General features: G+C 70.7%; 49 protein-coding genes (2 of these 49 running past the window's edge). 9 read left to right on the plus strand and 40 right to left on the minus strand.

All coding sequences use genetic code 11. From position 1 onward, the window contains the following. Together FCN22_RS05980 and FCN22_RS05985 are read left to right on the plus strand one after the other, a co-directional pair. Positions 1-717: the 3' portion of a Bcr/CflA family multidrug efflux MFS transporter gene (locus FCN22_RS05980; protein WP_137120630.1), read on the plus strand. It extends 504 nt beyond the left edge of the window; only the last 717 of its 1,221 coding nucleotides appear in the window; its start codon lies off the left edge, out of view; the stop codon is at positions 715-717. Positions 718-726: 9 nt separating this feature from the next. Beyond that, entirely contained in the window at positions 727-2,064 is a 1,338-nt protein-coding gene (locus FCN22_RS05985) for an NTP transferase domain-containing protein (RefSeq protein WP_137120631.1), read from the plus strand. A 42-nt stretch (positions 2,065-2,106) separates the two neighbouring features. Here the strand turns inward: FCN22_RS05985 and pepN are convergent, their stop codons facing one another. From pepN to FCN22_RS06045, 12 genes are all read right to left on the minus strand, one after another. Continuing rightward, on the minus strand, positions 2,107-4,620 hold the full coding sequence (gene pepN / locus FCN22_RS05990) for an aminopeptidase N (RefSeq protein ID WP_137120632.1): 2,514 nt from the start codon (positions 4,618-4,620) through the stop codon (positions 2,107-2,109). 69 nt (positions 4,621-4,689) lie between these two features. Beyond that, positions 4,690-5,574 carry a zinc metalloprotease HtpX gene (gene htpX / locus FCN22_RS05995; protein ID WP_137120633.1) on the minus strand — a complete coding sequence of 295 codons (885 nt, stop codon included), beginning with the start codon at positions 5,572-5,574 and terminating at the stop codon, positions 4,690-4,692. Between the two features lie 122 nt (positions 5,575-5,696). After that, the gene (locus tag FCN22_RS06000; RefSeq protein ID WP_238384546.1) at positions 5,697-7,277 is read right to left on the minus strand and encodes a proton-conducting transporter transmembrane domain-containing protein; all 1,581 of its coding nucleotides are present in this window, start codon (positions 7,275-7,277) and stop codon (positions 5,697-5,699) included. Continuing rightward, on the minus strand, positions 7,274-8,770 hold the full coding sequence (locus FCN22_RS06005; protein WP_203230412.1) for a complex I subunit 4 family protein: 1,497 nt from the start codon (positions 8,768-8,770) through the stop codon (positions 7,274-7,276). Before FCN22_RS06005 ends, FCN22_RS06000 begins: the two co-directional genes overlap by 4 nt. Next, positions 8,764-10,788, minus strand: coding sequence for an NADH-quinone oxidoreductase subunit 5 family protein (locus tag FCN22_RS06010; RefSeq protein WP_137120635.1), 2,025 nt, complete (start codon positions 10,786-10,788; stop codon positions 8,764-8,766). The genes FCN22_RS06005 and FCN22_RS06010 overlap by 7 nt, the downstream gene beginning before the upstream one ends. Further along, on the minus strand, positions 10,785-11,231 hold the full coding sequence (nuoK, locus tag FCN22_RS06015; RefSeq protein WP_137120636.1) for an NADH-quinone oxidoreductase subunit NuoK: 447 nt from the start codon (positions 11,229-11,231) through the stop codon (positions 10,785-10,787). The genes FCN22_RS06010 and nuoK (FCN22_RS06015) overlap by 4 nt, the downstream gene beginning before the upstream one ends. Then, complete coding sequence (locus FCN22_RS06020; RefSeq protein ID WP_137120637.1) at positions 11,228-11,749, minus strand: NADH-quinone oxidoreductase subunit J family protein; 522 nt, start codon at positions 11,747-11,749, stop codon at positions 11,228-11,230. The genes nuoK (FCN22_RS06015) and FCN22_RS06020 overlap by 4 nt, the downstream gene beginning before the upstream one ends. A 100-nt stretch (positions 11,750-11,849) precedes the next feature. Next, on the minus strand, positions 11,850-12,335 hold the full coding sequence (locus tag FCN22_RS06025) for a 4Fe-4S binding protein (RefSeq protein ID WP_373681284.1): 486 nt from the start codon (positions 12,333-12,335) through the stop codon (positions 11,850-11,852). A 179-nt stretch (positions 12,336-12,514) separates the two neighbouring features. Further along, positions 12,515-13,471, minus strand: a complete 957-nt coding sequence (gene nuoH / locus FCN22_RS06030; protein ID WP_137120638.1) for an NADH-quinone oxidoreductase subunit NuoH — start codon at positions 13,469-13,471, stop codon at positions 12,515-12,517. 4 nt (positions 13,472-13,475) lie between these two features. After that, on the minus strand, positions 13,476-14,012 hold the full coding sequence (locus FCN22_RS06035; RefSeq protein ID WP_137120639.1) for an NADH-quinone oxidoreductase subunit C: 537 nt from the start codon (positions 14,010-14,012) through the stop codon (positions 13,476-13,478). Continuing rightward, entirely contained in the window at positions 14,009-14,569 is a 561-nt protein-coding gene (locus FCN22_RS06040) for an NADH-quinone oxidoreductase subunit NuoB (RefSeq protein ID WP_137120736.1), read from the minus strand. The genes FCN22_RS06035 and FCN22_RS06040 overlap by 4 nt, the downstream gene beginning before the upstream one ends. Before the next feature lie 105 nt (positions 14,570-14,674). Then, on the minus strand, positions 14,675-15,037 hold the full coding sequence (locus FCN22_RS06045; protein ID WP_444965514.1) for an NADH-quinone oxidoreductase subunit A: 363 nt from the start codon (positions 15,035-15,037) through the stop codon (positions 14,675-14,677). 179 nt (positions 15,038-15,216) lie between these two features. Here FCN22_RS06045 and FCN22_RS06050 point away from each other — a divergent pair, with 179 nt between their 5' ends. Both FCN22_RS06050 and FCN22_RS06055 read left to right on the plus strand, forming a co-directional pair. Then, entirely contained in the window at positions 15,217-17,118 is a 1,902-nt protein-coding gene (locus FCN22_RS06050; protein ID WP_137120640.1) for a 2-oxoacid:acceptor oxidoreductase subunit alpha, read from the plus strand. A 52-nt stretch (positions 17,119-17,170) separates the two neighbouring features. Continuing rightward, entirely contained in the window at positions 17,171-18,253 is a 1,083-nt protein-coding gene (locus FCN22_RS06055) for a 2-oxoacid:ferredoxin oxidoreductase subunit beta (protein WP_137120641.1), read from the plus strand. Positions 18,254-18,329: 76 nt separating this feature from the next. Here FCN22_RS06055 and FCN22_RS06060 read toward each other — a convergent pair whose 3' ends face one another. Further along, positions 18,330-18,932, minus strand: a complete 603-nt coding sequence (locus tag FCN22_RS06060) for a heme-binding beta-barrel domain-containing protein (protein WP_137120642.1) — start codon at positions 18,930-18,932, stop codon at positions 18,330-18,332. Between the two features lie 156 nt (positions 18,933-19,088). Here FCN22_RS06060 and rarD point away from each other — a divergent pair, with 156 nt between their 5' ends. Then, positions 19,089-20,063 carry an EamA family transporter RarD gene (gene rarD / locus FCN22_RS06065; RefSeq protein ID WP_137120643.1) on the plus strand — a complete coding sequence of 325 codons (975 nt, stop codon included), beginning with the start codon at positions 19,089-19,091 and terminating at the stop codon, positions 20,061-20,063. A gap of 14 nt (positions 20,064-20,077) precedes the next feature. Here rarD and FCN22_RS06070 read toward each other — a convergent pair whose 3' ends face one another. The 19 genes from FCN22_RS06070 to FCN22_RS06160 form a co-directional block, all read right to left on the minus strand. Further along, on the minus strand, positions 20,078-21,403 hold the full coding sequence (locus tag FCN22_RS06070; RefSeq protein WP_137120644.1) for a D-arabinono-1,4-lactone oxidase: 1,326 nt from the start codon (positions 21,401-21,403) through the stop codon (positions 20,078-20,080). Beyond that, positions 21,400-22,557, minus strand: a complete 1,158-nt coding sequence (locus FCN22_RS06075) for an amino acid deaminase/aldolase (RefSeq protein WP_137120645.1) — start codon at positions 22,555-22,557, stop codon at positions 21,400-21,402. The genes FCN22_RS06070 and FCN22_RS06075 overlap by 4 nt, the downstream gene beginning before the upstream one ends. Positions 22,558-22,689: 132 nt before the next feature. Continuing rightward, positions 22,690-23,694 (minus strand): polyprenyl synthetase family protein, encoded by a 1,005-nt coding sequence (locus tag FCN22_RS06080; RefSeq protein WP_137120646.1) that lies wholly within the window; start codon positions 23,692-23,694, stop codon positions 22,690-22,692. Positions 23,695-23,785: 91 nt separating this feature from the next. Continuing rightward, complete coding sequence (gene nuoN / locus FCN22_RS06085) at positions 23,786-25,336, minus strand: NADH-quinone oxidoreductase subunit NuoN (protein WP_137120738.1); 1,551 nt, start codon at positions 25,334-25,336, stop codon at positions 23,786-23,788. 8 nt (positions 25,337-25,344) lie between these two features. Then, complete coding sequence (locus FCN22_RS06090) at positions 25,345-26,883, minus strand: NADH-quinone oxidoreductase subunit M (RefSeq protein ID WP_137120647.1); 1,539 nt, start codon at positions 26,881-26,883, stop codon at positions 25,345-25,347. After that, entirely contained in the window at positions 26,883-28,823 is a 1,941-nt protein-coding gene (nuoL, locus tag FCN22_RS06095; RefSeq protein WP_137120648.1) for an NADH-quinone oxidoreductase subunit L, read from the minus strand. The genes FCN22_RS06090 and nuoL overlap by 1 nt, the downstream gene beginning before the upstream one ends. Before the next feature lie 12 nt (positions 28,824-28,835). Continuing rightward, the gene (gene nuoK, locus FCN22_RS06100) at positions 28,836-29,135 is read right to left on the minus strand and encodes an NADH-quinone oxidoreductase subunit NuoK (RefSeq protein ID WP_137120649.1); all 300 of its coding nucleotides are present in this window, start codon (positions 29,133-29,135) and stop codon (positions 28,836-28,838) included. Continuing rightward, the gene (locus FCN22_RS06105) at positions 29,132-29,905 is read right to left on the minus strand and encodes an NADH-quinone oxidoreductase subunit J (protein WP_137120650.1); all 774 of its coding nucleotides are present in this window, start codon (positions 29,903-29,905) and stop codon (positions 29,132-29,134) included. Before FCN22_RS06105 ends, nuoK (FCN22_RS06100) begins: the two co-directional genes overlap by 4 nt. After that, entirely contained in the window at positions 29,902-30,564 is a 663-nt protein-coding gene (nuoI, locus tag FCN22_RS06110) for an NADH-quinone oxidoreductase subunit NuoI (RefSeq protein WP_202911430.1), read from the minus strand. Before nuoI ends, FCN22_RS06105 begins: the two co-directional genes overlap by 4 nt. Then, complete coding sequence (nuoH, locus tag FCN22_RS06115) at positions 30,557-31,939, minus strand: NADH-quinone oxidoreductase subunit NuoH (protein WP_373681285.1); 1,383 nt, start codon at positions 31,937-31,939, stop codon at positions 30,557-30,559. The genes nuoI and nuoH (FCN22_RS06115) overlap by 8 nt, the downstream gene beginning before the upstream one ends. 2 nt (positions 31,940-31,941) lie before the next feature. Continuing rightward, complete coding sequence (locus tag FCN22_RS06120) at positions 31,942-34,440, minus strand: NADH-quinone oxidoreductase subunit G (RefSeq protein WP_137120653.1); 2,499 nt, start codon at positions 34,438-34,440, stop codon at positions 31,942-31,944. Continuing rightward, positions 34,437-35,750, minus strand: a complete 1,314-nt coding sequence (gene nuoF, locus FCN22_RS06125) for an NADH-quinone oxidoreductase subunit NuoF (protein WP_137120654.1) — start codon at positions 35,748-35,750, stop codon at positions 34,437-34,439. The genes FCN22_RS06120 and nuoF overlap by 4 nt, the downstream gene beginning before the upstream one ends. Beyond that, positions 35,747-36,523: an NADH-quinone oxidoreductase subunit NuoE gene (gene nuoE / locus FCN22_RS06130; RefSeq protein ID WP_137120739.1), complete on the minus strand. Its 777-nt coding sequence runs from the start codon at positions 36,521-36,523 to the stop codon at positions 35,747-35,749. Before nuoE ends, nuoF begins: the two co-directional genes overlap by 4 nt. A 151-nt stretch (positions 36,524-36,674) precedes the next feature. Continuing rightward, on the minus strand, positions 36,675-38,039 hold the full coding sequence (locus tag FCN22_RS06135; protein ID WP_137120655.1) for an NADH-quinone oxidoreductase subunit D: 1,365 nt from the start codon (positions 38,037-38,039) through the stop codon (positions 36,675-36,677). Then, on the minus strand, positions 38,039-38,920 hold the full coding sequence (locus FCN22_RS06140) for an NADH-quinone oxidoreductase subunit C (protein ID WP_238384549.1): 882 nt from the start codon (positions 38,918-38,920) through the stop codon (positions 38,039-38,041). Before FCN22_RS06140 ends, FCN22_RS06135 begins: the two co-directional genes overlap by 1 nt. Next, positions 38,917-39,471 (minus strand): NuoB/complex I 20 kDa subunit family protein, encoded by a 555-nt coding sequence (locus FCN22_RS06145; RefSeq protein ID WP_137120656.1) that lies wholly within the window; start codon positions 39,469-39,471, stop codon positions 38,917-38,919. Before FCN22_RS06145 ends, FCN22_RS06140 begins: the two co-directional genes overlap by 4 nt. An 18-nt stretch (positions 39,472-39,489) precedes the next feature. Further along, the gene (locus FCN22_RS06150) at positions 39,490-39,852 is read right to left on the minus strand and encodes an NADH-quinone oxidoreductase subunit A (protein ID WP_137120657.1); all 363 of its coding nucleotides are present in this window, start codon (positions 39,850-39,852) and stop codon (positions 39,490-39,492) included. Positions 39,853-39,928: 76 nt separating this feature from the next. Next, the gene (locus tag FCN22_RS06155) at positions 39,929-41,254 is read right to left on the minus strand and encodes a geranylgeranyl reductase family protein (RefSeq protein ID WP_137120741.1); all 1,326 of its coding nucleotides are present in this window, start codon (positions 41,252-41,254) and stop codon (positions 39,929-39,931) included. A gap of 271 nt (positions 41,255-41,525) precedes the next feature. Beyond that, the gene (locus FCN22_RS06160; RefSeq protein WP_137120658.1) at positions 41,526-42,215 is read right to left on the minus strand and encodes a demethylmenaquinone methyltransferase; all 690 of its coding nucleotides are present in this window, start codon (positions 42,213-42,215) and stop codon (positions 41,526-41,528) included. Between the two features lie 165 nt (positions 42,216-42,380). On the opposite strand from FCN22_RS06160, the gene FCN22_RS06165 reads away from it, so the two are divergent. Continuing rightward, positions 42,381-43,670: an isochorismate synthase gene (locus FCN22_RS06165; RefSeq protein WP_137120659.1), complete on the plus strand. Its 1,290-nt coding sequence runs from the start codon at positions 42,381-42,383 to the stop codon at positions 43,668-43,670. Positions 43,671-43,704: 34 nt separating this feature from the next. On the opposite strand, the gene FCN22_RS06170 is transcribed toward FCN22_RS06165, so the two are convergent. From FCN22_RS06170 to FCN22_RS06190, 5 genes are all read right to left on the minus strand, one after another. Continuing rightward, complete coding sequence (locus tag FCN22_RS06170) at positions 43,705-44,316, minus strand: hypothetical protein (protein WP_137120660.1); 612 nt, start codon at positions 44,314-44,316, stop codon at positions 43,705-43,707. Positions 44,317-44,473: 157 nt separating this feature from the next. Then, complete coding sequence (locus tag FCN22_RS06175; RefSeq protein ID WP_137120661.1) at positions 44,474-45,709, minus strand: YkvI family membrane protein; 1,236 nt, start codon at positions 45,707-45,709, stop codon at positions 44,474-44,476. A 154-nt stretch (positions 45,710-45,863) separates the two neighbouring features. Further along, positions 45,864-47,675 carry a 2-succinyl-5-enolpyruvyl-6-hydroxy-3-cyclohexene-1-carboxylic-acid synthase gene (menD, locus tag FCN22_RS06180; RefSeq protein WP_137120662.1) on the minus strand — a complete coding sequence of 604 codons (1,812 nt, stop codon included), beginning with the start codon at positions 47,673-47,675 and terminating at the stop codon, positions 45,864-45,866. Further along, positions 47,672-48,622 carry an aldose 1-epimerase family protein gene (locus FCN22_RS06185; RefSeq protein WP_137120663.1) on the minus strand — a complete coding sequence of 317 codons (951 nt, stop codon included), beginning with the start codon at positions 48,620-48,622 and terminating at the stop codon, positions 47,672-47,674. Before FCN22_RS06185 ends, menD begins: the two co-directional genes overlap by 4 nt. A gap of 57 nt (positions 48,623-48,679) precedes the next feature. Continuing rightward, positions 48,680-50,311, minus strand: coding sequence for an AMP-binding protein (locus tag FCN22_RS06190; protein WP_137120664.1), 1,632 nt, complete (start codon positions 50,309-50,311; stop codon positions 48,680-48,682). 97 nt (positions 50,312-50,408) lie between these two features. Here FCN22_RS06190 and FCN22_RS06195 point away from each other — a divergent pair, with 97 nt between their 5' ends. Further along, positions 50,409-52,703: a helicase-associated domain-containing protein gene (locus tag FCN22_RS06195; protein ID WP_137120665.1), complete on the plus strand. Its 2,295-nt coding sequence runs from the start codon at positions 50,409-50,411 to the stop codon at positions 52,701-52,703. A gap of 27 nt (positions 52,704-52,730) precedes the next feature. Here FCN22_RS06195 and FCN22_RS06200 read toward each other — a convergent pair whose 3' ends face one another. The 3 genes from FCN22_RS06200 to FCN22_RS06210 form a co-directional block, all read right to left on the minus strand. After that, on the minus strand, positions 52,731-54,680 hold the full coding sequence (locus FCN22_RS06200; protein WP_137120666.1) for a M13 family metallopeptidase: 1,950 nt from the start codon (positions 54,678-54,680) through the stop codon (positions 52,731-52,733). Between the two features lie 97 nt (positions 54,681-54,777). Further along, positions 54,778-55,236: a GNAT family N-acetyltransferase gene (locus FCN22_RS06205; RefSeq protein ID WP_238384550.1), complete on the minus strand. Its 459-nt coding sequence runs from the start codon at positions 55,234-55,236 to the stop codon at positions 54,778-54,780. Further along, on the minus strand, positions 55,233-56,189 hold the full coding sequence (locus tag FCN22_RS06210; protein ID WP_202911442.1) for a hydroxymethylglutaryl-CoA lyase: 957 nt from the start codon (positions 56,187-56,189) through the stop codon (positions 55,233-55,235). Before FCN22_RS06210 ends, FCN22_RS06205 begins: the two co-directional genes overlap by 4 nt. A gap of 234 nt (positions 56,190-56,423) precedes the next feature. On the opposite strand from FCN22_RS06210, the gene FCN22_RS06215 reads away from it, so the two are divergent. Then, positions 56,424-57,041: a hypothetical protein gene (locus tag FCN22_RS06215; protein WP_137120668.1), complete on the plus strand. Its 618-nt coding sequence runs from the start codon at positions 56,424-56,426 to the stop codon at positions 57,039-57,041. 46 nt (positions 57,042-57,087) lie between these two features. Beyond that, positions 57,088-57,671, plus strand: partial view of a DNA repair helicase XPB gene (locus FCN22_RS06220; protein WP_137120669.1) — the 5' portion only. It continues 1,069 nt past the right edge of the window; the window shows 584 of its 1,653 coding nt (coding positions 1-584); the start codon lies at positions 57,088-57,090; its stop codon lies off the right edge, out of view.

The following is a 57,671-nucleotide window of genomic DNA, read 5'->3' on the forward strand; positions in this document are numbered from 1 at the left end:
CGGTTCGGCTCCTGGCGCTGGGTGTTCGTGATCCTTGCCGTCCTCGGCGCGCTTCTGCTGGCAGCGGTGGTCGCGTGGCTGCCCGAGTCGTTGCCGCCGGAGCGGAGGCACGCGGGCAGCATCGCGCGGACGCTGCGCACATTCGCCTCCCTCGCCCGCGACCGGACGTTCGTCGGCCACCTGCTGACCATCGGGCTGAGCTTCGGCGCGATGTTCGCCTACATCTCCGCGTCGCCGTTCGTGCTGCAGCAGCTGCGCGACCTCACCCCGCAGCAGTTCAGCCTGGTGTTCGGCGCCAACGCGGTTGGCCTCGTGGTCTGTTCGCAGCTCACCGGAGTCCTCGTCGGACGCGTCGACCCGTCCCGCCTGCTGCGCCTCGGCATCGTCCTGCAGGTGTGCGGGACGGTGGGCGTGCTGCTGGTTGTCGCGAGCGGTCCGCTGTGGGGGTTGCTGGTCGCACTGTTCGTCTCCGTCGCCACGATCGGCCTGATCATGCCCAACGCCACGGCGCTGGCGTTGGCCGACCACGGTGCCCACGCGGGCACCGCCTCGGCGATGCTCGGCACCGTCCAGTTCCTCGTCGGCGCCCTGGCCCCGGTCCTGATGGGCATCGGCGGCATGGGGCAAGCCACCGGAATGGGAGTGGTCATGACGGCGCTCGCGGCAGCGTCGCTCGTTGCGTGCTTCGGCCTTGCCCGCGCGAGGGTGGCGGCCTGAACCTTGACCATGGACAGCGAAGAGGCGTCGGAGCGCCACGGGTCGGCGCCGGTCGATGCCGTGCTCGTCGCCACGACCTCCACCAACCTCCCGGTGGGCCAGCCGACCGTGCTGCGCCGCGTGGGAGGTGTGACCCTGTTGCACCGCGCGCTCGCCTCGCTGCAGCGGGCAGGAGTCCGGCGGGTCGTCGTGGTGGCAGGGCAGCGCAGCGAGCGCCTCCAGGCAGCGCTGCGCACCGAGCCGCTCGACGTCGAGCTGGTCGTCGACCCGGACCGCCAGCACGGCACCGCGGCGGCCGTGGCGGTCGGGCTGGCTCGAGTCGACAGCGACCGCTGCCTCGTGATCATGGGCGACCACGTCTTCGAGTCCTCGGACGTGCGCAGGCTGCTCGCCGCTCCGGGACGCAACGTGCTTGCGGTCGACCGTGACCCGGGACGGCAGGTCGGAGGTATGGCGGGCCGCCTCCCCCTCCGAGCGGATCTGGCGCCCGACGGATCGGTCCGCGCCCTTGGCACGAGGCCCGCGGCGGACGGTGACGCGGCGGACAACATTCGGGTGGTGGACGCCGGCCTGACCGTCGCCTACCGCGAGGACCTGCTGGCAGTGGCCCCCACGGCCCCGGACGCGAGCTGGGCCCACTGGCGCCGTCGGCTTGTGGACGAGGGTGCGGGTCTGACCAGCTCGGAGGTCACCGGGCTCTGGGCCAGCCTCGACTCGGCCGACGACGTGCGCGGACTCGAACGAGCCATGTGGCGGCGCTACGGGCCGAAGCCGACCGATGGCATCGTCGCCCGGCTGGTCAACCGTCGCATCTCCGGGCCGCTGACGCGCCAGCTGCTGCGCACCGGCATGCACCCCGACGTCGCCACGGTGCTCGCCTTCACGGTCACGCTGCTCGCGGCCGGGCTGCTCGGATGGGGCAACCGGTGGTCGATGCTCGCGGGCGGGCTGGGGGTGGTCCTCGGTTCGGCGCTGGACGGGGTCGACGGCGAGATCGCCCGGGTCAGCGGCCGGGCCTCCCGCCGCGGCGCCACACTCGACACCTTGCTGGACCGGTATGCCGACCTGGCCGTCGTGCTCGGACTGGTCGTCGGAGCGGGAGCGACGCCGACCACCTGGGCCTGGGGTTTCGCCGCCGCCTGCGGCTGCCTGCTCGTGTCGTACGTGCATGCCGTCGGCCGGGACACCGACGTGCGCCTGCTCTTCCGGCGAGAGTTCCGGTTGCTCATCTTCGCCGTGGCTGCCGTCGCCGGGACCCCGCTCTGGGGACTCGTGGTGGTGGCCGTCGCGGCCAACGCTGACGTCGTGCGCGGAGTCGTCCTCCTGCTGCGTGCCCTGCACCGCTGACCGGCGCGACGAAAGCCTGCCACCGACGCACGGCGGCCAGGATCAAGCAGACGCCTGCTCCGCCGGAGGGAACAGCTCCCTCGACCGCACGGCCTCCAGCAGCAGAGCCTGTTGGTCGACCATCGCGCGACGCACGGCGCCGCTGAGGTCGTCGCGGTCGAGTGCGTGGGCGGTGGCCGCCGTCACCGACCGCTCGACGACGGCGTGGGGGTAGGACAGACTCGCCACCCGGGCCAGCGCATCCTCGCCGACCCGGTGGCCGAGAGCGGGCACGTCGCGGAAGTAGCGCGACACGTAGGGCCGCACCATGTCGAGCTCGCGCGTCTGCCAGAACCCGAGGGCGAGCGCGTTCATCTCGTGGTTGGAGCGTTCACCGGCCGCGGTCAGCTCCTGCCACGCCCACGCCTTCGCGTCGGCGTCCGGCCGCGATGCGCGTGCCTGCAACGCGTTGAGCCGTCCCTGGATGGTCTGGTCGAGGGCGAGGGCCCGATCGATGGCCCCGTCATCCCACAGACCCCGCCGAGCCAGGTTGCCCACGGCGATCCAGCGGAAGTCGGAATCACCCTCGAGACCCGCCGGCAGCGCTTCGCCCACCGCCCACCGTTCGAGCAGGCCCTCGTCGCCGGTGTGCGCCGCCACGACCCGGGCCGCGGTCAGCGCCCGCGACGAACCGGGCCGGCTCCCGGTGACCACGCCCTGTGCCACCCTGGCGAGCACGGCTCGGGCCGCCTCGTGCTCGCTCTCGTGCAGGAACGCCGGGATGACGCGGTCGCCCACCAGCTCGGCGACGCTCCCGAGGATGGAGTCGTTGGTCTCCAGCGCCCACGCCGCCTCGAAGACGCTCAGCATCGCCCTCGGGTCGACCTCGGCGAGTGAGACCCCGTCGAGCAGCGCCGTCCAGACCACCGCCCTGGTCGCGGCGTCGTCGATCCGGGCCAGCTCGGCGGGTAGGGCGCCCACGGACGAGGCGTCCAGCTTGACGTTGGCCCAGGTCAGGTCGGACGCGTTGGGCACCACCACGGCCGCGACCGGGCGGCCCACGATCTGCGGCAACGGCGTGCGGTCGGCCGTGATCGTGGTGTGCAGCCGGAAGACCTCGCCGCCGTCGGCGAACCCGGCCACGTCGATGGTGTGCGGCCGATCCGCGTGGTGTGCCGGAGGCGGCGTCCGCACCAGCTCCGCCTCGCTGATCCGCCCCTGCTCGACCTCGGTGCGCAACGACAGCGCGTCCAGCCCCGCCGCGCGCAACCAGCCCTCCGCCCATCCGTCCAGGTCCTGGCCGGAGGCCTCTTCCATCGCCTCCAGGAAGTCGGCCAGGTCGGCGTTGCCGAACCGGTGCGCCTGCAGGTATGCCGTGAGCCCGGCGATGAACGCCCCGTCACCGATGTACGCGATCAACTGCCTCAGCACGGACGAGCCCTTGGCGTAGGAGATCCCGTCGAAGTTCTGCAACGCGGTCTCCACGTTCGGGGCCGCAGCTCCCGCGACCGGGTGCGTGGACGGCATACGCTCCGCCGCGTAACCCCAGGTCTTGCGCGACATGGCGGCGTCGACCCAGGCCTCGTCGAACTCGGTGGCCGCGACCAGGGTGCGGTGCGCCATGTACTCCGCGAAGGACTCGTTGAGCCACAGGTCGTCCCACCACCTCATCGTGACCAGGTCGCCGAACCACATGTGCGCCATCTCGTGGGCGATCGTGTTGGACCGACGCAGCACCTGCTGACGGGTGGTGGCGCCCCGGAAGATCATCTGGTCGCGGAAGGTCACACAGCCGGGGTTCTCCATCGCGCCGGCGTTGAACTCCGGCACGAACACCTGGTGGTACTCCCCGAACGGGTAGCGCAGGCCGAACAACGAGTGGTAGTAGTCGAAGCAGGCCTTGGTCACCTCGAGCATCTGCCCAGCCTGGAGCGCGAGCGGCTCCCGGAGCGATGCACGCGCGTGGATGGCGAGCGGGATGCCGTCGTGCTCGTCCGCGACCGTGGCGTAGGGGCCCGCGCAGACCGTCACGAAGTAGGTCGCAAGGGGACGCGTCGTCGCGAGGCGCCAAGGGCCGTCGGCCTCGCGCCGGGCCGCGCCGTTGCCGACCACGGTCCAGCCGTCGGGGGCGGTGACCTGCACGTCGAACGGCGCCTTCAGGTCGGGCTGGTCGAAGCATCCGAAGACGCGCGGAGCTGCATCGAGGAAGAGGTGGCCGTAGACGTAGTGCAGCCCGTCTGCCGGGTCGACCGCGCGGTGCAGGCCCTGGCCGTCGCGGCTGTAGCGCATCGTCGCCGACACGACGACCTCGTTGTCCGGCGCGAGGTCGGGCAGGGTCAGCCGGTCGCCGTCCAGCGCCTCCGCCCCGAGCGGCTTGCCGTTCAGGGTGACCTCGTGCACCGACTCGGCGCGCAGGTCGAGGAACGTCGAGGCGCCCGGCTCGCGGCACGTGAAGGTGATGGTGGCGGTCGACTCGAAGGTGCGGTCACCGCGGTCGAGGTCGAGCTCGATCCGGTATGCCGTCACGTCCAGCAGCGCTGCCCGCGCCGCCGCCTCCACCCGCGTCAGGTTCGCCATGGGTCCAACCCTGCCATGTTGCCCCGGCGCTCCGGGCCTCGCTCGTGTCCTCGCCGCCGTCGTCGCCGCTCAGTACGGCTGGTGGCCGCTGGCCATCGCCTCCAGGCGAGCGATCCGCTCGTCCATCGGTGGGTGGGTGGAGAAGAGGCGGGAGACGTCCTTGGCACGGAACGGGTTGGCGATCATCATGTGGCTCGCGTTGACCACGGCGGGCTGTGGGGCGAGCGGCGCCCGTGCCGTGCCGGACTCGAGCTTGCGCAGGGCCGAGGCGAGAGCCAGCGGGTCGCCGGTGAGCTTGGCACCGTCCTCGTCGGCGTCGTACTCCCGGGTGCGGCTGATCGCCATCTGGATCACGGTCGCGGCGACCGGGGCGAGCAGGGCCATCGCCAGCATGGCGAGCGGGTTGGGCCGGTTGTCGTCGCCACCGCCTCCGCCGAAGCCGCCGAACATGCCGAACCACATCAGCATCTGGGCCACGCTGGTGATCACACCGGCGACGGCGGCCGCGACCGACGAGGTGAGGATGTCGCGGTTGTAGACGTGCATCAGCTCGTGCCCGAGCACCCCGCGCAGCTCGCGCTCGTTGAGCAGGGACAGGATGCCCTCGGTGCAGCAGACCGCGGAGTGGCTCGGGTTGCGGCCGGTGGCGAAGGCGTTGGGGGCCTCGGTCGGGGAGACGAACAGCCGCGGCATCGGTTCGCCGGCCTTGGTCGACAGCTCCCGCACGATGCGGTACATCTCGGGCGCCTGGGCCTCGCTGACCGGGTAGGCGTGCATCGCCTTGATCGCGATCTTGTCGCTGTTCCAGTAGCCGTAGACGGTCATCCCGACGCCGAACAGGGCGAACAGCCAGATGAACCGGCCGCTCCCGATGACCGCGCCGAGCCCGAGCAGGATCGCCCAGATGGCTCCGAAGAGCGCGGCCGTCTTGAGACCGTTGAAGTGGCGGTGCATGCCGGTTGAACGCCCGCGGCACGCCCGGTGTTCCGGCACTCGACGGCGCCGGGTCCGGTCCCTCTCCGGTTGCGTCGGGAGGGCGCAGGAAGCCGCCCCTTCTCGGGGCAACGAGGAGGTGGTCAGGGCCCGAGCAGGCCGAGGACCAGCTGTGGGGCGAGCGAGGTGGCGACCAGCGCGATGAAGCCGACCGCGACGGCGACCAGCTGGGCGGGGTGCCAGCTGCGCCAGTGCACCCTGGTGGTCTCCGTCTCACCCTCGCGGCTGCCGTCGCCCGCGGCGTCGGAGGCTCCGCCCGCCTCGGACACCGGGATCGCCTGCGGCCTCTCCAGCGCGGCCCGCAGCCACCGCAGGTAGACCGCGACCCCGATGACCGCGTTGACCGCGGCGACCACGGCGAGCGCCCACAGCTGCCCGTGCATGACCGGCCGCAGCGCCACGATCTTGGCCACCAGTCCCAGCACCCCGGGCGGCAGCCCGGCCAGGGAGAGCAGCGCCAGCCCCAGCGAGACGCCCAGCAGCGGGTGCCCGCGCAGCAGGCCGCGGTATGCCGTGAGCTGACGTGCGCGCGCCAGTCCCCACACGTGCGCGAGCGCGGCCACCACGGCGAAGGCGAGCACCGTCGCGAGGACATAGGCCAGCAGGTAGCCCGATGACGCGGTCACCGCCAGCGGCGACACCACGGCGAGCGGCATGACCACCCAACCGGCCTGGGCGACCGTCGACCAGGCGAGCAGCCGGACCACGTCGTCCTGACGCAGCGCCATGACGTTGCCGAGTGTCATCGACAGGGCCGCGACGATGGCGATGGCGGTCAGCGCCGGAGCGCCCAGCACGGTGACCGCCCGGACGACCACGAGCAGCGCCGCGAGTGCGGCAACCTTGGAGGTGGCCGCCAGGAACGCCGCGATCGGCACCGGCGCACCGACATACGCCTCGGGGGTCCAGGCGTGGAAGGGCACGAGGGACAGCTTGAACCCCACGCCCGCGACGAAGAGCACGACCGCCAGCACGAGGATCGCGTGGGTCGCGGGCGTTCCTGCTGCCGCGAGGGCGGCGTCGGTGTCGAGGAAGGCGCTGCCGGTGGCGGTGAACCACAGCGCTGCGGCCAGGGCGAGGAAGGCGAACGACACGAGCGAGGTGATCAGCAGCGAGACCGCACCGTCGACCGCCCGGGCCAGACCGCGCAGGGCGACGAGCGCCACGACCGGCAGCGTGGCCAGCTCGAGCGCAACCAGCCAGGAGCCGAGGTCGCGCGCCCCGGCGATGGCGGTGGCGCCTGCCGTCGCGGCCAGCAGCAGGGTGCAGGCCACTGCGGTGCGGCCCTGCGGAGCGGTGCGCTGCTCGGGCCAGGACAGCAGCACCACCACGAACGCGGCGGCGAGAGCGGCCAGCTGCAGGCCGGAGGTCACCGCATCCGCGGAGTAGAGGCACTGGCTGGGAGAGCCGGGGAGGCACAAGGTGGTGCGGGCGTCGCCCGGTGCGGCGGACAGGCCGGGCACCGTGCCCAGGCCGCCGAGCGCGATGATCGCCAGCGCGAGGCCGTAGTGGACCCGCCGCAGCCGGGGCGCGGCCAGGTCCACCAGCAGCAGGAGCACCGCGCCGAGCGCCGGGGCGAGGACGGGCAGCAGGACCGCCGCGTCGATGCTCGACACGGCCGATGCCGCGGGCACCACGCCGGGTGCGGCGGCGACGGGACTCACGGCGCCACCCTCGTCACGATCTGGCTGACCGCTGGCAGGGTGGTGTCCAGCAGCGGTCCGGGCACGACACCCAGCACGATGGTGGCCGCGACCAGCAGCCCGACCACGACGCCCTCGGCGCCACGGGCGTCCACGATGTGCGGCTCCCGACGGTCCCCCGCCCAGACGATGCGCAGCACCCGCAGCGCGTAGCCGGCGGCCAGCGCGGTGCCGATGACGGCCACGACGGCGAAGCCGTGGAAGACACCGGCAGGACGGTCGGGCGCGGGCGACCACGCGGCATACATCGACCAGAACTCCCCCCAGAAGCCGACCAGGCCGGGCAGGCCGAGCGCGGCGGCGAATCCCACGACGAGCGCGAACCCGAGCCGCGGCGAGACCTCGCGCAGCGCAGCCCTGGCCGTGGCGAGGTCGGCGTCGCCCCACCGCTCCTTGAGACCGCCGACGACGAAGAACAGCAGTGCCGAGATGACGCCGTGGGCCACGTTGGCGAACAGGGCCGCCTGCAGGCCGGCCCGGGTGCCGCTCGCGAGCCCCAGCATCACGAAGCCCATGTGCGCGACGGACGAGTAGGCGACGAGCCGTTTCAGGTCGCGCTCGACCAAGCAGGCGAGGCCTCCCCAGAGGATCCCCACCACGGCGGCGGCACCGACGTAGGGCGCGATCACGCCGAAACCGTGCGGCAGCGGCGCGACGACGAGCCGGACGATGCCGTAGGTGCCCATCTTGAGCAGGATCGCCGCGAGCAGCACTGATCCCGCGGTGGGCGCGACCGTGTGGGCCGGGGGCAGCCACGTGTGCAGCGGCCACAGCGGCACCTTGATGCCGAGGCCGACCATGAGGACCGTCGCGACCACGACCTGGGTGGTGCCACTCATGCCGGCGCCGTGCCCCGCCGCGATCGCGCCGAGGTCGGCGGTGCCCGTCGAGTAGACCATCGCGAGGATCCCGATGAGCATCAGCGTCGACCCGAGCACCGTGTAGAAGAGGAACCGTCCGGCGGCGTCCGCGCGGTCCTGGTGCTCGTCGCCGAACCTGTTGATCAGCACCCACATCGGGATCAGGACGATCTCGAAGGCGACGAAGAACAACACCGCGTCACGGGTGAGGAAGGTGCCGAGCGCGCCGAGCTCGACCAGCAGCAGGCAACCGTAGAAGGTGCCTGGTGTGCCCCCGGACGGCAGCCTGGTGCGAGCGTGTGCGACCACGGCGATGCCGAGCGCTGCGGTCAGCAGGAGCAGGGGCGCGCTGATGCCGTCGACCGCGAAGTGCAGCCGCAGCCCGATCGCGGGCACCCACTCATGGTCGACGACCGGGCGCTCGAGCACGGTCAGGAGCACCAGGACACCCGTGGCGAGGCTGGAGAGGAGAGCTACCAGGTGCGCGGTCAGTGGCCGGGCGGGCACGGCGACCCGGTCGCCCAGCAGCAGGGCGGTGCCGGCGACGAAGGGCACGACGAGCGCGCCGACGAGGTAGGCCGAGGCGGTCACCACAGGCGCACCCCCGCGACCGCGACACCGACCATGCCGAGCAGCACCCACACCAGGTTGGGCGAGGGGCGGCGGGTGTGCGTGCGCTCCAGCAGCCGCCCGGCCAGCCGGGTCGTCGCCGCAGAGCCTCTCACGTAGGCGTCGATGACGTCCCGGTCCAGCCACACGACTGCGTGGGCGAGCCATGTCACGGGGCGTGCCACGAGCAGCTGGTATGCCGCGTCGAAACCCACTCCCTGCGCGCTCCCCCGGATCACGGCGCGACCCAGTCGCTCCGCGGCGTCGCTGCGGACGGTGCGCAGCGACATGACGCGCACCACCAGGGCTGCGACGGCCATCAGGACGAGCGAGCCCGCGACGAAGTAGCCGTTGACGCCGTCGATGTCGACCGACAGCAGCGGGGTGAAGATCAGGGCGCCGCCCACGACGGACAACAGCGCGAGCACTCGGATGCCCGTGAGTGCCGAGTCGCTGATCACCCCGATGCCCGAGTCGTGGCCGTGCTCCTCCTCGGTCACCACCTGCTCGGCGAACATGTCGAGGATGTGGACCTCGTGCACCCGCCGAGACTCACGGACCACCTGGCGATGGACCTGTCGCTCCTCCCGGGTGCGGTGCATCAGGATCAGCCAGGCTCGCATGCAGTAGGCGGCCGTCAACGGAACGCTCGCTCCGACCCCGACCAGCACCAGCCAGCCGGTGAGCCCGGCGGCCGAACCGAGGGCTGCGTGCTCGGCCGTGGACAGCACCATCTCCTTGGACACGAAGCCCACGAAGGGCGGGACCCCTGCCAGCGCGAGGAAGCCGATGCCGAGCGAGCGCGAGATGGCCGGGTAGTGCCGCAGCCCCCCCTTCATCTGCGTGACCGCAGTGCCACCGACAAGGACGCTGAGCCAGCCGAGGGCCAGGAAGAGCAACGCCTTGAACATCGCGTGCGAGGCGAAGTGCAGCACCCCGACGCCCGGGTTGCCGTCCGCGGGGACGACGGCGAGGACGCCCAGCATGATGCCGACCTGGCTGATGGTGGACCAGGCCAGCAACCGCTTGAGATCGGGCTGGGCGAAGGCGAGCAGGGCCGCACCCACGGTGCTCACCGCCGCGACCAGGCCGAGCACCAGGCGTGCGACGTCCGACTCCGCGAAGAGCGGAAAGAGCCGCGAGACCACGATGGTGCCTGCGGCGACCATGGTGGCGGCGTGGATCAGCGCGGAGGCCGGTGTGGGCCCCTCCATCGCGTCGGGCAGCCAGTCGTGGAAGGGGAACTGGGCGGACTTGCCGGCGATGCCCGAGACCAGGCAGAGCAGCGCGGCGGTCAGCGTCGCGCCGTCGGCGTCGCTGCTGGTCCAGTGGGTGATGACCTCGGGGATCGAGCTGGTGCCTGCCCCGACGATCAGGATGATCAGACCGATGATCCACGCCAGGTCGGCGATCCGGGTCACCATGAAGGCCTTGAACGCCGCACGATTGGCGCTGGCCCGGGTGGACTCGTGCCCGATGAGCAGGTAGGAGCACCACCCCATCACCTCCCAGCCGACCAGGGTCAGGACCAGGTCGCCGGACTGCACCACGAGCAGCATCGCTGCGGTGAACAGCGACACGCTGGCCGAGAAGGCGCGGTAGTGCGGGTCACGGTGCAGGTACCAACGGGTGAAGACCTGGACGACCAGCGCCACCAGCGCCACCACGACCGCGGCCAGGGCGGACAGGTCGTCGGCCAGCAGCCGCAGCGGGACGTGGACGTCACCGAGGGGCAGCGCCCCCACCGTGCCCGGGTGGGCGCCGACCGGCTCGGCGAAGCCGCGCAGCACCTGCACCAGCTGCCAGCCCGAGGCCGCCAGGGTGAGCGACCCGAGGCCGATGGCTGCCCACGCCGCCAACTGGTTGGAGCGGCGGACCACGATGACTCCGAGCAGGGCCGCGAGCAGCGGCAGGGCCACGACCAGCTGGGTCGCCGGGATGTCGGCCGGCCACCCGGTGGGCAGGGTCCAGGGGCCGACCACCGTCGCTGCGAGCCCGGTCACGACCGAGACTCCCGGGTCACCGCGTCCCTGACCGGCGCGTGCGTCTCGTCCAGGTCCCCCGGGTGCTGCGGATCGTGGGGGCTGTGCGGCCCATCCCCTGCCTGCCCTCGCGGGGGCGGCGGGGCGTCCAGGGGATGGGCCTCGTCGCTGGCGGGCTGGGTCAGGTCGATGTGGCCGCGCATCCGGAACATCGCGAGGACGACCGCGAGCGCGACCCCGACCTCCGCGGCGGCGATGGTGATGACGAACAGGGCGAGCACCTGCCCCGCGCGCATCGGGTCCGGCAGCACCGAGCCCATCGTCACCAGGAGCAGGTTGGCGGCGCTCAGGATCAGCTCGACGCCGATGAGGACGAGCACGGCGTTGCGCCGGGCGACGACGCCGTAGACCCCGGCGCCGGCAAGGACGGCGACCAGCACGATCGGCAGGCCGAGGTGCATCATGACCGCACCTCGCTGTCGGGGTCGGCACGCAGTCGCGAGATCGCGAGAGCCGCCACGAGCGAGACGAGCAGCAGCACCGAGAGCAGCTCGAACGGCCAGACCCAGCGCCCGAACAGCTGGGTCGCGAGCTCGGTCGTGCTGCCACCGTGGATCTGCACCGTCCGGCCACCCAGCGCCGCGAGCAGCACACCGGCCAGCAGCGCGGTCGTCCCGGCGGCGACGACCGCGGCCGCGACTCGCTGCACCGGGCCGGTGTCGTGCTCGGCGCTCGGCCCGACCGGTGCCCTCGTCAGCATGAGCGCGAACAGGACGAGGACGACCACGGCGCCGACATAGATGAGCACCTGCACCAGGGCGATCAGCTCCGCGCCGAGCACGAGGTAGCAGCCGGCGAGCGTACCGAGCGTGACCACGAGCCACAGTGCCGCGTGGACCACGTGCCGTGTGGTCACTGACAGGACAGCACTGGCAGCTGCGATCACGCCGACGGCGGTGAACAGCACATCGAGCGTCGTCACGTCGGGGCCCCCGGGAAGTACCTTGCGAGGCCGGGATCCCCGCAAGGTGTGGGAGCGAGCTCGAGAGCGGTCAACCTCGTGGAGTGGTTTTGGCGGGTGATCACGGGCGCCCCGCGGGAGGCGTGGCCCGTCCAGGGCGGACGGGCTTGGACAGGGCAGTCACCTCGGCGGCGTCGGCAGCCCCGGGATCGAGCGCGGGTGGCGGCGGCACCGTGGCCATCCACTCTCCGAGCCGGTCCTTCTCGTGCAGCATGTCGCGGATGTCGGTCTCGGCGTACTCGAACTCCGGCGACCAGAACAACGCGTCGAAGGGACACACCTCGATGCAGATGCCGCAGTACATGCACAGCGAGAAGTCGATGCCGAACCGGTCGAGCACGTTGCGCTGGCGCTCCCGCCCCCCCTCGGTGGTGGCCGGGAGAGTCTCCTTGTGCGAGTCGATGTAGATGCACCAGTCGGGGCACTCCCGGGCGCACAGCATGCAGCTGGTGCAGTTCTCCTCCAGCAGGGCGATTGTGCCTCGGGAACGGGGCGGCAGGTCGGGCAGCACGTCGGGGTACTCCGCCGTGTGGCTCGGCGTGACCATGGCCCGGGCTGTCGTCGCGAGGCCCTTGAAGATGCCCGGGACCAGTCCCCCGCGCTCGCCACGCTCCGGCTCCCGCTCCGGCTGCTCGGCATCCATCGTTCTGTCGCTCATGTTGTCGGTCGCGGCTCCTCGGCGCTCCGGGCCTCGCTCCGCTCGTGTCCTCACGCTGTCGTCGTCGCTCATGTCGTCAACACCACCCAGACTCCCGTGATGGCCAGCTGGGCCAGGCCCAGCGGGACGAGGACGAGCCACGCCAGCCGCTGCAGCTGGTCCTCACGCAGACGCGGCCACGCCACCCGGAACCAGATGACGACGAACGCGACCGCCGAAGCCTTGATCAGGGTCCACAGCCAGCCCAGGGCGGCCGCGAACGGCCCCTGCCACCCGCCGAGGAACAGCACGGTGAACAGCAGCGACATGACCACGATGCCGGCGTACTCGGCGAGCAGGAAGAACGCGAAGCGCAGGCCGGTGTATTCGGTCAGCGGCCCGAAGACGATCTCGGAGTCGGCCATCGGCATGTCGAAGGGCACCCGCTGCAGCTCGGCGACGGCGGCGACGAGGAAGACGACGGCACCCGGCAGCTGCCAGACGAGCCAGAGCGGGTGCCACTGCTCCACGATGCCGGACAGCGACAGCGTGCCCGCGGCGAGCGCGACCGAGGCGGCGGCCAGCACCATCGGCAGCTCGTAGCTGAGCAGCTGTGCGGCCGCCCGCATCCCGCCGAGCAGGGAGTACTTGTTGGCGCTGGCCCACCCGGCCATCAGCGGGCCCAGGATCCCGACCGCCATGGCGGCCAGGACGAAGAGCACGCCGGCCCCGACATCGGCGCCCACGACTCCCGAGGTCAGCGGCAGCACCGAGAGCGCGACGAGGTAGGCGACCAGCGACACCGCGGGAGCCAGCCGGAAGACCCAGCGGTCGGCCTCGCGAGGGGTGACGTCCTCCTTCTGCGCGAACTTGACCCCGTCGGCGACCAGCTGGGCCCACCCGTGGAAGCCCCCGGCATACATCGGACCGAGTCGGCCCTGCATGTGCGCCATGACCTTGTGCTCGGTCTGCCCCACGAGCAGGGGCAGCACGAGGAAGGCCGCCAGGACCACGACGGACCGCACCACGACCTCGAGCAGGCTCATCGGCTCACCTCGGTCCCCACGACTCGTCGGGCACGCCGGGCGGCTGCAGCTTGCGCCGCTTGCCCCTGGCGGTGCCGCCGCCCGGCTCCTTCTCCCCCGGCCAGGCCTTGCTGGCCCGGGCGGCGAGCACGAACGACTTGCGCAGCGGGGTGCCCTCGAACCCGTCCGGCAGCAGCAGCGGCCGCAGGGTGTCGCCGAGCCCGTCGGCGAAACCGGTGAACTCGATGCCGAACATCTCGTGCGTCTCGCGCTCGTGCCAGGCCGCTCCCCGCCACAGGTCGGTCAGACTCGCGAGGCTGGTGCCCTCAGGCACACGCGTGCGCACCAGGACACGGCGCAGCGTCGCGGGGGGCCGGCCGGTGCCGGCCGCGGTGGCCATCAGGTGGCACACCACGTCGAAGCCGGCGTCCTCCTCGGCGTCGGTCTGGTCGACGGCCGTGAGCCAGTCGAAGTAGTCGAAGCCACCGTCGCGCAAGCCGGCGAGCGTCTCGTGCCACTCACCGACCACGACGTCCTGGTGGACCTGCTCCGCCGCGGTCACGGCTGCCGACCGGGTGGGGCCAGGGACGGGCGGGTGACCTCCGCCGCGGAAGCGGCGCGACCGGCATACTTGGTCCGGATTCCCTTGCTGCTCAAGGTTTCGGCCGCAATCTTCTCCTGCAGCTTGAGGATGCCCTGCAGCAGCGCCTCCGGACGCGGCGGGCAACCGGGGACGTAGACGTCGACGGGGATGATCTGGTCGACGCCCTTGGTCACGCAGTAGGAGTCCCAGTAGGGCCCGCCGCTGTTGGAGCAGGCGCCGAAGGAGATGACGTACTTCGGCTCCGGCATCTGGTCGTAGAGGCGCCGCACGGCCGGCGCCATCTTGTCGGTGACCGTGCCCGACACCACCATCAGGTCGGCCTGGCGCGGGCCGGGCGCAAACGGGATGACGCCCAACCGGATGAAGTCGTGCCGGGCCATCGAGGCCGAGATGAATTCGATGGCGCAGCAGGCGAGCCCGAAGTTGAACACCCACAGGCTGTAGCGCCGGCCCCAGTTGAGCACGACGCGCACCACCTTGGGTGCGTGCTCGGCCGCGAGGCCGACCCGGGGCATGGGCAGGTCGGTGGTCACGTCAGGTCCTCGCGAGGTGTCGGTGGCCGGGGCCCCGTGCAGTATCGGAGGCCGGGTGGCGGGGCAGCGGAGAACTTCGCGGGGTCATCAGAGCCACCTCAGCAGACCATGGCGCCAGGCGTGCGCGAGCCCGATCAGCAGGACGCCCACGAAGATGCCGACCTCGGCCAACGAGGCGAGCGCGAGGTCGCTCGAGCGGATCACCGTGGCCCAAGGGAAGAGGTAGACCGCGTCGACCGCGAAGATGACGTAGAGGAACGCGTAGAGGAAGTAGCGCACGTTGGTCTGGGCCCAGCCCTCGCCGACCGGGTCGACGCCGCACTCGTAGGTGGACTCCTTCGCCGGTGTGGGCGCGCTCGGGGCGATCAGCCGGCGGGCGCCCATGGCCGCGACGAAGAGGAGCACGCCCACGAGGACGACTCCACCGACGACGAGATAGGGCGACAGCACAGTGCGAGCCTAGTAGGCGGGCTGGGGTGCGGGGGGAAGCACCACCCGCGTGCCCCGGGCCGGTGAGGAGTGCCTTTCCTCACTCCGTTCGGCGAGGAACGACCCACCGGCCTACCATGGAAGGAGTGCCGTGCCGCACCTCGCACGGTCCCGCCCTCGACAGTTTGGTGACAGCAACGATGAGCAGCAAGCCCGTCCGGCGGGTGGACCGCGTGGTGATCCGGTTCGCCGGTGACTCCGGTGACGGTATGCAGCTGACGGGCGACCGGTTCACCTCGGAGACCGCCGCGTTGGGCAACGACCTGTCCACCCTGCCGAACTTCCCCGCCGAGATCCGTGCGCCGCAGGGCACGCTGCCCGGGGTGTCGAGCTTCCAGCTGCACTTCGCCGACCACGACGTACTGACGCCCGGCGACGCCCCGGACGTGCTGGTCGCGATGAATCCGGCGGCGCTCAAGGCCAACCTCGCCGACCTGCCGCGCGGCGCGATGATCATCGTCAACACCGACGAGTTCACCAAGCGCAACGTGGCCAAGGTCGGGTATGACGTGAGTCCCCTCGAGGACGACACGCTCGCCTCGTGGCACGTCCACGCGGTGGGCCTGACCTCGATCACGGTGAGCGCGCTCGCCGACTTCGACCTGTCCCGCAAGGACAAGGAGCGCGCCAAGAACATGTTCGCGCTGGGGCTGCTGCTGTGGCTCTACACCCGTCCGACGGACGGCACCGAACACTTCCTCAAGCGCAAGTTCGCCGACCAACCGGAGATCCTCGAGGCCAACCTCGCGGCGCTGCGGGCGGGCTTCAACTACGGCGAGACGACCGAGGACTTCGCCGTCACCTACGAGGTGGCGCCGGCGCCGATGGCTCCGGGCACCTACCGCAACATCACCGGCAACACCGCCCTCGTCTACGGCCTGGTCAGCGCCAGTCACCGCACCGGCCTGCCGATCGTGCTGGGCAGCTACCCGATCACGCCCGCCTCCGACATCCTGCACCTGCTCTCGAGCCTGAAGCGGCACGGCGTCACGACGCTGCAGGCCGAGGACGAGATCGCCGGCGTCGGCGCCGCGCTGGGCGCGGCCTTCGGCGGCGCGATCGGGGTGACCACCACCTCGGGGCCGGGCCTGGCCCTGAAGTCCGAGACGATCGGGCTCGGCGTCGCGCTCGAGCTGCCGCTGGTGGTCATCGACGTGCAGCGCGGCGGCCCCTCCACCGGGCTGCCCACCAAGACCGAGCAGTCCGACCTGCTGCAGGCGATGTTCGGCCGCAATGGCGAGTCGCCGGTGGCGGTCGTCGCGCCGCGGGCGCCGGGCGACTGCTTCGACACGGCCATGGAGGCGGTGCGGATCGCGACGACCCACCGCACGCCGGTGCTGCTGCTGTCGGACGGTTACCTCGCCAACGGCTCCGAGCCGTGGCGGATCCCGGAGGTCGCCGACCTGCCTGACCTGCAGGTCGACTTCGCCACCGAGACCAACGGGGTCAACGACGCCGGGGAGCCGGTGTTCCACCCCTTCCTGCGCGACCCGGAGACGCTGGCGCGCCCCTGGGCCGTCCCGGGCACCGCCGGCCTCGAGCACCGCATCGGCGGCCTGGAGAAGGCCGACGTGACCGGCAACATCTCCTACGACCCCGACAACCACGACACGATGGTGCGGTTGCGCGCCGAGAAGATCGCGCGGATCGCCGACCGGATCCCGCCGCTCGAGGTGGACGACCCCGATGGCGACGCCGAGGTGCTCGTGCTCGGCTGGGGCTCGACCTACGGGCCGATCGCGGCGGCCACCCGACTGGTGCGCAACACCGGGGCCAAGGTCGCTCGGGCCCACCTGCGCCACCTCAACCCGATGCCCGCCAACACCGGCGAGGTGCTGCGGTCCTACCGGCGCGTCATCGTGCCGGAGATGAACCTCGGCCAGCTCGCGCTGCTGTTGCGTGCCAAGTTCCTCGTGGACGTGCGCGGCTACAACACGGTGCGCGGGTTGCCGTTCAAGTCGGTCGAGCTCGCCGACGCGATCCGGGAGACCATTGCCGAGCCCCACGACCCCACCCACCCCGACACGGAGGTGTCCCGATGATTACACCCCACGAAGTTCTCCGCTTCGCTCCGATACTTCGCGGGGACCCCGCATGACCGCCCAGGACCTGGGTATGCCGCGTACCGGCACCGATGGTGTGCCTCGCCTGCCCGAGGACGCGCCGGCGCAGAAGAAGAAGGACTTCACCTCCGACCAGGAGGTGCGCTGGTGCCCGGGTTGCGGCGACTACGTCATCCTCGCGGCCGTGCAGGGATTCCTGCCCGAGCTCGGGCTCAAGCGCGAGAACATCGTCTTCGTCTCCGGTATCGGCTGCTCATCGCGCTTCCCCTACTACCTCAACACCTACGGGATGCACTCGATCCACGGTCGCGCGCCGGCGATCGCGACCGGGCTGGCCACCTCCCGACCGGACCTGTCGGTCTGGGTCATCACCGGTGACGGCGACGCGCTCTCGATCGGCGGCAACCACCTCATCCACGCGCTGCGCCGCAACGTCAACCTCAAGATCCTGCTGTTCAACAACAAGATCTACGGCCTGACCAAGGGGCAGTACTCCCCCACGTCCGAGGTCGGCAGCGTCACCAAGTCCACCCCGGTCGGCTCGGTGGACACACCGTTCAACCCGGTCTCGCTCGCCCTCGGCGCCGAGGCGAGCTTCGTCGCACGCACCATGGACTCCGACCGCAAGCACCTGACCGCCACGCTGCGGGCAGCCGCGGAGCACCGCGGCTCGGCCTTGGTCGAGATCTACCAGAACTGCCCGATCTTCAACGACGGCGCGTTCCAGTTGCTGAAGGACCGCGACGAGGCGCAGGCCCGGATCATCCACCTGGTCGACGGTGAGCCGGTCCGGGCCGGCGAGGACCACGTCGTGGTCCGCGACGCGACCGGCTCGTTGTCCGTGGTCGCCGAGGCGGACGCCGACCCCGCTGACATCGTCGTCCACGATGCGGGGGCGGCGGACCCGACCCGCGCGTTCGCCCTCTCCCGGTTGGACGACCCGAGCCAGCGGCACGTCCCGATGGGCATCTTCCGCGATGTGTCGCGTCCGACCTATGACGACCTGGTCCGCGCCCAGGTCGACGGTGCGATCGCGTCGGGCGGCGGCCCCGCCGGCGACGCCGACCTGACCTCGCTGCTGCACGGCAAGGACACCTGGACCGTCTCCGCCTGATCCGCGAGAACGCCGGGTCAGGCCCCCACGGTCCTGACCCGGCGCCACCCGTCGCAGCGATGCTGCGGTCGCAGGCTCAGGCGATCTCGACGCTCGGGTGGAAGCGCTTGACCCGGTGCAGCGTGTTGCGATCGGTGTGGTGCATCTCCGCACCGGTGGCGGCGAGCCGGAGGATGAGGTCGGAGGTGTAGGAGAACGTGCCGTCGTCGCCGAAGCTGAAGACACTCTCGAAGCCCTTGAGCTCCGCACGCTCGAGCAGGTACTTGTTCTGCAGGATGCCATAGCTGGGCTCACCCGGCGTCGCGTCGAAGCGCAGTTCCCTGTCGCCCAGGCTCGCGTCGCTGCCGGCGAGGATGGCGATCCCGCGCCCGAACACGACCGAGCGCATGATTTGGCCGTTGGCCTTGTCCCACAGCAGGTAGCCGACCTCGTCGTGGAAGGGGTCCATGGCCTCCTCGCCATGGCGCCAGGCCGTCATCTTGTAGTTCAGACCCTCCATGCTCTGCTGGCCGTTCTCCTGAGTGGGGATCGGGCTGAACACGGCGCGCTCGAAATAGCCGGTCTCGGTCGTGTCGTCGTCCTTGTTGTGGTACGAGAGGTCGATACCGACATCGCCTTCCCACTCGCCGACCAGTGGAGTCAAGGGTCCCAACTTCTGCGGGCCCAGCACTGCTGACATAGCTGCATCTCCTTCTCGCCGAGTCTTCTGCCCGGCCACCAAGATTGGAACGGTCCCAAACTACCGTGTCGCCACATCGACGATCACGGCGGTCAGACGCCGAGACGGAAACCATTTCGATTTGGAAGGCCTGCGAGGTCGGAGGAGAGTGGACCCGTGAGCCCCACCCCCACCGCGGCCGCCCAGCTCGCCCGCGACCAGGCGGACGCGCAACGCACGCGTACCGGCACGGCATACGGGCTGTCGGCCTACCTGCTGTGGGGGCTGTTCCCGCTCTACTTCCGCGCGCTCGAGCCCGGTGGGGCCTTCGAGATCCTCACCCACCGCATCCTGTGGACCCTCGTGCTCTGCACGGTCGTGCTCGGCATCAGGCGCGAGTTCGCTTGGGCCAGACCGTTGCTCACCTCTCCTCGTGCGCTCGGCGCGCTCGGCCTCGCCAGTGTGTTCATCGCCGCGAACTGGACGATCTACCTCGTCGCGGTGATGAGTGGCCACGTGACCGAGGCGGCCCTGGGCTACTTCCTCAACCCGCTGGTCACCGTCGGGCTGGGCGTGGTGGTCCTCGGGGAGAAGCTGCGCCCGCTGCAGTGGGTGGCCGTCGCGATCGGCGTGGTGGCCGCGGTCTACCTCAGCATCGACTACGGCCGGCCGCCCTGGATCTCCTTCTGCCTCGCCTTCAGCTTCGCGATGTACGGCTTGATGAAGAAGCGGATCGGCACCTCGCTCGGCGCGCTGCAGGGACTCACCGCCGAGGCCGCCATCCTCGCTCCCGTGGCCGCCGTGGTCCTCGGCGTGCTGACGTGGCAGGGGTCGACGACCTTCACCGTGCAGGCTCCCTGGCACGCGCTGCTGCTGGTCTCGACCGGTGTCGCGACAGCGGTGCCGCTGATCATGTTCGCCGCCGCCGCCCGCAGGGTGCCGCTGGTGAGCATCGGGCTGATGCAGTTCATCACCCCGGTGCTGCAGCTGCTCTGTGCCGTGCTGCTGCTCGGCGAGACGATGAGCAGCGGGCGCTGGATCGGCTTCGGGATCGTCTGGGTCGCGCTGGTCGCGCTCACCCTGGACTCGCTCACGTCGGCCCGGTCGCGCTCGCGCCGGCTGGCCCGGGCGGCCGAGTCCGCCGCCTGCTGAGCGTCGAGCGGACCTCAGGGCCCGAGGACCCGCTCGAGGTAGGCGTTGGCGAACATCCGCCCCGGGTCGACCCGGTCGTGGACCGCCCGGAAGTCGTCGAGGCGAGGGTAGAGCCCGCGCAGCCGCTCGACCCCGAGCGTGTGCAGCTTGCCCCAGTGCGGCCGGCCGTCGTGCTCGGCCACGATCGCCTCGAACGCCTCGAAGTAGCGGCGGTGCTCGAGCCGGTGGTACTGGTGCACCGCGAGGTAGCCGCCCGCCCGTTCGTAGCCGGTCGACAGCCACACGTCGTCCGCCGCGGCGAAGCGCACCTCGACCGGGAAGGGCAGCCGCTCGTCGTGGCCGTCGATCCAGGTGCGCAGCGCGGTGAGGACGTCGGGCACGGCGGCCCGCGGCACGGCATACTCACTCTCGCGGAAGACCACCCGGCGCGGTGAGGCGAAGACCCGGTACGAGTCGTCGGTGTAGCCGCGGGCGGTCAGTGCACGGCTGGCCACGGTGTTGATGCGCGGGACCAGGGAGGGGCGTCGCGCCGCCAACCGGTTGGTCCACTCGAAGACCGTGTTGGAGAGGAACTCGTCGTCGAGCGCCCGGCGCCAGCGCGGCAACGGGGCGCGGGTCGTGCCGACCGGCACCCGGTTGTTGCGCTTGGTGAGCGTGCGGTCCGTGTGGGGGAACCAGTAGAACTCGAAGTGGTCGTTGCCGTCGACGAGCTCATCGAGCCGGCCGAGCACCTCGCCCAGCGGTTCGGGCGCCTCGACCGCCTGCAACAGGAACGCCGGCGTGCACTGCAGCGTCACGTCGGTGACGATGCCCAGGGCTCCGAGTCCCACGCGCGCGGCCGCGAACAACTCGGGTTCCGCCGTCGGCGAGCACCGCACGATCCTGCCGTCGGCGAGCACCATCGTCAGTGCACGCACCTGACCGGCCAGCCCGGTCAGGGCGGCTCCGGTGCCGTGGGTGCCCGTGGCGATCGCGCCGGCGATGGTCTGCTCGTCGATGTCGCCGAGGTTGGCCATCGCCAGGCCGCGCTCGGCCAGCATCGGGTTGAGGTCGGCGAGACGGGTGCCGCCGCGCACGGTGACGAGTTCTCCGTCGACAGAGACGATCCCGGACATCCGGTCCAAGCGCATCAGCATGCTGTCGGCGACCGCGATCCCCGTGAAGGAGTGCCCGGAGCCGACCGCCTTGAGCCGGGCACCACGCTCTGCCGCCCGTCCGACGACCTCGACGACGGCATTGGCGCTCACCGGCGCGAAGGTCTCGCTGGGCCGCGCCGACTCGAGTCCGGACCAGTTCGTCCAGACCGCCGGTTTGCTTGCCCCTGCAGGTGGTCGGCTCAACCGAAGTTCATCCCCTCACCGCGATAGGTCGGCACCGTCGCCACGACCTCGCCGTCGTGGACGAGGTGCACCTCGTCGAGCCGCTCACACAGCTCGCCCGCCTTGGCGTGCCGGAACCACACCGGGTCGCCGATGAATAGGTGCCGTGCAGCCTCCCCCGACAACGGGGTCTGCACCTCTCCAGCCCCCTCGTTCCGCAACAACCGCAGGCCCTCCGGGTGACAGGGCTGCGGCACCCGCGACCAACCGGGCGGGCCGGAGGCGATGTAGCCACCGCTGAAGCAGGTGGCCACGTCGGGGGCGGGGCGTCGCACCACGGGCAGGACGAGGTATGCCGCGTGCTCCGGTGAGAAGTCGCGGTAGCCGTCGAACAGGGTCGGGCCGTAGAGACCGGAGCCGGCGGCGAGCTCGGTGAGGTGCGGGTCGCGACCGGTGACGTGGAGGCTGCCGGTGCCACCGCCGTTGACGATCTCGAGGTCGGCGTAGGGACGGACGGCGCGCACGACGGCTCCACGCCTCGCGAGCAGCTCCCGCGCCGACAGGCGCTTGACGAGCCGGACGGCCGGCGACGAGTCCGGCAACCCCGCGATCTGCGCGTCGTAGAACATCAGCCCGACGAGCCGCACCCCCGGTACCTCGGCGATCCGGCGGGCGGCTCGGGCGGCCTGGTCGGGCGTGTGCACCGGCGAGCGCCGCACCCCGAGGTGGGCGGGTCCGATTCGGAGCGAGGCATCGACCTCGAGGCACACCCGGACCGGGCGCGCGCGGTCCGCGGCCGAGGCGAGCACGGCGACGTGGCCCGGGTGATCGACCATGACGGTGATCGCCGAGGTCAGCACCGGCTCGGCGGCCAGCTCGGCCATCGCGGCCCGGTCCACGCTGGGATAGGCCAGCAGGACCTCGGTCTGGCCGTGCCGGACCAGCCAGATCGCCTCGCGCAGTGAGTAGGCCATGACCCCGGCGAAACCGGGCCGCTCCAGCACCTGCTCGAGCAGCGGGCGGCAGCGCACCGACTTCGAGGCGACCCGGATCGGCAGGCCACCGGCTCGGCGCACGAGGTCCTGGGCGTTGGCCCGGAATGCCGCCAGGTCGACGACCCCGCAGGGCGCCGCCAGGTGTGCGACGGCCCGGACCACGCTCTCGGGAACACTCACGTGTCGAGCGTAGCCACCCGGCGTGTCCGGCCCGTGCTCACCTCGGGCCGCATTGCTCGCCTCAGGCCGGTCGCCGGGGCCTGCGGATCGGCCTGGGTGGAGCAAACCGGCCGGGAGGGAGCACAGTCCGGGTCAGCCGGCGCGGCGGGCGACACCGACGGCGAGGGCCCGCAGGGCGTCGAGGGCCGGGCTCTCCCCCAGCGGGTCCAGGATGTGCTGAGCCTGTCGGGCCACTGCGTCGGTGTGCATGCGGGCGTGCTCGACGGCCTCGTGCTTGCGCAGCAGGCCCAGCGTCTCCGCGTGCAGCGCGTCGTCGCGCAGGTCGGAGGCGAGCAGCTCCTTGAGCCGGTCGTCCGCCGGGTCGGTGGAGGCCAGCGCATACAGCACGGGCAGGGTGGCGACACCCTCGCGCAGGTCGGTGCCGGGGGTCTTGCCCGACTCGGCCGAGTCGGACGTGATGTCGAGCAGGTCGTCGGCCAGCTGGAAGGCCATGCCCAGCAGCTCGCCGTAGTGCCGGCAGATCTCGACCGTCTCTGGCGGACAGCCGGAGAACATCGCGCCGTAGCGGGCGGCGGTGGCGACCAGTGCGCCGGTCTTGTCCTCCAGCACCCCGAGGTAGTAGTCGACCGGGTCGGCTCCCTCCGGAGCGGGCCGGTCGTCGCGGATCTGTCCGACGCACAGCCGCACGAACGTCTGCGACTGGATGAGCACGGCCTCCGCGCCCAGTCCCGCCACCAGCTCGGACGCCTTCGCGAAGAGCAGGTCTCCGACGAGGATGGCGGTCGAGTTGTCGTAGGCGGCGTTGACGCTCGCGACGGCACGGCGCACGGTGGCGGCGTCCATGACGTCGTCGTGGTAGAGCGACGCGAGGTGGGTCAGCTCGACGGCCGTCGCGGCGTCGATGACCTCGTCGGTGCAGTCCTTGCCGAGCTCGGCGGTCAGCAGGGTCAGCAGCGGGCGGAACCGCTTGCCGCCCGCAGCCGTCAGGTGCGCGGAGGCCGCCGCGATGAAGGTGTCCTCGTGGTCCACGACGCTGCGGACCCGCTGGTCCACCCGGACCAGACCCTGCTGCAGGCGCTCGGTCAGCTCGGGCGAAGCGCTCGGCAGGGCCAGGGTCGGCGACGCGGCTCCGCTCACGCGGAGCCGCCGTGAGTATCGGAGGCCGGGGCCCCCGCGAAGTACCGGAGCGCAACGGAGGACTTCGTGGGGTGGCCCTCGTGGGGTGTGGTCATCGCAGGAACAAGGTGGACTGGGACGCGAGGTCCAGCAGCGGGGACGGGATGATGCCGAGCCACAGGGTCACGAGGGTGCCGAGGCTGATGCACAGCGTCGACATCACGGTAGGTGTCATCACCATCGTGTCGCCCGCCGGCTCGGAGAAGTACATGAGCACGATGATGCGGATGTAGACGAAGGCGGTGATGCCGCTGCAGATGATGCCGACGATGACCAGCCAGGTTCCGCCGCCTGCGACCGCCGCCGCGAACACGGCGAACTTGGCGGTGAAGCCGGAGGTCAGCGGGATGCCGGTGAAGGCCAGCAGCAGGAACGCGAACACGCCGGCGACGATCGGACTGCGCTTGCCCAGCCCGGCCCACTGCGACAGGTGGGTGGCCTCGTTGCCCGACGAACGGACCAGCGCCACGATCGCGAAGGCCGCGATCGTCATGAAGCCGTAGGCGACCAGGTAGAACAGCGTGCTCGAGACGCCCTTCTGGTTGAGCGCCAGCACCCCGACCAGGATGAATCCGGCGTGGGCGATGGAGGAGTAGGCCAGCAGCCGCTTCATGTCGGTCTGGGTCACCGACAACACCGCGCCGACCACCATGGTCAGGATCGCCACGCCCCACAGGATAGGCATCCAGTCCCAGCGCACGCCCTCGAAGGCGACGTAGAGCACCCGCAGCAGCGCGCCGAAGGCCGCCACCTTGGTGCCCGCGGCCATGAAGCCGGTGACCGGGCTGGGCGCGCCCTGGTAGACGTCGGGAGTCCACGCGTGGAACGGCGCGGCACCGACCTTGAAGAGCAGCCCGACCACGACGAGCAGGACGCCCGGGATGAGCAACCCGTCCATGCCCGACTGGTTCTGGACCGCCGTGGCGATGTCGGACAGCTCGAGCGAGCCGGCGTAGCCGTAGATCAGGGCCGCGCCGAACAGGAAGAAGGCCGAGGAGAACGCCCCGAGCAGGAAGTACTTCAGCGAGGCTTCCTGCGACAGGAGGCGTCGGCGCCGCGCCAGGCCGGACAGGATGTAGAGCGGCAGCGAGAGCACCTCGAGCGCCACGAACATCACCAGCAGGTCGGCGGAGGCCGGGAAGAGCATCATCCCCGCGACCGCGAAGAGGGTGAGCGGGAAGACCTCGGTGGAGGTGGCTCCGAGCCGCACTGCCGCTGCCTCGCGTGGCGAGCCGGGGACGGCCGCGCCGGACTGCGTGAAGGCGTCGGCCTCGTCGGCGGTGAACCGTTCGGCCATCGCGAGCACGCCGACCGCCGCCAGCGCGACGATGACGCCCTGGAAGATCAGCGCCGGACCGTCGATGACCACGGCACCGGCCGCGGTGATGCCCTGGTGGTCGCGCGCGCTGGTCGCGATCGCGACCAGCGCCGCCACCAGCGTGAGCAGCGTGAGCGTCACCTGCGCCTCGTGCCGGAAACGGCGCGGTGCGAAGGCCTCGATGAGCACGCCGATCATCGCCCCACCGAACACGAGGAGCATGGGCAGGACAGCCGCGTAGCTGATCTGCGTCATGACGAATTCCGTCGGCAGGGCTCCTGCCATGGAGGCGATCACTTGGTGCTCCCCTCAGCAGTCGTGCCGATGGACGGCGGCGGGTCGGTGACGCCGACGTGTTGCAGCGTCGTGTTCACGGCGGGCCGGATGACGTCGAGCACCGGCTTGGGGTAGACCCCGAGGCCGAGCATCACGATCACCAAGGGGGCCACCACCCAGCGTTCGCGGTGCGACATGTCCTTCGTGCCGGCATACTGCTCGGGCTTCGGACCGGTCATGGTGCGCATGTACCACAGCAGGATGTAGAGGGCGGCCAGGACGATGCCCAGCGTGGCGATGATCGCGGCGGCCTTGTAACGCTCGAACGTGCCCACCAGCACGAGGAACTCGGAGACGAACGAGTTCAGCCCGGGCAGCGCCAGCGTGGACATGCCGGCCAGCAGGAAGACTCCGGCGATGACCGGTGTGATCCGCTGCCAGCCGGTGTAGTCGGGGATGAACTTCGACCCGCGCCGCTGCACGAGCATGCCGGCGATGATGAACAGGGCTGCGGTGGTGAAGCCGTGGTTGACCATGTAGAGCGTCGAACCGTAGCCACCGACGGTCGTCATCGCGAAGATGCCCAGCACCATGAACCCGAAGTGGCTGACCGAGGTGTAGGCGATCAGGCGCATCATGTCGGTCTGGCCGATCGCCAGCAGTGCACCGTAGATGACCGAGATCACGGCCAGCACGATGATCACCGGTGTGGCCCAGCGACTGGCGTCGGGGAACAGCTGCAGGCAGAACCGGATCATCCCGAAGGTGCCGACCTTGTCCAGGATGCCCACCAGCAGCACGGCCGTCGCAGGCTTGGCCTCCGTCGCGGCGTCCGGCAGCCAGGTGTGCACCGGCCACATCGGGGCCTTGACCGCGAACGCGAAGAAGAACCCGAGGAACATCAGCCGTTCGGCGGTCGGGTCGATCTGCAGGCCGGTGAGCCGCTCGATGAGGAAGCCCTCGGAGCCGCCGGGTCCGTAGAGGTAGAGCGCGATGACGGCCACGAGCATGACCAGGCCACCGACCAGCGAGTAGAGCAGGAACTTCACCGCTGCGTAGTGGCGCTGTTCACCGCCGAACGACCCGATCAGGAAGTAGACGGGGACGAGCATGGCCTCGAAGAACACGTAGAAGAGGAAGACGTCGGTCGAGGAGAACACCCCGATGATGAACATCTCCAACACCAGCATCAGCGCGAAGTAGCCCTGCTGCCGCCGACCCGTCTCGGGCACGTCGTTCCAGGCGGCCAGCAGGCACACGGGGACGAGGACCACGCTCATCAGGATCAGCACGAGCGCGATCCCGTCGACGCCGAGCGCATAGCTGACGCCGAACTCCGGGATCCAGGAGTGCTTCTCGACGAGCTGGAACTGTCCCGAGCCCCCCGAGGTCTGGAACTGGGTCGCCGCCGCGATCGCCACCCCGAGGGTGACCAGCGCGAAGCCCAACGCGATCTCGCGCGCCCTGCCTGCGAGGCCCTTGGGCAGCAGCGCCACGACGGCGGAGCCGACGAGCGGCACCGCGCCGAGGACGGTCAACCAGGGAAAGCTTGACATCACTGCACCACCCACAGGGCACCGAGGATCACGACGACGCCACCCAGCATCGTCAGGGCATAGGAGCGGACAAAGCCGTTCTGGACCCGCCGCGCGCGGGCGGACAGCCCGCCGACGAAGGCGGCCAGACCACCGACCCCGCCGTCGATGCCCTTGTTGTCGGCGAACACCAGGGACCGGGTCAGGTGGATCCCGGGGCGCATGAAGAGGCCCTCGTTGATGTCGTCCTGGAAGAGGTCACGGCGCGCGGCGCGCGTTGCGAGCGACCCGACGGGCGCGACCACGGGGACGCTCTCACGCAGGTAGCGCCACCAGGCCAAGGCGATGCCGGCTGCGACGAGCAGCAGGGTGAGCACCGTCAGGACCGGCACGGAGAGCACCGGCTCGTGCCCGCCCTCCGCCGACCCGACGACCGGCTCGAGCCAGCTGGTGATGATGCCGGTCGGTCCGAGGATCAGGCCCAGACCGGCGGAGCCGACGGCGAGGATGATCATCGGCACCGTCATGGACAGCGGCGCCTCGTGTGGGTGCTGGTCGTCGGTCCAACGACGCTTCCCGTGGAAGGTCATGAAGAACAGCCGGGACATGTAGAACGCGGTGATGCCGGCGCCGATGAGCGCGGCCAGGCCGAAGACCCAGGGCCGCCAGCCCTCCCCGACGAAGGCCGCCTCGATGATCTTGTCCTTGGACCAGAACCCGGCGAAGGGCGGCACGCCCATGATCGCCAGCCAGCCCAGCCCGAACGTCACCCAGGTGATCTTCATCAGCGTCGCGAGCCCGCCGAACCGACGCATGTTGACCTGGTCGTCCATGGCGTGCATGACCGAGCCGGCGCCGAGGAACATCCCGGCCTTGAAGAAGCCGTGCGTGAGCAGGTGGAAGATCGCGAAGGCGTAGCCGATCGGGCCGAGGCCCGCGGCCAGCATCATGTAGCCGATCTGGCTCATGGTCGAGGCGGCGAGGGCCTTCTTGAGGTCGTCCTTGGCGCAGCCGACGACCGCTCCGTAGAGCAGGGTGACCGCACCGACGATGACCACGATGAGCTGCGCCGTGGGCGCGAGGTCGAACAGCACGTGGCTGCGCACCACGAGGTAGACGCCGGCGGTCACCATCGTCGCCGCGTGGATCAGCGCGGAGACGGGGGTAGGGCCCGCCATGGCGTCACCGAGCCAGCTCTGCAGGGGGAACTGGGCCGACTTGGCGCACGCACCGAGCAGCAGCATCAGCCCGATCGCGGTCAGGATGCCCTCGCTCGCCTGCGAGGCCGCGGCGTTGACGCCCGCGAAGTCGGTGCGGCCGAACTCGACGAACATCAGCATGATCGCGATGGACATGCCGACGTCACCGACCCGGTTGGCGAAGAACGCCTTGTTGCCCGCGCTGGCGTAGGCCGGGTTGTGGTACCAGAACCCGATCAGCAGGTAGGACGCGAGACCCACGCCTTCCCACCCGGCATACAGCATCAGGTAGTTGTCGGAGAGGACCACGGTGAGCATCGCCGCGACGAAGAGGTTGAGGTAGGCGAAGAACCGGCGCTTGTCGGAGTCGCCCTCCATGTAGCCCAGCGAGTAGACGTGGATGAGGGACCCGACGAAGGTGACCAGCAGCACGAAGGTGATCGACAGCGGGTCGAGCAGCAGGCTGGCGTTGACGTCGAAGGTGCCGGCCGGAACCCACGAGAACAGGTGGAGCGTGTGGGACCGGTCGGAGGGGTCCGCGCCCATCATCGAGATCGCGATGAGGACGCCGACGACACAGGCTGCCCACGACAGCAGCACGGCGATCATCGGGCCGGCCTTGTCCAGCACCCGGCCGCCGAACAGGAGCAGGGCGGCGCCGAACAGCGGGAAGGCCAGCAGCAGCCATGCGTATGACGTCACGCCAGTGGCCGCGGACGTCGCCGCGGGCTCGCTGGACGCGAGTGTGATGAGGGTATGCACGCCGCTCGCTCCTTACAGCTTCAGCAGGTTGGCATCGTCGACCGAGGCCGAGCGACGGGCACGGTAGATGGACATGATGATGGCGAGGCCGACCACGACCTCCGCCGCGGCCACGACCATCACGAACAAGGCGATCGCCTGGCCGTCGAGCTGGCCGTTCATCCGGGCGAACGTCACGAACGCGAGGTTGGTCGCGTTGAGCATGAGCTCGACCCCCATGAACACCACGATCGCGTTGCGGCGCACCAGCACCACCGCCGAACCGATCGCGAACAGGATCGCGGACAGGTAGATGTAGTTGACGAGGCTCATTCCCGGGAACCCTCCTCGATGTCGCGCTCGATAGCTCGCTCGGCGGAGTCGTAGTCGTCCGGCCGGGTGATCTGGTCACGCGCGACGAGCACCCGCGAGACGGACAGCTCGCTGGGCGTGCCGTCCGGCAGCAGCGCCGGGGTGTCCACCGCGTTGTGCCGGGCGTAGACACCGGGCGCGGGCAGGCCGGCCACGTGCTGTCCACGGCGGAAGCGGCGCTCGGCCCACTCGCGCTGGGTGCGCTTCGGGGTGAGCCGCTCCCGGTGGGCGAGCACCATCGCCCCGAGCGCGGCGGTGATCAGCAGCGCGCTGGTGACCTCGAAGACCCAGACGTACTTGCCGAAGATCAGGTCGGCCATGCCCGACACGTTGCCGCCGGAGTTGGCCTGGGCCAGACCGACCGGCTTGCCGAAGGTGACGGATCCGACGGTGCTGGTCAGCAGCACCGCCAGTCCGACGGCGAGGACGAACGCGGCCCACTTCTGTCCCTTGATCGTCTCGACCAGGGAGTCGGACGAGTCGACGCCGACCAGCATGACGACGAACAGGAACAGCATCATGACCGCGCCGGTGTAGACGAAGATCTGGATGATGCCGAGGAAGTCGGCCTGTTGGGCGATGTAGAAGATGCCCAGGCAGACCATGACCAGGGCGGTGCCCATGGCCGCGTGCACGGCCTTCTTGGCGAAGATCAACCCGAGGGCGCCGAACACGGTGATCGGGGCCAGGATCCAGAAGAGGACCGCCTCCGACGTGCCGGTTCCGTTCACTTGGTGACACCACCTTCCAGGTGGCCCGCGACAGGCTGCGCCGTGGTGTCGTCGTTCGCCGCGTCCGCCGCTTCGTCCTGGTCCCGGACCCACGCCTCCTGCTCCGGGGTGGCCTTCTCGACCTTGCCGCGGTAGTAGTCGCGCTCGGTCGTCCCGGCCACCATCGGGTGCGGCGGCTGCAGCATGCCCTGCCGCAACGGGGCGAGCAGCTGGTCCTTCTCGAAGATCAGGTCACCACGGTTGTCGTCCGCGAGCTCGTACTCGTTGGTCATCGTCAGGGCCCGCGTCGGGCAGGCCTCGATGCAGTAGCCGCAGAAGATGCAGCGCAGGTAGTTGATCTGGTAGACGCGGCCATAGCGCTCCCCCGGGGAGAACCGGCCCGCGCCTCCCTCGGTGTCGTCGTTGTCGGCGCCCTCCACGAAGATGGCATCCGCCGGGCAGGCCCACGCGCACAGCTCGCAGCCGACGCACTTCTCGAGCCCGTCGGGGTGGCGGTTGAGCTGGTGCCGCCCGTGGTAGCGCGGCTGGGTGGGTCGCTTCTCCTCGGGGTACTCCTCCGTCGCGACCTTGCGGAACATCGTCGCGAAGGTGACGCCGAACCCACCGACCGGCGCGAACAGGTCGGAGAGGAAGTAGTCACGCTGCTTGTCGTCAGCCACTGGTGTCCTCCGAAGTGGTCGGGCTGGGCGAGCTGGCTGCCACCGGCTCGGGGAGCGCGGGAGCCGCGTCCACACGCTCCGGCTCGCGCAGGGTCTGGCCGGGCATGGGCGGGATGGGGTGGCCGCCCGCGAACGGGTCGATCTCCTCCGGCAGCGGCCGGTCCGCCGCTTCCTCGGCCGCGGCCCGTTTGCCGTCCCAGACCCATGAGGCCGCCAGGGCGATCGCCCCGATGACACCCACCACGATGATCGTCGCCCGCCAGGTGTTGTCACCCAGGAAGGACAGCTGCGCGCCGCGGATGAAGGCCACCGCCACCACCCACAACAGGGTGCCCGGGATCAGGAACTTCCACCCGAACCGCATGAACTGGTCATACCGCACCCGCGGCAGCGACCCACGCAGCCACACGAAGAAGAACATGAACAGCCACAGCTTGATGAGGAACCACAGCAGGCCCCACCAGCCCTCGTTGAACATCCCGTCGTTGATCGCCGCGATCCCCGGAGGCGCCTGCCACCCGCCGAGGAACAGCGTGGTGGCCAGGGCCGAGACGGTGAACATGTTGACGTACTCGCCCAGGAAGAACATGGCGAACTTCAGTGAGCTGTATTCCGTGTGGAACCCACCGGTCAGCTCGCCCTCGCCCTCGGCGAGGTCGAACGGCAGCCGGTTGGTCTCCCCCACCATGGTGATCACGTAGACGATGAACGAGAAGAACGCCGGGATGATGTACCAGAGACCGCTCTGGCTCGCGACGATCTGGCTGGTCGACATCGAGCCCGCGTAGATGAACACCGCCACCAGGGCCAGACCCATCGCGATCTCATAGGAGATCACCTGTGCGGTCGAGCGGAGCCCGCCGATCAGCGGATAGGTCGAGCCGGAGGACCAGCCCGCCAGGATGGTCCCGTAGACCCCCACCCCCGCGACCGCCAGCACCAGCAGCACCGCCACCGGGGTGTCGGTCAGCTGCAGCGGGGTGCGGTGCCCGAACATCGACACCTCACCGCCGAGCGGGATGATCGCGAAGGACACGAACGCCATCGACCCGGCGATGATCGGCGCGAGCACGAACATGATCTTGTCCGCGTTCTTCGGCGTCAGGTCCTCCTTGAGCGCCAGCTTCACGCCGTCGGCCAACGTCTGCAGCAGCCCGAACGGGCCCGTCCGGTTGGGGCCCGGCCGCTGCTGCATCCGGCCGATCACGCGCCGCTCGAACCAGATCACGATCAGCGTCTGCACCAGCAGGATGACGAAGAGGAACAGGGCCTTGATCAGCGACAGCCACCACGGGGTGTCGCTGAAGTCGGCCACGGGGTTGTCCGTGGTCGGCACCAGGGCCTGGACCGCGCTGAGGTCGAGTGCTCCGACCATGCTCATTCCGGGGCCCCCTCACCCTTGTTGAGCGTGACCACGGCACCGGCGTCGACACCGAGCATCGAGCGCACCGCGGACCCGGGAGAGTTGGTGGGCAGCCAGACCACGTGGTCGGGCATGTCCGTGATCGCGACGGGCAGGCTGATCCGGCCCGTGTCGGTGGAGACCGTCAGGACCCAGCCCTCGGCGAGGCCGACTGCCGCTGCCGTCGCTGCCGAGACCCGCGCCACCGGACGCGGCGCCGTGCCGGCCAGGAACGGCTCACCGTCCTGCATGCGCCCGGCGTCGAGCAGGGTGTGCCAGGTGGCGAGGACGGCTTCCCCCTCCCTGAGCGCCGGCGGGTCGACGGGCTCGCGCGAGGGCAACGGTGCCCGCGCGCCGGTCCACGGTCCGACCGCGCGCATCTCGGCGCGGGTGGAGTCGACCGTGCGCGTGCCGAGGAACTCACCGAGCTCTGCTGCGAGCAGGTCGAGCACGCGGTAGTCGCTCATGTTGTTGCTCGACAGGGCGCGCTCGAAGGGACGCACGCGTCCCTCCCAGTCGACGAAGGCGCCGGGCTTCTCCTGGTGGGCCGCCACCGGCAGCACCACGTCCGCGTAGGGCGTGACGGGGCTCTCACGCAGGTCGAGCGACACCACGAAGGTGCGCTCCAGCGCGGCGCGGGCCGCCCGGGGGTCGGGCAGGTCGTCAGGATCCACGCCACCGACCAGCAGGGCCCCGATCTCGCCGGACCCGGCAGCCGCAACCATCGCGGCGGTGTCGCGACCGGGTCGTGCGGGCAGTTCGGGGACGCCCCAGGTGGCAGCGAGCTCGGTGCGGGCCGAGGGGTCGGCGACCGGACGGCCACCTGGCAGCAGGCCCGGCAGGGCTCCGGCCTCCAGCGCGCCGCGCTCACCGGCACGGCGCGGCACCCACGCCAGCTTGGCGCCGGTGATGGCGGCGAGGGCCGAGGCGGCCGAGAGGGCACCCGGCACCGTGGCGAGCCGCTCCCCGACCAGGATGACGGCGTCGCTGCGCAGCGCGTTGCTCGCCTCGACGATCTCGGCGACGTCCTCGTGGCCACCGGCCAGGGCGCGGAGCACCTCGGTCTCGGTGCCCGGTGCGGCCGAGATCAGCGTGCCGCCTGTCTTGTCCAGCGCGGGCGTGACGAACGGCGCGACCGAGAAGACCCGGGTCTTGTGGGCGCGGTGTGCCTTGCGCAGCCGCAGGAAGACGATCGGCGACTCCTCCTCGGGCTCGAACCCGACCAGCAGGACCGCCTTGGCGGACTCGAGGTCGGCATAGGTGACCGCGAGGCTGGTGGCCGCGACGTGACCCGCGAGGAACTCCGCCTCCTCCTGCGAGTGTGGACGGGCCCGGAAGTCGATGTCGTTGCTCTGCAACACCGTGCGGGTGAACTTGCTGTAGGCGTAGGCGTCCTCGTTGCTGACCCGCCCGCCGACGAGCACGCCGGTGCCACCCGAGGCGCGCGCGGCGTCGAGCCCGCGAGCCGCGACCTCGAGGGCCTCCGGCCAGCCGGCGACGCGCAGCTGCCCGTCGTCACCCCGCACGAGCGGCTCCGTGATCCGGTCGCTCTGCTGGGCATACGTGAACGCCCAGCGCCCCTTGTCGCAGTTCCACTCCTCGTTGACGGCGTGGTCCTCGAGGGCCATCCGGCGCAGGACCGTGCCGCGGCGGTGATCGGTGCGCTGGGCGCAGCCGCTGGCGCAGTGCTCGCACACGCTCGGGGTGGAGACCAGGTCGAACGGACGGGAGCGGAACCGGTAGGCCGAACCCGTGAGCGCACCGACCGGGCAGATCTGCACGGTGTTGCCGGAGAAGTAGGACTCGAACGGCTTCTCCTCGTAGATGCCGACCTGCTGCAGCGCGCCTCGCTCTATCAGAGCGATGAACGGGTCACCGGCGATCTGGTCGGAGAAGCGGGTGCAGCGAGCGCACAGGATGCAGCGCTCGCGGTCGAGGAGCACCTGGCTGGAGATGTTGATCGGCTTGGGGTAGGTGCGCTTGATGTCCTCGAAGCGCGACACCGCCCGGCCGTTGGACATCGCCTGGTTCTGCAGGGGGCACTCGCCACCCTTGTCGCACACCGGGCAGTCGAGCGGGTGGTTGATGAGCAGGAACTCCATCTGCCCGTGCTGTGCCTTGTCGGCCACCGCGGAGGTGTGCTGCGACTTGACCTGCATGCCCTCGCTGACGGCGATGGTGCAGGACGCCTGCGGCTTCGGCATCGCCCGCATCGACCCGTCCGGGCCGGGGGTGGCGACTTCCACCAGACACTGGCGGCAGGCGCCGACCGGGTCGAGCAGCGGGTGGTCGCAGAACCGCGGGATCTGGATCCCGACCTGCTCGGCCGCCCGGATGATCAACGTGCCCTTGGGCACGCTCACACCCACACCGTCGATGGTCAGGTTGACCAGCTCCGGCTTGGGCGGAATCTGGGCGTTGCCTCCCTCGTCCACGGCGTTGCCACCGGCAGGGGGTGAGGTGGACACGGTCATGGGGCCACGGTCTCCTTCGCGAACAGCGTCGAGCGCGACGGCGGGAACAGCTCGGCGGCCGGGGTGTGCATACCGGCCTCGAACTCCTCGCGGAAGTACTGCACCGCGGAGGTGATGGGGCTGGTCGCGCCGTCCCCGAGGGCGCAGAACGCCCGACCGAGGATGTTGTCACAGATGTCGACCAGCTTGTCGATGTCGTCCTGGCTGCCGCGGCCGTGTTCCAGTCGCTCCATGATCTGCGACAACCAGAAGGTGCCCTCGCGACAGGGCGTGCACTTGCCACAGGACTCGTGGGCGTAGAAGTCGGTCCAGCGCGCCACGGCACGCACCACGGACGTGGTCTCGTCGAAGATCTGCAGGGCGCGGGTGCCGAGCATCGACCCCGCGGCCGCCACCGACTCGAAGTCGAGGGGCACGTCGAGGTGCTCTGCCGTGAAGATCGGCGTGGAGGAGCCCCCGGGGGTCCAGAACTTCAGCTCGTGGCCCTCGCGGACGCCCCCAGCGAGCTCGAGCAGCTCGCGCAGGGTGATGCCGAGCGGCGCTTCGTACTGTCCGGGCCGGGTCACGTGCCCGGACAGGCTGAAGATGCCGAAACCGGTGGACTTCTCGGTGCCCATGCCGCTGAACCAGTCGGCCCCGTGCAGCAGGATCGAGGGCACCGAGGCGATGCTCTCGACGTTGTTGACGACGGTGGGGCGGGCATACAGGCCGGCGACCGCGGGGAACGGCGGCTTGAGCCGGGGCTGGCCGCGTCGACCCTCCAGGGAGTCGAGCAGCGCCGTCTCCTCGCCGCAGATGTAGGCTCCGGCGCCCGCGTGCACGGTCACCTCGAGGCTGAAGTCGGTGCCGAGGATGTTCTTGCCGAGGTACCCGGCGGCATACGCCTCCTCGACCGCGCGCAGGAGGCGACGGTAGACGTGCACCGTCTCCCCGCGCAGGTAGATGAACGCGTGCTCGCAGCCGATCGCGAACGAGGTGATCACCACACCCTCGAGCAGGATGTGTGGCGCCGCCAGCATCAGCGGGATGTCCTTGCAGGTGCCGGGCTCGGACTCGTCGGCGTTGACCACCAGGTAGCGCGGGCCACCGTCCGGCGGGGGCAGGAAGCCCCACTTCATGCCCGTCGGGAAGCCGGCGCCGCCACGTCCGCGCAGACCGGAGTCCTTGGTCATCGCGACCAGCTCGTTCGGCTGCATCGTCACGGCCTTGCGCAGCGCCTTGTATCCGTCGTTGCGCAGGTAGGTGTCGAGGGTCCAGGACTGCGGGTCGTCCCAGAACTTCGTGAGGATGGGCGTCAGCTGGGTGCTCACCGCTCCGCCTCTCCGGCGCCGTCCGCGCCTTCTGGACCATGGTCGTCGTCGGCGCCCGGGTCGGGCGCGGTCCAACCGCGCTGGTGGGCCACCTTGAGGCCCTCCAGCGACGCCGGGCCGGCGCCGACGCCCTCGTCGGCCAAACCGTCGGGGAAGCCGGCCAGCACCCGCTCGGTGTGCTTGAACGCGCACGCGCGCGAGGCGCCACGGGTCGGTGTGACCTCGTTGCCGGCGCGCAGGTCGTCGACCAGCGCGGTCGCGCTCTGCGGGGTCTGGTTGTCGAAGAACTCCCAGTTGACCATCACGACGGGGGCATAGTCGCAGGCCGCGTTGCACTCGACCCGCTCGAGGGTGACCTTGCCGTCCTCGGTGGTCTCGTCGTGGCCGATGCCGAGGTGGTCACTCACCCGCTCGAAGATCTCGTCTCCGCCCATGATCGCGCACAGCGTGTTGGTGCACACGCCGACGGTGTAGTCACCGTTGGGGTGGCGCTTGTACTGCGTGTAGAAGGTGGCGACGCCGCTCACCTCCGCCGCGGTCAGCTCCAGCTTCTCGGCGCACCAGTTGACCCCGCGGCCGGTCACGAAGCCGTCCACGCTCTGCACGAGGTGCAGCAGCGGCAACAGCGCCGAGCGCCGCTCGGGGTAGCGCGCGATGATCAACGCGGCGTCCGCGTCCAGCTGGGCCAGCACGTGCGCGTCATACGGCTGGTCGGAGGCGTGCAACGGTGTCTGCCGGTGCACCGGGTCCGGCGCGGCTCCGGCCTCGCTCATCGCGGTCCGGTCGTCCGAGTGCCCGGTGTTCGCCGTGTGCTCGATCTCTGTCATCGGTCCACTCCTCCCATGACGTCACCCCACGAAATCCCCGCTCGTACCTCACTCGGTACTGCGCGGGGACCCCGACATTCCTTGTGCACGGCGTTTGTCATCGGTCCACACCACCCATGACTGGGTCGATCGAGGCCACCGCGACGATGACGTCGGCGATCATGCCGCCCTCGCACATCGCGGCCACGGCCTGCAGGTTGTTGAAGGAGGGATCGCGGAAGTGCGCCCGGTAGGGCCGCGTCCCTCCGTCGGACACCACGTGCGCGCCGAGCTCGCCCTTGGGCGACTCGATCGGCACGTAGGCCTGACCGGGCGGCACCCGGAAACCCTCCGTCACCAGCTTGAAGTGGTGGATCAGCGACTCCATCGAATCGCCCATGATCTCGCGGATGTGGTCGAGGCTGTTGCCCATGCCGTCGCCGCCCAGGGACAGCTGCGCGGGCCACGCGATCTTCTTGTCCTCGATCATCACGGGGCCGGGCGTGCTCTGCAGGCGGTCGATGGTCTGCTCGACGATCTTGAGCGACTCGTACATCTCCGCGAAGCGCACCAGCAGGCGGCCGTAGGCATCAGACGTGTTGGCCGTCTGCACCTCGAAGTCGTAGGTCTCGTAACCGCAGTAGGGCTCGGACTTGCGCACGTCGAGCGGGAACCCGGTGGAGCGCAGGATCGGTCCGGTGAGGCCGAGCGCGATGCACCCGGTCAGGTCGACGTAGCCGACATCGACGGTGCGGCCCTTGAGGATCGGGTTCTCGACGAGCAGCAGCTCGAGCTCGTGGATGCCGCGGCGGATCTGCGGGATGGCGTCCCGCACCTTGTCGATCGCACCGGGTGGCAGGTCCTGCACCACACCGCCCGGGCGGACGTAGGCGTGGTTCATCCGCAGGCCCGTGATCATCTCGAAGATCGACAGGATGCGCTCGCGCTCGCGGAACCCGATGGTCATGACCGTCGTGGCGCCCATCTCCATGCCGCCCGTGGCAAGCGCGACCAGGTGGGATCCCACGCGGTTGAGCTCCATCATCATCACGCGGATGATCGAGGCGCGCTCGGGGATCCGGTCGGTGATGCCCAGCAGCTTCTCCGTCGAGAGGCAAAAGGCCGTCTCGTTGAAGATCGGCATCAGGTAGTCCATGCGCGTGCAGAAGGTCACGCCCTGGGTCCAGGTGCGGAACTCCATGTTCTTCTCGATGCCGGTGTGCAGGTAGCCGATGCCCGCCCGGGCCTCGGTGACCGTCTCGCCGTCCAGCTCGAGGATCAGCCGGAGCACGCCGTGGGTCGAGGGGTGCTGCGGACCCATGTTGACGACGATGCGGTCCTCGCCGATGGAGGCTGCCTCCTCGGCGAGGCTCTCCCAGTCACCGCCGCTCGCGGTGAAGACACGACCCTCCGCGGCGTCGTCCCGGTCGGACTCGGACGTCGCGAAGATGTCCTCGGTCTCGTGTGTGGTCTGCTCGGTCATCAGCTGTACGACCTCCGCTGGTCCGGCGGCGGCACGGTGGCGCCCTTGTACTCCACCGGGATGCCACCGAGGGGGTAGTCCTTGCGCTGGGGGTGGCCCGGCCAGTCGTCCGGCATCAGGATCCGCGTGAGCGAGGGGTGCCCGTCGAACTCGATGCCGAACATGTCCCAGGTCTCGCGCTCGTGCCAGTCGGCCGAGGGGTAGGTCGCGACGATGGAGGGGATGTGCCGGTCGTCGTCGGGACAGGACACCTCCAGCCGGATCCGCCTGCTGCCGTGGGTGATCGACAGCAGGTGGTAGACCGCGTGCAGCTCACGACCGGTCTCTTGGGGATAGTGGACCCCGGAAACGCCCGTGCACACCTCGAACCGCAGCGCCGGGTCGTCACGCAGGGCGCGCGCGACCGCGGGCAGCGCTTCGCGTGCGACGTGGAGGGTCAGTTCGCCCCGGTCCACCACGACGCGCTGGACCGCGTCGCCGTAGGTCGTGTCGTCACCGTCGCCGAGGCCGCGCTCCAGGGCGTCGGCAACCTCGTCGAAGTAGGAACCGTAGGGCCGAACCGCCGCGGCCGGGAACAGGATCGGTGACTCCAACCCGCCATACCCGCTGGTGTCGTTGCCCAGTGAGGAACCGAACATGCCCTGGCGCTCGCCGATGACGACCGGCTCGGGAGCCGTGCCGGGCTCGGCGGGCAGGTTGGGCGGCTCGGCGGCGGTGGGGGCACCACCGGTTTCCTGCGCGGCCGTCGTCGACACCTTCTGCTCCGGCTTGTCGGCCGCCGGCGTCACCTCGGCCTTTTCGCCGTTGTCACTGCGGGCTGCCTCCGGCTCGCCTGACGCCGAACCGCTCGCTCCGCTCGTGCCCTCGCTCGGCGGCGTCATGCCAACAGCCCCTTCATCGCGTGCGTCGGCGTCGCCTCGAGAGCGGCCTGCTCGGCCGCGCGCGCCGCCTCGACCCGGTTGACCCCCAGCTTGGAGTTCTGGATCTGCTGGTGCAGCACCAGGATCGCGTTGATCAGCATCTCCGGGCGGGGCGGGCAGCCCGGGAGGTAGACGTCGACGGGGACGACGTGGTCGACCCCCTGCACGATCGCGTAGTTGTTGAACATGCCGCCGCTGCTCGCGCAGACGCCCATCGAGATGACCCACTTGGGCTCGGGCATCTGGTCGTAGACCTGGCGCAGCACGGGCGCCATCTTGTTGCTGACGCGCCCCGCCACGATCATCAGGTCGGCCTGCCGCGGCGTGGCGGAGAACCGCTCCATGCCGAAGCGCGCGATGTCGTAGTCGGGGGTGCCGACCGCCATCATCTCGATGGCGCAGCAGGCGAGCCCGAACGTCGCCGGCCACACCGAGCTCTTGCGCATGTAGCCCGCGACCTGCTCGACGGTGGTCAGCAGGAAGCCCGCTGGCAGCTTCTCTTCAATACCCATGATCTATCGGTGTCCCATCTAGTCCCACTCCAGGCCGCCGCGGCGCCAGACGTAGGCGTAGGCGACGAACACTGTGAGGATGAACAGCACCATCTCCACCAGCGCAAAAAGGCCCATCTTGTCGAAGGCCACGGCGAACGGGTAGAGGAAGACGCTCTCGATGTCGAAGACGATGAACAGCATCGCGGTGATGTAGTACTTGATCGGCACCTTGCCGCCGCCCTCGGCCTGCGGCGTCGGGTTGATACCGCACTCGTAGGCGTCGAGCTTGGCCCGGTTGTAGTGGCGGGGGCCGGCGATCGGGGCGATCATCACCGAGAACACCGCGAAAGCCGCGCCGATGCCGGCGAAGAACAGGAGTGGGACGTACGAGTGGCTCATGACCTCGCGCTCCCCTTTCGGATGCTCGGTGTGGTCAGGGCTCGTCGGCGCACAATCCTAGGCCCGGTGCGATTCGTCATGCCGCTGGGGCCATCTTGGAGAGCGCGTTGATCAACCGGTCGCTCGCCGCACCGCCGTGCGGCTCGGTGAGGTTGGCCATGATCTTGAGCATGAGCTTCATCAGCGTGGTGCGCGGCAGGCCGTAGCGGGTGGCGAGTCGCATGACCTCGGGATGACCGATCATCTTCGCGAATCCCCTCCCCAGCGTGTAGTAGCCGCCGAGCGCATCCTTCATCACCGCGGGGTAGGACCGCAGCACCCGCTCCCGCGCGTCGTCGGTCTGCCGGGCGAAGGCCTGGGCCACGACGTCGGCGGCCAACCGCCCGGACTCCATCGCGTAGGCGATGCCCTCACCGTTGAACGGGTTGACCATCCCCCCGGCGTCACCCACCAGCAGCAGGCCCCGGTCGTAGTGCGGCTGCCGGTTGAAGCCCATCGGGAGGGCGGCGCCGCGGATCGGCCCCGTCATCGTGGAGTCGTTGTAGGTCCACTCGGCCGGCATCGTCGCCACCCAGCGCTTGAGCACGTCCTTGTAGTCGACCCGGCCGAACGCCTTGGACGTGTTGAGGATGCCCAGGCCGACGTTGCTGGTGCCGTCGCCGACGCCGAAGATCCAGCCGTAGCCGGGCAGGAGGATCTGGGTGTCCGGATCGTCGGCCTTGGGCGCCCACAGCTCGAGCCAGGACTCCAGGTAGTCGTCGTCGTGACGGGGGCTCTCGAAGTACGTGCGCACCGCGACGCCCATCGGGCGGTCGTCGCGCTTGGGTCGGTCCATCGACAACGACAGGCGGCTCGAGTTGCCGTCGGCCGCGACAACCAGGGGCGCGCCGTAGACGACCTCGTCGCCGGTGCCGCGACCCTTCTCGTCGACCGGCCTGGCCCGGACGCCGACGATGTGCCCGGTGCGGTCGTCCAGGACCGGACCGACCACGTTGGTGCGCTCGTGCAGCCGGGCGCCGTGCTTGACCGCGTGCCTGGCCAGGATCTCGTCGAAGTCCTGCCGGGTCCGGACCAGCCCGTATGGCGGGAAGCTGGCCAGGTCGGGCCAGTCCAGCTGGAGCCGCATGCCGGAGCCGAGGATGCGCAGTCCGTGGTTCTTGATCCAGCCGTCCTCCTCCGGCGTCGGGATGCCGAGGGTGATCAGCTCCTTGACCGCGCGCGGGGTGAGTCCGTCGCCGCAGACCTTCTCCCGCGGGAACTGCGTCTTCTCCAGCAGCAGCACGTCCAGACCCGCCATCGCGAGGTAGGCGGCAGTTGCCGAACCACCCGGACCGGCGCCCACCACGATGACGTCAGCGGTCTCGGCAGCGGTGGGGGCCGTCGAGGCGGTCGCGGAAGAGATCTTCGATGAGGGTGCGGCGGAAGGCGGGAAGGTGCTCGACCCCACCCGGGACACGCTGCTGCTGCTCTCGCTCACGACTGCCTCTGCACGCTTGTGAAGATCTTCACGAACTCGACTTGGCAGTCTATGACGGAAGGCTGGATCTGTCGTACCAAGGCGCACCTAACCTCCTCTGGCATCTCCCTCGTGAGGAATCTTCGTGAGGTCCGGTGCCCTCCTGAGGGCCGGAACCTCACGATGATTCCTCACGGCGGTCGGGGTGGGGGAGGTCTCAGCGGCGCGCCCGGTGGAGGGCGACGATGCCACCGGAGAGGTTGCGCCAGGCGACGTCCTGCCACCCGGCCGACGCCAGCATGGTGGCCATGCCCCGCTGGTCGGGCCAGGCCTGGATCGACTCGGCCAGGTAGACGTAGGAGTCCGGGTTGGAGCTGACCCGCCGCGCCACCGGCGGCAGCGAGCGCATGAGGTACTCGGTGTAGATGGTGCGGAAGGCCCGGTTGGTGGGCTGGCTGAACTCGCAGATGACCACGCGGCCGCCGGGTGCCGTGACCCGGTGGAACTCCTCGAGGGCCGCCTGTGGGTCGGCGACGTTGCGCAGCCCGAAGGACATGGTGACCGCGTCGAACGCGCCGTCCCTGAAGGGCAGGTGCAGCGCGTCGGCGGCGGTGAACCCCAGGTCCGGGCGGCGGCGGAGACCGGCTCGCAGCATGCCGAGCGAGAAGTCCGCCGGGACGACGTCCACCCCCCGGTCGGCGAACGGCTCGCTGCTCGTGCCGGTGCCGGCCGCGATGTCGAGGACCCGTTCCCCGGGCCGGGCGTCCACCGCCGCGAGGACCGCCTTGCGCCAGCGCCGGTCCTGCCCGAGGGAGAGGATGTCGTTGGTCAGGTCGTAGCGCCCGGCCACGTCGTCGAACATCGAGGCGACCTCGTCCGGGCGTTTGTCGAGGCTGGCGCGGGTCATGGCCCCATCCTCACCCATACCCGCCCTCGACGGGCAGACGGCCGTCCCCGTGCTCGTTTCGCCCTGTCTTCTGTCGCCCAGACCGGTGTGCCAGCTCGAAACCGTCCGTCGAAACGGCTTGGGCGACGCACAGGCCGGCGGCGGACAGACGTAGGCTGTGCCGCCGTGAGCACCCTGCACGAGGCCCCCGAGTCGGCCGCATCCGCGCCGCTGGTGGCGCGCACCGTCGATCTCGCCGACCCGGGCCCGTTGCTGGCCCTGCTGCCGGATCGGCCCCCGGACGAGCTGGCGTCCTGGCTGCGCGGCGACGACGGTCTGGTCGGCTGGGGCAGAGCGCTCACCTTCGAGACCTCCGGCCCTGAGCGGTTCGCTGCCGCAGAGCACTGGTGGCGGGAGGTCGTCGGACACGCCGTGGTGCGTGACGAGGTCGGTCTGCCGGGCACCGGCCCGGTCGCGTTCGGGTCCTTCTGCTTCGCCGACGACTCCCCGAGTGGGGCGGCACTCGTCATACCCGAGGTGTTGGTCGGTCGACGCGGCGAGCGGTGCTGGCTGACCACCGTGGGGCTCGGCTCACAGCTGCCCGGGGCACCCGCCGTGCGTCCTGCCGAGGCGCCGCGCGCCCCGGAGTCGGTCGCCTTTGCCGACGGCGCCCTGACCGGGGCGCAGTGGTCCGGCGCGGTGGCCGAGGCGGTCGGGCGGATCACCCTGGGCGGGATGGACAAGGTCGTCCTCGCGCGTGACCTCGAGGTGAGCACCGACGGGCCGGTGGACGTCCGCTGGCTGCTGGGCCGGCTGTCGGCGTCCTACACCAACACGTGGGTCTTCGCGGCCGACGGCCTGGTCGGGGCGACCCCGGAGCTGCTGGTGCGGCTGGAGAAGGGCCTGGTCACCTCCCGCGTCCTCGCCGGCACCATCCGCCGCACCGGCGACGACAGCCACGACCTCGCTCTCGCGGCGTCGCTGGCCCGGTCGTCCAAGGACCTCGAGGAGCACGAGTATGCCGTGCGCTCCGTCGCCGACGCGCTGCGGCCGCACTGCTCGTCGATGAACGTGCCGGAGTCGCCGTTCGTGCTGCACCTGCCCAACGTCATGCACCTGGCCACGGACGTCGCCGGGGTGCTGTCGGGCGCCGCGACCTCGCTGGGGCTGGCCGCCTCGCTGCACCCGTCGGCCGCGGTGTGCGGCACGCCGCGGGAGGTCGCCGCGCAGGCGATCGCCGAGCTGGAGCAGATGGACCGTGGTCGGTATGCCGGACCGGTCGGCTGGATGGACGCGAGCGGTGACGGTGAGTGGGGCATCGCGCTGCGCTGCGGGTCGGTCGGGCCGGGCGATCCCGACCGGATGCGGCTGTTCGCCGGTTGCGGCATCGTCGCGGGGTCCGACCCCGAGTCGGAGCTGGCCGAGTCCGACGCCAAGCTGGTGCCGATGCGCGACGCGTTCACCGGCACGCCCTGAGGCCGCAGACGCTGGGCAGCGGATCCTGCTCGTCCTACCGAGCCTCGTCGTCGAGCTGGGCGGGGTAGCCGGCGCGCAGCGCGGCCACCGATGACGGCGGCGTGAGCACCTCCGCCTCGCCTCGGCGTGGACGCCTTCGCCGGGCGCCGTAGCCGGCCGGCGTCCAGGTGGTCAGGTGGTCGTCGACGACCACCGCCGGACCGGTAGCGGTGCGGACGAACACGCCGTCTGGGAGCTCTCGCCACGGCATGGCGTGCACCCGCCGGGTGTGGGTGCCACGCACAATCCGTTCGCCGTGCAGCTGACGATTCATCTGCTTCGCCGACGGGGGCGGCACCGACAGTGCGTCCGCCCAGGCGTCCCGGTAGGTGAGGTAGGCGCCCCGGCGGCACTCGCCGCAGGGCCGGTGCCCCGCCGCCAGCGACACCGCCTCGTCGTGGAAGTACAGCCAGGTGAAGTGGTGCGGCAGCCACTGCTCGCTCCACCGCCCCCGGAAGTCGAGCGCGCAGGTGATCCACAGATCGCCGGCGTGGAACCGGCGGATCCGGTGCCCGTCGTGCAGGATGCCGCGGTTGCCCGTCCAGGCGCAGCGCAGCGGGATCGCGACGATCTCGCCGTCCGGCGTGACCCGGTTCTGCTCAGGCACACTGCCCTCCTCCACCCGGCATACGACCCGTGGCTACCTGTGGCTCCCTGTGGCTCCCTGTGGCTACACGGCATACCACGTGTGGGACCCCGGGCACGCGGCGCTGCCGGGGAAGCCGCGCCGCGCGGGCGGCGTGGCTTCCCCGGCAGGTCTCGGGTCAGACGGGGTCGAGCTCGCCCTCGTCGGCCCGCACGTCGGACCTCTCGTAGGTGCCGGGCTCGGTCGGCTCGGTGAAGGCACGGCCCTGCTTGGTCACCATCAGGTAGGTGCCTCGCACCAGCAGCGGCACCGCGAACACGACGATCATCGCGTAACCCATGGCCGTGTAGCCCTTGGCCACCAGGTCGATGATCCCGACCTGGGCGAGCAGCACCGACAGCCCGAGGGTGACCACTGCGACTCCGCCGGCCCAGGAGCGGCTCATCTTGGGCCGCTCGACGTCGACGAGGTTCTGGTCGACCCGCGCCACGAGGGCGTAGATCATGCCGGTCGCCGTCTCGATCAGCGTCCAGCCGACGACGATGCCGAAGACCACGACCACCCAGGCGCCCTCGGACCCGAGCATCTCCAGCCACGGGACCGTGGCGCCGAAGATGTCGTCACGGGGGTAGAAGCCCATCAGCGCCACGTAGGTGAGGAACCATGGGATGGTCATCAGCAGACCGGAGACCAGACCGGCCACGGCGGTGTCGCGCATGCGGGTCTGCCGGTGCACGGTGAACAGCGCCGCGGGGTAGACCGCGAGGTTGTAGCCGACGTAGAGCACGCCGGACCACAGGATGGCCCAGATGCTGACGGTCGGGTGCAGGGAGTGGTTGCCGCTGCTGAAGGTCTCCGCGATCGCGTCCCAGTTGCGCATGATCACCAGCGTGGCGAAGATGATGTATCCGACGTAGAGCAGCACCGTGCCGACCGACTTGAACCGCTCGATCACGCTCTCGCCGAAGAAGTTGAGCAGTCCGACGACGACGGTGATCAGCAGGACGCCGACCCAGTAGTTCAGGCCCAGCGTGCTGTTGAGGATCTCCCCCGTCGCCGCCGCCATGATCGCGATGATCAGGATCGCGAGCAGGATGTAGACGATGTCGAAGGTCCAGTAGAGCGGCCCGATGAGCTTTTTCAGCAGGGTACGGTAGTCGAACGCCTGGAAACGCCGGGCCGTCTCGAACATCAGGAAGGCCATCAGGCCGAAACCGACGAAGATGCCGAGCCCCGCGAGCCAGCCGAGGGCGCCGTACTTCGCTCCGAACTCGACGATCTCACGGCCGGTGGCGTAACCGCCGCCGATGAGCACCGACTGCAGGATGACACCGGGCAGAAGCATCCGGCCGTATCGGCCCTCGAAGAAGCCCTGTCTCTCCGGAGGCGGGCGGGATGCGGTGTGGGAGGCCATGACGCGGTCCTTTCGTCGAGTGCTCGGGCCTTGGTCCGGGACACCATAGCCGTCGGGACGTGTGGTTTTGCTTTGCTGACGTCAACGAAATAGTCACGTTTGCAGGGGATTTCGGTTCCAGCAGTCGTGCAGCCGGCGATTGAGGCGGCGGCGGTCAGCTGCCCCGAAGCGCTTGCAGGGCCGCGGCCCGCACCCGGGAGTGCATGCGGCGGTGGCTCTCGCGCGGGACGGGCACCTCGACCACCCGCAGGCCGTCCGACCGCTCGCTGACCGCGTCGGACAGCTCGTCGCGTGTCTCGGCCAGGATGTGGCCGACGCCGTGCGCGCGGCACAGGTCTGCGAGCGACGTGCCGGTCGGCGTGCCGAAGATCCGCTCGAAATCGGCTGCGCGAGAGGGATCCCCGGGCTCGAGCGTGGTGAAGATCCCGCCGCCGTCGTCGTTGGTCACCACGATGGTGAGGTCGGGACGCGGTTCGTCCGGGCCGATGAGCAGGCCGTTGGTGTCGTGCAGGAAGGTCAGGTCACCCATCAGCGCGTATGCCGACCGCCCGCCGGGGGCGGCCGCCGCCCCTGCGTCCGCCGGGTCACCCTCTGGTGTCGCGCCCTCGGTCGGCGCGGCCCCCCGCGCCAGCGCGATCCCGACCGCCGTGGAGACGCAGCCGTCGATGCCTGCCAGGCCGCGGTTCGCCAGCACCTCGAGGTCGTGGTTGCCGTGGCCCGGCGACACGGCCAGGTCGAGGTCACGCACCGGGTTGGACGACCCCAGGAACAACAGGGCCCGATCAGGGAGAGAGGCGAGCAGCGTTTCGGCCAGCGCGAGTCCGGACGGCCAGGCCGCATCATCGGCCAGGACGGCGCGGCCGGCCTCGTCGACGCACTTGCCGGCCTGGGTCCACTCGGTGAGCCACTGGGGGTCGTGCTCCTGCAGCGCCGGATCCAGCTGGTGGAAATCGCGCCAGCTCCAGACGTGCGCCGCCTGCGCGCTCGGGTCGGACCACTGGTCCCGCGTCGTGACGACGTGCAGCTCGACCCCGGCACGCCGGACCAGGGCCGCGACGGCACGCGAGAGCGTGACCCGTCCGACGACCACGACGTGGTCGGGGGCGTGGGCATCCACCCACTCCGTCGCGGTCAGCAGCAACGGTCCGCGCGGGAGCACGCTGCCCTCGTCACCGTCGCAGGAGGACCCGAACGGCTCGGCCACCGCCGGCCAGCCGACACGTGCGGCCACGGCCGCCGCCTCCGCAGCCATATAGGGCTGAGGGAGGTCTCCGATGACGACCAGGGTGCGGGCCCCTGCCGCGAAGTGGCTGTTGTGACCCGACGGGACGCGGTAGGAGACCCACGCCCGTCCGTCGGGACGCCCGGCCAGGGACTCCGGCCAGCCGGAATCCGCTTCCACCACGGCCGGATCGGGCACGAGCGGCTCTCGCAGCGGCACGTTGAGGTGGACCGGCCCGGCTCCGAGCTCGTTCAGCCCGCCGACGGCGGCGGCACGCGCACGCGCGACGACCGATCGCCATACGGCGTTCTGCCCGGCCCGACGCTCCGGCGCGCCGAGGTCGTGCGACCAGCGCACCGCCCCACCGAAGATCCCGACCTGGTCGGTCGTCTGGTTGGCTCCCGTGCCGCGCAGCTCCGGCGGACGGTCCGCCGTGATGAGCAGCAGCGCGACGCCGGCGTGGTGCGCCTCGAGGACGGCCGGGTGCAGGTTCGCCACGGCTGTGCCCGACGTCGTGACGACCGGCACGACACCGCCGCCGCCCTTGACCAGGCCGAGGGCGAGGAAACCGGCGGAGCGCTCGTCGACGCGCACGTGCAGGCGCAACCTGCCGGCGCGTTCGGCCTCCTGCAGCGCGTAGGCCAGCGGCGCGGAACGGGAGCCCGGGCAGAGCACCGCCTCCCGGACCCCACCACGCACCAGCTCGTCGACGAGCACGGTCGCCAGGGCGGTGGACGGGTTCACGACGCAGCGGCCGGGGTGATGCCCCACGAGGCCGAGAACTCGGCGCCGGGCTTGAGCGTGAGCAGCCCGGTGCCGGAGTTGAGCGCGTCCGCGGGGCAGGTCATCGGCTCCACCGCGACCCCGCTGGTGCGGCGCAGCGGCTCGGAGAGCGTGTCACCGGTGAAGACCTGTGCCCAGGGGTAGGCCGCCGCGTCCGCCCACAGCGTCGTCTTCACGCCGGTGCCGTCGCCGCCGGCGGGTCGCTCGATCGAGACCCGCCAGCGACCGTCCGAATCTGCCTCGAGATCGGTGAAGGCGTTGTCCAGGACGGCGTTGCCGATCGGTCGCCCACCGCGGTAGTCCAGCTCGGTGCCCTCCAGCGGAGACGTCCCGCAGGGGATCAGCCGCTCGTCCACGTCGACCGAGGTGACCGCCGGCACCGTCAGGGTGAGCTCATCGACGCGCGCCTCCGTCGCCGTGAGATAGGGGTGGGCCCCGAAGCCGAAGGGAGCGGGCGTCATACCGACGTTGCGGGCGTGCGGTGTCACGGTGAGCCCCTCGTCATCGAGGAGATAGCCGACCGTGAGGTCGAGGCTCCAGGACCAGCCCTGCTGGGGGCGCAGCCGACACGCCACCGTGAGCGACGCGTCCGAGCGGTCCGCGACCGACCAGAGCGACCAGCGCACGAGGCCGTGGATCGCGTGGTGCCGCGGCGGTTCCGTGAGCGCGAGCTGGAGCTCCTTGCCCTCCTCGAAGGAGTAGCGTCCGTCGCGCACCCGGTTGGGCCAGGGCATCAACAGCTGTCCGCGACCGCCCGAGCACTGCTCGTCCACGGCGTAGCCGTGCACCACGTCCCGCCCGGCATGCGTGTAGCTGCGCAGTCCCCCGCCGACCTCCACCACGACGGCCTCGTGCTCGCCGTGCCGGATCGTCCACTGCTCACCACTCGGACTGGCTGCGGTCTCCATGCCGCCGACCCTATGACTCCGCCGCGCCGCTCGCGAGTGACGTACGGCGGGCGCCTCTCAGGACCCGCCCAACAGCTCCGTCGCGCGCTCGCGCATCTCGACCTTGCGGATCTTGCCGGTCACCGTCATCGGGAACTCCTCGACGACGTGGACGTAGCGCGGGATCTTGTAGTGCGCCAGCCTGCCGGTGCAGAACTCCCTGACGTCGTCGGCGGTGAGCGGATCCTGTCCGGGCTTGAGGATCACCCAGGCCATCAGCTCCTCGCCGTACTTCTCGTCGGGCACGCCGATCACCTGCACGTCCGCGATCGCGGGGTGGGTGTAGAGGAACTCCTCGATCTCACGCGGGTAGACGTTCTCCCCACCACGGATCACCATGTCCTTGATCCGCCCCACGATCGACACGTAGCCCTCGTCGTCCATCGTCGCGAGGTCGCCCGTGTGCATCCACCGGGCGGCGTCGATCACCTCGGCCGTCTTGTCCGGTTGGCCCCAGTAGCCGAGCATGACGCTCGTGCCACGGGTGCACAGCTCCCCCGGCTCGCCACGCGGCAGGGTGCGGCCGTTCACCGGGTCCACGACCTTCACCTCGATGTGCGGCATCACCCGCCCGACCGTCTCGGTGCGGCGGGCGAGGTCGTCGTCGACCCGGGTCATCGTCGAGACCGGCGAGGTCTCGGTCATCCCGTAGCAGATCGCCACCTCGTCCATGTTCATCTCGGCCACCACCCGCTTCATCACCTCGACGGGACAGGGCGATCCGGCCATGATGCCGGTGCGCAGGGCGGACACGTCATACGAGCTGAAGTCTGCCAGCCCCATCTCGGCGATGAACATCGTCGGCACGCCGTAGAGGCTGGTGCAGCGCTCGTCCTGGACCGCCTTCAGCGTCGCCGCCGGCTCGAAGGACGGCGCGGGGATCACCATGCACGACCCGTGCGACGTGGCCGCCAGGTTGCCCATGACCATGCCGAAGCAGTGGTAGAAGGGCACCGGCAGGCAGATCCGGTCCTGCTCGCTGTAGCCCACCAGCTCGCCCACGAAGTAGCCGTTGTTGAGGATGTTGTGGTGCGACAGGGTCGCGCCCTTGGGGAACCCCGTGGTGCCCGAGGTGTATTGGATGTTGATCGGGTCATCGGCGGTGAGCGTCACCATCCGGTCCGTGAGCTGTTGCCGGTCCACCGTGGAACCCGCCGCCACCAGCTCGTCCCAGCTCGGTTCGCCGATGTAGACCACGTCGGTCAGGTCGGGGCAGTCGCCGCGGACCTGGTCGACCATCGACCGGTAGTCGGAGGTCTTGTGCCGGACCGCGCTGACCAGCATCCGCATGCCCGACTGCTTGACGACGTAGGCCAGCTCGTGTGACCGGTAGGCCGGGTTGACGTTGACCAGGATCGCGCCGATCTTGGCCGTGGCGTACTGCAGCAGGGTCCACTCGGCACCGTTGGGCGACCAGATGCCGATCCGGTCCCCTGCCGCGACCCCCCGGGCGAGCAGCCCGAGCGCCAACGCGTCCACGTCCCGGTCGAACTCGGCGTAGGTCCACCGCCGACCGCTCGGCACGTCGACGAGGGCCTCACGGTCGGGGAAGCTGGCGGCCGTGCGGACCAGGTTGTCGCCGATCGTGTCGCCCAGCAGGGGCGAGTCCGACGTGCCGGACGCGTAGGACGGTTGGGCAGGAGCGGACACGGGGCCTCCAGGGTCGAAGCGGTGCTGGCCCCTCCATCTTTGGCACCGGGCGCCCTCTGGGCAAGCACCCGTCCCGGATCCGGATAGCGTATGACGAGTGCCTGCCTCACGTGCGTCCCGTCGCTCCCCCTCCCGGAGCCTGGCCGAGGACGTCCGGTCGCGCAGTGACGAGGAGCTGCGCGACCTGGTCCGATCGCGTCCGGACCTGGCCCGGCCCGCGCCGGCCGACCTCACCAGCCTGGCCGCCCGCTCCAGCACCCGCGCCAGTCTGCAGCGCGCCCTCGACACCCTCGACCGGGGCCACCTGCAGGTGATCGAGGCGCTGCTGGTCACCGGCGAGCCGGACGAGCGACAGACCGCGGCGCTGATGGGCATCTCGGTGTCGGCACTACGTCCCTTCCTCGACCGGCTGTGGCGGATCGCGTTGCTGTGGCGCAGCCCCGAGGGCCTGCGCGTGGTGCGCACGGTGGCCGAGCTGATCGGCCCCCATCCGGCAGGTATCGGGCCACCTGCAGCCGATCTGCGTGCCGGCGACAGCGCTGCGGGACAGGCCGTCACCACACCGGCGGGCGCTGACCTCGAGAAGTCGGTCGCGATGTCCTCCCCCGAGGCCCGGGCGATCCTGGACCGCCTCACCTGGGGTCCACCGGTGGGTGTGCTCACGCCCGAGGGACCCCTGGCTCGAGCCGGCCGCGAGCTGGTGACGGCCGGACTGCTCGTCCCGACCGCCGACGACCAGGTGATGCTCCCGCGCGAGGTCGCCCTGCACCTGCGGCACGGGCGCCTGCACCGCGAGCCCCGCCTCGAGCCGCCGCCTGCCCCCTCGCACGTTCGCGCGCCGGAGTCGGTCGACTCGGCCGCGGGCGCACCGGCCGCCGAGCTCCTCGGCCACCTCGACGAGCTGGCCGAGGAGTGGGGGGCGCGGCCACCACGAGTGCTGCGGGCCGGAGGTCTCGCGGTGCGCGACCTCAAACGGCTCGGAGCGGTCCTCGACCTACCCGTCGAGCATGCGGCCTTCGTCGCCGAAATGGGCTACGCCGCAGGGCTGCTCGCGGACGACGGCGCCCTCGAACCCAGCTGGGCACCCACCCCCGCCTACGACGAGTGGCAGCAGCAGCCCGGCGAACGACGCTGGTGCCGGGTCGCGGCCGCCTGGCTCGCGAGCAGCAGGGCCCCTTCACTGGTCGGGTCCAACGCCGTCGGCTCGGGCACGGTCAACGCGTTGAGCGCGGCGGCGGTCTGGCCGGCCGGCAGGCAGCGCCGGGCGGATGTGCTGCGCGAGCTCGCCACGCTGGCGCCCGGCGCCGCCCCCGGCATCGGGGTCCTGGAGGACCGCATCCGGTGGCGTCGCCCGCTGCGACTCCCCGAGGGGGTCGAGACCAGGATCGACGTCGTGCTCCGCGAGGCCGACTGGGTCGGGGTCACCGGCGGCGGCGCGTTGAGCGCGGCGGGTCGGCTGCTGCTCGAGGACGACCTCGACGCGGCGACTGCTGCGATGGCCGAGCACCTGCCGGCACCCGTCGAGGAGATCCTCCTGCAGGCCGACCTCACGGCGATCGCGCCCGGACGCCTCGACGGCAGCCTCGCGCGCTTCATGCGGCTCGCGTCGGACGTCGAGTCCCGCGGCGGCGCCACCGTCTTCCGCTTCTCCCCCGACAGCCTGCGCCGGGTCTTCGACGCGGGCTGGTCGGCGGCGCAGGTGCTCCAGACCCTCTCCGACGCCAGCCGCACTCCCGTCCCGCAACCACTGGACTACCTCGTCCACGACGTCGCACGCCGGCACGGGCAGACCCGGGTCGGCTCGGTGAGCTCCTACGTGCGCAGTGACGACGGCGCGGTGCTCGACGCCATGGCGGCCGACCGGGGCCTCCGCCCCCTGCGGCTGCGCCGGATCGCCCCGACCGTGCTCGTGTCGCCAGCACCAGCCACCACCACCCTGGAGATGCTGCGGGACAACGGGTTCACCCCGGCGGCCGAGTCGCCGGAGGGCGGCATCGTCGTCCCGGCAGCGAGCCGACACCGCACGCCTCCTCGCCGGGCCGCGACCTCACCCGTGCAGGTCACCCGGGTGGACGACGACTACTCGACGACCCTCGTGGCGGCGCTGCGCGCGGGTGAGGAGGCCACGGCATACCGACGTCAGCAGGACGAGTCGCGAGTCGGCCCGCGGCTGCCGGCCAGTGATCCGACGGTGACCCTCGCGCTGCTGCGGGAGGCAGTGGCCGACCACCTCGGCGTGTGGATCGGCTACGTCGACGCGACCGGCAGCAGTAGACGGATCCTGTTGCGGCCCAGCCGGGTCGAGGGCGGCCGGGTCCTCGGCTCTGAGGCCGACTCCGACGTGCAGCGGTCGTTCTCCATCCACCGCATCACCGGAGCCGCCCTGGCCTGACCGCCCCGCCTGACCACATCGCCGTGCTCACCAGATGCGGACGCGCTCCTCCTCGGGCAGCCAGAGGTCGTCGCCCTCGACCACGTCGAAGGCGTCGTAGAACTCGGTCAGGTTGCGGGCGATGTTGGCCCGGAACTCGGCCGGCGAGTGCGGGTCGATCTGCAGCAGCTGCAGGGCCGACTCCTCGCGGGCCTTGCCCTTCCACACCTGCGCCCAGCCGGCGAACACCCGCTGTGCACCGGTGAACCCGTCGATCTCGGGCGACGGTGCGCCCTCGGTCGCGATCCGCCACGCCTCGTAGCCGATCGTCAGCCCACCGAGGTCGCCGATGTTCTCACCCACGGTCAGCGCGCCGTTGACGGTGTTGCCGGGGTAGTCGCGCAGCTCGAAGGCGTCGTACTGCTTGATCAGCGCGCCGGTGAGCGCCTCGAAGCGCTCGCGGTCCTCCTGCGTCCACCAGTCCACGAGGTTGCCCGCGCCGTCGTATCGCGAACCCTGGTCGTCGAACCCGTGGCCGACCTCGTGCCCGATGACCGACCCGATGGCGCCGTAGTTGACCGCGTCGTCGGCCTCGACGTCGAAGAACGGCGGCTGCAGGATCGCCGCGGGGAAGACGATCTCGTTCATCCCCGGGTTGTAGTAGGCGTTGACCGTCTGCGGCGACATGAACCACTCGTCGCGGTCGATCGGCTTGCCCAGCTTGCCGAAGTCGCGGTCCAGCTCGAAGGCGTTGGCCCGTCGCACGTTGCCCAGCAGGTCGCTGCGGTCGACCTCCAGCGCCGAGTAGTCCCGCCACCGGTCGGGGTAGCCGATCTTCGGCGTGAACGCCTCGAGCTTCTCCAGGGCCTTGGCTCGCGTCTCCTCACCCATCCAGGTCAACGACGAGATGTTGCGGCGGTAGGCCGCCACCAGGTTCTCCACCAGGTTCAGCATCCGGGCCTTGGCCTCCGGCGGGAAGTACTTCTCGACATACAGCTGGCCGGCCGCCTCGCCTGCCGCCTCCTCAACCAGGGACACCCCACGCTTCCACCGCTTGCGCAGTTCGGTGGCTCCGGTGAGCTTGCGCCCGAAGAACTCGAAGTCCTCGGTCACCAGGTCCCCGGAGAGGTAGGCGGCATAGGCGTGCACGAGCTGCCAGCGCAGCCAGAGCTTCCAGTCGTCCAGGGGCACCTGCTCGAGCGCCTCGGCGAGTCCGGCCAGGTAGCTCGGCTGTCGCACCACGACCTCGTCGAGCGCGTCGGCCGCGACCCCGAGCCCCTCGCGCCAGGCGTCCCAGTCGACCCCCGGAGCCAGATCGCGCAGCCCCGCAGCGTCGACCTTGGTGTAGGTCTTCACCGCGTCACGCGTGGCCACGTTGTCCCAGTGCGACTTCGCCAGCCGCGTCTCGAGCGCCATCACGCGGTCGGCCGCGTCCTGGGCTGCGTCCACCCCGAGGTGACCGAGCATCCGCGCGACGTGCGGCACGTATGCCGTCCGCACACCTTCGTGCCGCTCCTCGCGGTAGTACGACTCGTCCGGCAGGCCCAGACCCGCCTGTTCGAAATAGGCGATGTAGCGGTCGGAGGCGCGGGCATCGGTGTTGATGAAGGGAATCACCGCACCGGCGACCCCGTGGCGCTGCAGCTGTCCCATCACCCGCAGAAGTCCCGGCACGTTCATGACCGAGTCGATCGCCTCGAGGTCCGGCCGCAGCGGGGTCACGCCGAGCTCTTCGACGCGCGCCTCGTCCATGAACGACGCGAACAGGTCACCCGCCTTGCGCCCGGCGGTCGGTGCCGCGTCCTCGGCGCCGGCCTCGGTGAGCAGCTCGTGCAGGTGCCCCTCCGCCTCCTCCCGCAGCATGTCGAAGGTGCCGTAACGCCCACGGTCGGACGGGATCTCGGTGTTCGCGATCCAACTTCCGTTGACGAACCCGAAGAGGTCGTCCTGGGGCCGCACCGAGCGGTCCATCGCCTCGAGGTTGATGCCTGACTTCATCTGGGAACTGCTCCTTCGGAGGGGGAGGGGGCTGGTGAGGTATGACGATCGCATGCGTGAGGTGCGGCTCTAACGTCCGTCCGTGGCCGGGGACAGGTCACAGCTCGCGTTTGAAGCCGACGTGGCTCGCCGTGAAGCCGAGCCGCTCGTAGAACCGGTGTGCGCCGGCGCGCGAGCTGTCGGAGGTCAGCTGGATCAGCGCGCACCCCTGACGGCGCGCTTCCTCGACGGCCCACTCGATCAGCTGCGTTCCGAGACCGGTCCCGCGCTCGTCCGCCCGCACGCGCACACCCTCGACCTGGGCGCGGGTCGTGCCCCGACGGGAGAGCCCCGGGATCGTGGTCAGCTGCAGCGTGCCGACGACGACGCCATCGCGTTCGGCGACCGCGAGCACCTGGTGCGGGTCGGTGGCGATCTGCGCGAACGCCCGCGCATACGGCGCGAGGTCGTCGGGGTCCTCGCGGCCGGCGCCGAGGGGGTCGTCCATCAGCAGCGCGACAATCGTCGACACGTCGTCGAGAGTCGCCTTCCGGTAGGTGACCTCGCTCGCGCTCACCCCTGTCCTCCCGCTGTCGTCGCCGCTCCGGCGAGCGCCTTGACAACTCGCGACGGCGACGGCCGGCCCAGCTGCTGCGCCATCCACACACTGGTCGAGACGAGCTGGTCGAGGTCCACCCCGGTCTCGATCCCGAGCCCGTTGAGCGCCCAGACGAGGTCCTCGGTGGCCAGGTTGCCGGTCGCGCTCTTGGCGTAGGGGCACCCACCGAGACCGCCCGTCGACGCGTCGACGACGGTGACGCCACGGGCCAGCGCGGTCATGGTGTTGGACAGCGCCTGACCGTAGGTGTCGTGGAAGTGCACAGCGACACGTTCCATGCCGATTCCCTTGCCGTCCAAGGAGTCCAGCAGTGACAGGACGTGGCCGGGTGTGCCGACGCCGATGGTGTCGCCCAGGCTCAGCTGGTCGCAGCCGAGGTCCATCAGGCGGCCGCAGACGTCGACGACCTGGGCCACCGGCACCTCCCCCTCCCACGGGTCGCCGAAGCACATCGAGACGTAGCCGCGCACCCAGGCACCAGCCTCCTTGGCACGCGAGACCACCGGAGCGAACATCTCCAGCGACTCGGCGACCGTGCGGTTGAGGTTCTTGCGGGCAAACGTCTCGGTGGCGCTGCCGAAGACCGCGACCGAGGTCAGGCCGAGCTCGAGGGCCCGGTCCAGTCCCTTCTCGTTGGGCACCAGCACAGGTCGACGCGGGCCGAGCGCGTCCTCTCCGAGCAGGCCGACCAGCTCCGTCGAGTCGGCCAGCTGGGGGATCCACTTCGGCGGCACGAACGAGGTGGTCTCCACCGTCCCGAGTCCGGCGGCGACCAGCCGCCGGATGAACTCGGCCTTGGTCTCGACCGGCACGACCGCCTTCTCGTTCTGCAGCCCGTCGCGCGGGCCCACCTCGTAGATGGTGACGCGATCCGGCAGCCCGGACAGGGGCACGGTGCTCGGCAGACTCATGTCACTCATCCTGCCATCCGACCTGCCGCCGCCATGGGGCGACGGTGGACCGGTCCCCCGTCGGCACGACGTCCTGCGCCGCGGTCGTCGCGGCAACCGGCACGCAGGACCTTCCTTCGAACTCGGGCACCGCCGACCACCGTCCTCGTCCTTTCCGGGGCGATGGTCCCGCCACACCACCGCTGACCTGCAGCGCCGCCTATGCTCGAACCACGCGGCACAGAGGAGCACGCGATGAGCGATGACCCACGCGCCAGTGGCGCCGGCGATCCCGAGGAGGATGCGTTCTCCCGGGCCTTCCGCGAGCGCCGGGCCACGCTCACCGGGAGCACCACGGCACCGGTGCGGCCGGACCCGACCTCTCCGCTGCCGATGACCGACGCGGCACGGATGCCGGTCCACCCGCCGCCAGCAGAGTCGGCCGAGCGCCAGACGCGACCGCCCTCGGGTGCCGCGCCCCCGGATCCTTATGCCGCGCGCCCGGAGGTGGGGACCCCACCCGGCCAGCCCTACCCGGCATACGGCTCCGACGCTCCCCGGCTCTCGCCGCCGCCGGGCCAGCCCTATCCGGCCTACGGACACCACGTCGAGGACCAGTCACGGCCGTCGGCCGCGCCGCTGGTCACCGTGTCGCTGCTGACGATGGTCTTCACCATGCTGTTCGTCGGCCTGCCGAGCGTCGCCATCGGCCTCCTCGCGGTCGGCAAGGACGACGCTGCCGCCAAACGACGACTGCTGCGGGTGGGCTGGATCGTCTACGTGGTCAACTGGGCGTTCGTGGTCATCGGCGCGGTGCTGCTCGGCGTGGGGCTGGCCGTCTGGATGCACCAGCTCACGACGCCGGTGAGGTGAGCGCTACGGGAACACCCCACCGGCCGAACGCGTTGATGCCACAGTTATGACCGACGGCCCCCTCATCGTCCAGAGCGACAAGACCCTCCTGCTCGAGGTCGAGCATCCCCGTGCCGACGAGGCGCGGCGTGCGATCGCGCCGTTCGCCGAGCTGGAGCGCGCCCCCGAGCACGTCCACACCTATCGGCTCACTCCGCTCGGCCTGTGGAACGCCCGCGCCGCCGGGCACGACGCGGAGCAAGTGGTGGACGCGCTGGTGACCTACAGCCGGTATGCCGTGCCGCCGGCCCTGCTGGTCGACCTCGCCGACACGATGGCCCGGTATGGCCGGCTCAGCCTCGAGAAGCACCCCTCGCACGGTCTCGTGCTGCGCAGCACCGATCGGCCGGTGCTGGAAGAGGTGTTGCGGCACAAGAAGATCAAGCCCCTGGTCGGCGCGCGCGTCGACGACGGGACGATCGCCGTGCATCCCTCCGAGCGCGGCCACCTCAAGCAGGAGCTGCTCAAGGTCGGCTGGCCCGCGGAGGACCTGGCCGGTTACGTCGACGGCGAGGCGCACCCGATCGACCTCGACGAGTCGGAGTGGTCGCTGCGGCCCTACCAGCAGCACGCGGTCGACGGCTTCTGGCA

It is taken from the genome of Segeticoccus rhizosphaerae, from assembly GCF_005222685.1.
GTDB lineage: Bacteria > Actinomycetota > Actinomycetes > Actinomycetales > Dermatophilaceae > Segeticoccus > Segeticoccus rhizosphaerae.

Coding starts and splice junctions, on each gene's coding strand:
- FCN22_RS06210 (WP_202911442.1), bottom strand. CDS start 56,189: ATGAGTCTGCCGAGCACCGTGCCCCTGTCCGGGCTGCCGGATCGCGTC.
- htpX (WP_137120633.1), bottom strand. CDS start 5,574: ATGCACCGCCACTTCAACGGTCTCAAGACGGCCGCGCTCTTCGGAGCC.
- FCN22_RS06090 (WP_137120647.1), bottom strand. CDS start 26,883: ATGTCAAGCTTTCCCTGGTTGACCGTCCTCGGCGCGGTGCCGCTCGTC.
- FCN22_RS06215 (WP_137120668.1), top strand. CDS start 56,424: ATGAGCGATGACCCACGCGCCAGTGGCGCCGGCGATCCCGAGGAGGAT.
- FCN22_RS06040 (WP_137120736.1), bottom strand. CDS start 14,569: ATGCCCCGGGTCGGCCTCGCGGCCGAGCACGCACCCAAGGTGGTGCGC.
- nuoK (WP_137120636.1), bottom strand. CDS start 11,231: ATGATGCACCTCGGCCTGCCGATCGTGCTGGTCGCCGTCCTTGCCGGC.
- nuoK (WP_137120649.1), bottom strand. CDS start 29,135: ATGAGCCTCGTCAACTACATCTACCTGTCCGCGATCCTGTTCGCGATC.
- FCN22_RS06160 (WP_137120658.1), bottom strand. CDS start 42,215: ATGACCCGCGCCAGCCTCGACAAACGCCCGGACGAGGTCGCCTCGATG.
- FCN22_RS06200 (WP_137120666.1), bottom strand. CDS start 54,680: ATGAAGTCAGGCATCAACCTCGAGGCGATGGACCGCTCGGTGCGGCCC.
- nuoE (WP_137120739.1), bottom strand. CDS start 36,523: ATGAGCGAGGCCGGAGCCGCGCCGGACCCGGTGCACCGGCAGACACCG.
- FCN22_RS06055 (WP_137120641.1), top strand. CDS start 17,171: ATGACCGCCCAGGACCTGGGTATGCCGCGTACCGGCACCGATGGTGTG.
- FCN22_RS06145 (WP_137120656.1), bottom strand. CDS start 39,471: ATGGGTATTGAAGAGAAGCTGCCAGCGGGCTTCCTGCTGACCACCGTC.
- FCN22_RS06050 (WP_137120640.1), top strand. CDS start 15,217: ATGAGCAGCAAGCCCGTCCGGCGGGTGGACCGCGTGGTGATCCGGTTC.
- FCN22_RS05985 (WP_137120631.1), top strand. CDS start 727: ATGGACAGCGAAGAGGCGTCGGAGCGCCACGGGTCGGCGCCGGTCGAT.
- FCN22_RS06135 (WP_137120655.1), bottom strand. CDS start 38,039: ATGACCGAGCAGACCACACACGAGACCGAGGACATCTTCGCGACGTCC.
- FCN22_RS06140 (WP_238384549.1), bottom strand. CDS start 38,920: ATGACGCCGCCGAGCGAGGGCACGAGCGGAGCGAGCGGTTCGGCGTCA.
- FCN22_RS06120 (WP_137120653.1), bottom strand. CDS start 34,440: ATGACCGTGTCCACCTCACCCCCTGCCGGTGGCAACGCCGTGGACGAG.
- FCN22_RS06060 (WP_137120642.1), bottom strand. CDS start 18,932: ATGTCAGCAGTGCTGGGCCCGCAGAAGTTGGGACCCTTGACTCCACTG.
- FCN22_RS06150 (WP_137120657.1), bottom strand. CDS start 39,852: ATGAGCCACTCGTACGTCCCACTCCTGTTCTTCGCCGGCATCGGCGCG.
- nuoH (WP_373681285.1), bottom strand. CDS start 31,939: ATGGTCGGAGCACTCGACCTCAGCGCGGTCCAGGCCCTGGTGCCGACC.
- FCN22_RS06175 (WP_137120661.1), bottom strand. CDS start 45,709: ATGGCCTCCCACACCGCATCCCGCCCGCCTCCGGAGAGACAGGGCTTC.
- FCN22_RS06025 (WP_373681284.1), bottom strand. CDS start 12,335: ATGGTCACGCCGAGCCACACGGCGGAGTACCCCGACGTGCTGCCCGAC.
- FCN22_RS06185 (WP_137120663.1), bottom strand. CDS start 48,622: ATGGAGACCGCAGCCAGTCCGAGTGGTGAGCAGTGGACGATCCGGCAC.
- nuoH (WP_137120638.1), bottom strand. CDS start 13,471: ATGAGCCTGCTCGAGGTCGTGGTGCGGTCCGTCGTGGTCCTGGCGGCC.
- nuoN (WP_137120738.1), bottom strand. CDS start 25,336: ATGGCAGGAGCCCTGCCGACGGAATTCGTCATGACGCAGATCAGCTAC.
- pepN (WP_137120632.1), bottom strand. CDS start 4,620: ATGGCGAACCTGACGCGGGTGGAGGCGGCGGCGCGGGCAGCGCTGCTG.